The sequence below is a fragment of the Litoribacter ruber genome, from assembly GCF_018500185.1.
Taxonomy (GTDB): Bacteria; Bacteroidota; Bacteroidia; order Cytophagales; family Cyclobacteriaceae; genus Litoribacter; species Litoribacter ruber.
The window spans coordinates 57,672-115,342 of the sequence record NZ_JAHBGI010000008.1; the positions used below are offsets into that span (position 1 = coordinate 57,672).

The window sequence follows — 57,671 nt, forward strand, 5'->3', positions numbered from 1 at the left end:
CCCAAGCCTATCTGAAGCTTTCCACTGTTTTCCTCACACACTACATCGCTCTTATCCAACAACTGAATGGAAGGACGGGGAAGCGGGGCAATGTTAAAGGTTTCGGAAGTGGCCTTACAGCCATTGGCATCAAATACCTCCAGGGTGTAGTTACCTGGTCTTAAGTCGTAAATGTTCTGATTGGTCTGGCCATTGGACCATCTGAATTGGTAATCGCCGCTGCCGCCAAGGATGTCCACTTCTATAAAGCCATCGTTTCGGTCAAAACAACTGATGCCCTCTTTTTGGGAAAGTACCACCTGAAGTTCTTCGGGCTGGCTAACCTCAATGGTTTCTTGCGCCTCACAGAATCCATCGGCAACAGTCACCAAATAGGTCCCGGCTTTTACGTTTTGGCTTAAGATTCGGGAGGTTTGACTAGGAATTATTTCAAATTCCTGAGTGTCCTCGTTGAAATACTGCCAGGAGTAATCGTAATTTCCTACTCCATTGCTTGCCGTAATTTCAATCCTGCCATTTTCACTGCCAGAGCAACCAGGCTGAGTTACTTCCGGTGTATTTATCGTAAGCCGGTTTTCAGGTTCGTTGACCGTATAGGTTTGCTCAAACAAGCAAGTATTGCCGTCGGTGATGGTAAGTTCGTATGTTCCTGCAGGCAGGGCAGTAAGGGTCCTTTCGGAGGAAGTCCCAATCGGCCCGGTCCATGTCACTTGGTAATCTCCTCCATCAGCCAAATTTCCACCGGTAATGCTTTGGATATCCAAAACCCCGCTCTCATCACCTTGGCAAACCACATCGGTGATCCTCACATTAGCCTGTATGGCCGGAGGGGATTCAATAGCAAAGGGACCGAAGATTTTATAACAATTGACATTTCCTGGATCAATGACTCTCAAAAAATAATTCCCATCCTGCAGCCCGTCAATAGTTAAAGAAGTACCTAAAACCTGATTTGGATAGCCCTGCAAAAACCACTCATATGTCAAAATCTGGGATGAGCCGCCTGTGACTGTCGCCTCAAAACCTCCATCATTGCCGCCTTCACAGGTTGGCAAGATTGGATTTAATTCCTCGAGCCTTATTTCCTCTGGCTGGTTGATGGCAAAACTGATGGTCTGGGGAAGGGTGCAGCCATTTTCATCTCTGATGTGCAGCTCGTAATTTCCAGCGGCGAGACCGTCAATCCGACCGTTTTGCCCCAACCTTTGGTAATTATTTCCTTCAAATGAATAGTAATAGGGAGCTGTGCCTCCTTCCAGGGAAATTTCAACGGAGCCCGTTTCTCCAAAACAAAGCGGGTCAGTAGTGGCATGCTCCAAGTAATCAAGTCGGCTTGGCGCCTCAAAGGTGAATGGGTTAGAGATTATTTCACAGTCATTTCTATCGGTCACCACCAAACGGTAAGTCCCTTCACCCAATCCGGAAATGTCAATTGAAGTTTCACCGGCCAGAGATTCCCACTGCCCACCTGGAAGCTGCTTTTCCCATTGATAGTCATAAGAAGGGTTGCCGCCCTCCACGCGGAGTCCGGCAACACCTCCATCTTGGTCATTATAACAAAGTAAAGGGCTTATGTTATTGTCATAAATAATGACCAAAGGGTCAGGCTGCCCCACGGTGATATCCCTGTAGAGCATACAGCCTTCTGCAATCTGAATTGTAACGGTATATTCGCCAGCCTCAAGACCGGTAAATTCAGCCTCAGTTCCCATATATTCCTCACCGTTCAGCCCAATCAAATAGGGTTCTGAGCCTTGAAGCCGCACAAAAATAGACCCATCTCTATCACCATGACAACTGGTTGGTTCTGAACTCAACTCCTCGATAATAGGGCTCTCGGGATCGGTAAGGGTAAATTCGAATGTTTCGTGGCAACCGTTGGCATCTATCAAAGTTAGGGTATAGTCACCGGCAGGTACATTTTCCAGTTTTTGGGTTTGACTCAACACGTTTGTGGAACCAGTCCTCACCCACTCGTAGGTCCAAGGGGCTCCCCAGCCGCCAACTGCCTCTATCTCGATAGACCCGCTTGCCGCTTCCGGGCAATTGGGGTCGGTAAGGTCAATCAGGGTGTAGCTGATATCCATTTCCGGCTCCCTCACTTGTATTATGTCAGTATTGGTCAGACAGCCATTTGCATCCATGACATACACGGTATAGCTACCTGGAGCAAGATCCTCAAAAGTCTCGGCAGAAGAGGATGAAGGAAGAAGTCCGGCAAAATTATTTTCCAGGCTGAACATATATGGAGCTGTGCCTCCCTGTGCCCTTACCCGGATAGCGCCATCCACGCTGTCAAAGCAGACATCGTTTACCAATTCCACATTTACGCCAAGTTCGGCGGGTTCGATAATGGAAAAAGTGGTGCTCATCTGGCAACCGTCAGCGTCGGTGATGGCAACTGTATAGTTTCCTGGCTCCAGACCGGTTAAATATAAAGGATCGACGCTATTGTGCTGAGCGGCTGCTCCGCCATTTATGCTGTAGGAGAAAGGAGCATCCAATGTGCCCGAAAGGGTCAACCTGGCAGAACCATCATCTTCTCCATAACAAGTGATAGCTGTGGGAGCGGATTGGATAGTAAACTTGGGGGCATAGACGATCTGGAAAGCATAGTCTTCAAAGCAGGTATCATCGGTAGCCTGATCAGTAAAAACCCTGAAGAAATAGGTCCCTGGCTCAAGGTCGGTTTCGGTAATCTGCCCGTTGTTTTGAGTCTGGCGGTTATCGCGATAGAGCGCCCCATCTTTCCACAATTGGTAGCCAAATTCAGGACCGTTTCCACCAAGGATTCGCGTAGTGGCGGAACCAAGGTCATTTTCACATACAGGATGCGTCACCTCAGGGCCGTTGCCATCGGCCTGCTCGAGCGGCTCGGGTTCTTCGATGATGATTTCGGCAAAGGCCACACATCCTGCGATGTCCCTGACTTCCACTATATATTCGCCTGCAGGAATATTATTTAGCTGACCCGTATTTTCATACTCCGGGATCAGTTCAGTCGGATTAGATTTATCAAATAATTTTACAGTAAAATTCAGGTTACTGCTGATATTCAAAATAGCCTGACCATTAGCTACCCCGTTACAGTTAGCATCGATAACGGTCACTATTTCCACCCCTACCGGATTGACAATATTTACATTTAAGCTTCGAGTGGCTTTATTGCCATGCCTATCAATAGCTTCAACTATATAACTCCCGTCTGGAACCACTTTGGAGGAAATATAATAATTGTTAGCATCAGGGCTTGCCACTACATCCTCAGCCTCCAAAACCCCATCACGCAGATACCTAAAAGTAATCGGCCCTTCACCAGTAGCTACCAGTGTGGTTTCCTGCAAACAGTCATCAATAGATGTTCTAATAATTGAAACTTGCCCATACGAATTCTGTATCAGGCTGAAAAAAATCACAGCCATCCAGATTAAGATCCAGTTTCGATTAATATGTAGCTTCATGGTCACAGACTCTGGTAAAAGCCAACTATTTTAGCACAGTTCCTATATGAATTTTTGAATTTTAAAGAAAAAATAAAGCTTTTTGTGATTACCTATTTTATTTTATGCAATTCGTATTACATAAAATGATATTCTTCAATAGCCTGATTTTTAATAAATTAAAAGAATAAAGTTTTTAAACGCAACAAATAATATTAAAAAACTGCAATTATCGGTTTACCAGTTATATGCTCCAATTACTACATCCTACCTCTATCTGCATTTCCCTAGGGACCAACCACATTTGCTCTGCTAGAAATAAATTTGACTTGAAACGAAAAAGAGCCTAAATAGGCTCTTTTTACTTGGTTGGTGGTTGTGAAAATTATCAATTGATCAGAAGGAATACACCTGATTGGGATTTGCGGTCACCTTCTTTGGTGGTGAAGTAGATTTTGTAGACATAGTTCCCGTTAGGGCTCATGCGGTCTCTTACCCTACCGTCCCATCCTGGATCTTCCATACTGTAAGCAGAGTAAATCAAGTCTCCCCACTTATTGAAGATATGGAATTCGATATCCTCGACGCCACGATACATTGGCTTAAAGGTATCATTCAGCCCGTCACCATTTGGTGTGAAGGCATTCGGCACCAGCACACTGTAGGATGCCAACACCTGGATTTCCATTTCGTGAATAGAAGTACATCCAAATTGATCTACCACAGATAACTTCACGGTGTAGAAACCAGTTTGGGCATAACTGTGCTTCGGTTCCTGTTCATTGCTGGTGATGCCATCTCCAAATTCCCATTCCCACGAAACGATATCTCCTAAGGACAGGTCATTGAACTGTATATGGTCGCCCAGCAGCACCTCGCCGTTGGTGGTCTGGGTTTCTATAACCGTATAACTGAAGTCTGCAGTGGCAAAAGATGGAGGGAATTCAATTACCGTTTCCACATATTCCATACAGCCGTTTTCATCAAGTATGGTTACCGAGAATTTGCCGTCCTGGGTGAATGAAATTTCATCCACATTTTGCTCTCCATTGCTCCAGTTGATTTGGTATTCTCCAGTACCGCCTGTAACAGTAAGATAGGCTTTCCCAACCACTGTTCTTTCCTCACAGTCTACCTCAAGAGAGGTAGTGAGGTAGGCATCAATTTCTTCAGGTTCTTCGATGATAATTGTTTTTTCAACATAGCAGCCATTTTCATCTTCTACCCTCACCTCATAGACACCAGCAGGAAGACCAGACCTAGAGTAGCTTTTTTCATCTTCATCATCCGACCAGAAGATTTCCCTGGTTCCCCAGCCACCTTTCGCGTCTATATGGATAAATCCTTCAAGGCTGCCATTACATTCCAGCATCTCAGAATATTGCTCCGTCATTTCCAACAATGGAGGTTCAATGATTTCGATCACCTCCGTAATGGAGCAAGCCCCACTGGAAACTGTCACGGAATAAATGCCAGGACCCAGGTTTTTCCTTTCGGGCAGGGTAGTGGTAAAGATCTCCTCCTCGCCTTCTTTCTGCCACTCATACACATAGCTTCCAATTCCTCCGGTCACCGGAAGGAATATTCTGCCATCATTGGCGAAATGACAGGAGATGTGCTGAGTAACTCTATTTTCTGAAATCTTCAGCGGCTGTGGCGCCTCAATAGTAAAGGTTCTGTTTACAGAGCATTCTAGGGCGTCCTCAATTTTTACTGCATACCCCCTTGGAGAAAGTTGGTCGATGGTAAAAACATCCTCTGTAAACCTCATTTTTCTGATGACATTGTCATTGACAATCAAATCTACAGTGAAAGGAGCCTGATAACCGGTCATTTCATATGTGACTGTACCGTCATTTACACCTTCACAACTAACATTCTGCAAGGCAGCTTGGCGGACTATCTTTTGATCCATAGGGACGATGTAATAGCTTTCCTCAACCCAGCAGCCTGTCTCCTTGTCAATGGCTCTTACGGTATAAGTCCCAGGATTCAAGTCGGTGGCCTTTTCGCCAATCAGCGATGAACTGTGGCTCCACTTGAATTCAAAGTCTCCGCTACCGCCTTCCACTTTAGCTTCAATCTCGGCTTGATCTCCGTTGAAGCATACAGACATTTTACCTACTAAAGTGAGTGTCATCGGCTCCTGAGGTTCAGGCATGACCACTTCTTTTTCAATGACGCACTTATTGTCATCCGTAATGACCACTTTATAAGTACCCGGTGCAAGATCTACTACTTTGGCCGTGGTGCTTTGGGCCGCATCATTCCATTGGAAAGTATATGGCCCCACCCCACCATCAGGCTCCACCTCGGCATAGATCTCCTTGGAATCGCCGCAGATATCTACCTTCACGGTGATTTCTGCCTCTAAGCGTCTTGCTGGCTGCTCAATTGTGATGATTTCAAACTTCTGACAGTTTCCATCAAAAATGGTCACCATATAATCCCCAGCGGCAAGATTTTCCAATTTGTACCCTTGTCCAAATGGACCCCAGTTAGGAACATAATTCCCACTTCCTCCGGTCACCTCGATCTCTATCATGCCAGTTTTTTCACCATAACAAAGCACATCCCTTTTGTCGATTACTTTGATAATAATTTCCTCAGGGTTCTCTACGACATACTTTTCAGTGACAAAGCATCCGTTTTGGTCCGTGACAGTTGCTTCATAGGTGCCGGGCGCAAGGTTTCTTCTTTCCAATTTACCCTGGTCTTCATGGTTGTCGGAAAGATCAGCCCACTTCACTGTTTTGTTACCAAATCCACCGGACGGCATTAAGCGGATACTTCCATCCGAACCGTTGTGGCATCTCACATCCATTACCAATGGTTCCACAGACAATTTGGTATCAGGCTGGTTGATGTTGAAAGTCTTGTTGATTCCACATCCATTGCCATCTTTCACATAAACTTTGTAACGGCCGGCTACCTGCCCAGAAAGGTTGCGAGAGGTGGCAACCTCAGTTTCTGATAGATCCTGGTTGATTCTCACCCATACAAATTCATAGTCGCCAGTGCCACCCTTTATATCCACCAGCTCGACACCACCAGTTTGATCGCCATGGCACAGCACATGCTGAACTTGGTCGCTTTCAATAGTAACCTGGGTTGCTCCTTGTACAAAGACCTCACCTATGATACTACACTGCGCCCCATTGTTGGCATCATAAAGTGTAAAGGTATAGCGGTTTGGAACAAGCCCCTCACGTATAAAGTCATTGCCGGCGGGATCATCCCACACGATGGAATAGTTGCCCACCCCACCACTTGGGAAGATCACTATTCTGCCATCCTGAACATTGAAACAGCTTTGGTCTCGAACCGAGGAGGTGAAACCCAAGGCCTCAGGCTCTTTAATTTCCACCTGTTGTTCTACACGGCACAACATGGCATCTTCCAAAATCACCTTATAGGTGCCGGCCTTTAAGCCTCCCCTTGTCAAACCACTGCCTACTTCAACTTCCTGATTGTCAATTACTACATACCATTTATAAGGCCCTATACCTCCAGCCCGGTTGCTGATGGAGATCGTACCATTTGACCCATCATGACAGCTGACATCGGTAGCAGATGCTTCAAATCTGAGGCTGGCATCAAATACGGTCAGTTCCTCAATTATAAAACATTCTTTGGCATCCAAGATTTTGATTTCATACTCCCCAGCAGGAATCCCTTCAACTCTGGCATCCGTAAATAGTACCTCTAAGCTTCCCTTTAGCCTCCACTCATATTGGTATCCACCATTGCCACCGATAGGAGTCACCTCCGCCACCATACTGGATTGCTCACCGCAAGCCTCAAGGTTTGCTACCACTTGGGCGGTTAGGTCCAATTCCGGTTCTTCGATGGTAATCGTTTCGGAAAACTCACATTTGCCGTCAGAAACGGTATAGGTATAGGTTCCGGCGGCTAGGCCAGTTCTCCTCAAGGACTTGTTGCCGCTGTTTTCCCAAATCACTGAGTAATCGCCGCTTCCACCTTCAACCTTAAGCTCAATTTCCCCATTGGTCATTCCCTTACAGGTCACATCCTTAATTTCGGGGGTAACTGTTAGCTCGGTAGGCTCAGTTATGGTCACCTGTCCCATCGTGGTACAAAGATTTGCATCCGTCACCGTGTACTTATATGTACCCGGCTCTAAGCCAGTTCGGGTGGCCCCTTTCACATCCGTATCTTCCCAGCTAACTTCTCTGATCCCTGTGCCACCAAAAGGCGAAACTGTGATCGATCCATCTCCCGCCATATAGCATGAGATATTTTTAAATGTATGGCTGGCCGTCAATTTCGCGGCAGGCTGGGTGACCTGGAAAGTCCTATCAATCGAACATCCACTTAAATCCGTTACCACAACCAGATAGCTGCCTGCCTCTACATTGGCTAGATTTCTATCCGTGCTAATTACATTTTCTCTTTGGGTGTCGGAAGCCAAATACCAGTTATAGCTGTAATCACCTCTGCCACCGGATACGCTGATGTTTACACCACCAGTTTCATCACCATGGCACAACACAGGAACCAGCTCCTCTTGGGTAAACCTCATTTGCGTTGCCGCCTGAATGGTCACCTCCCCGTCGTAGAAACACTGGTTTTCATCGGTGATTCTGAAAGTGTGGGTTCTTGGGCTCAGGCTTTCCCGGAGGAAATCTCTATTTCCATTATCCCAGACAATACTCAATTCACCAACGCCTCCAAAAGCTCTAATCTCCACCACACCATCACCAGCGCTAAAGCAGGTTTCATGCTGCAAGGTTTCGAAGTCAAAACCGATCTGCTCCGGCTGGCCAATGACCACTTCAACTTCTTCCCTACACTCATTGGCATCCTCAACCACCACCGAGTAAGTACCGGCTACCATACCTGATCTTCTAAATGACCCTTCATCCAATTGTACTCCTGCTACAAAAAACTTGTAAGGCGACACTCCACCCTTGATGTCACTTAAAGTAATGGATCCGGTGTTGCCATCGTGGCAAAGAACATCTGTTGGGGTGGCGGTAAAGGTGATGTTGGCATCATAAACATCAAATGTCTTGGTGATATCGCAGCCTTTCCCATCTTCGACAATAACAGAATAACTACCCGGCTGTACGCCTTCTTGTCTGCTACCCGTCCAAGATGGATCAGACCACGTGTAGGAATAACCGCCATTTCCACCTTGGGCAGTGACTTCCACCACCATGGATGATTGCTCTCCGCATGTTTCCAGCCTCACCATCACTTCAGCAGAAAGGTCAAATTCCGGTTCTGCAATTTCTATGGTATTGGAAACTTCACATTTGCCATCCGAAACGGTATAGGTATAGCTTCCTGCTCTTAGGCCGGACCTTTTAAGTTCCTTGTTGCCACTGTTTTCCCAGATTACGGAGTAATCTCCGCTTCCACCTGTGACGAGAAGTTCAATTTCTCCAGTATTGCCACCTTTACAAGATACAGCTGTAATTTCAGGATCAACCACGAGCAATTCAGGCTCAAGTATGGTTTCTTCGCCGTGGATTTCACAGTTGTTTTTGTCTCTGACGGTATACTTATAAGTACCGGGAGAAAGGCCACTTCTGGTTTCCCCTTCGAAATCGGTATCCTCCCAAGTGACGGTTTTGTCACCCGTACCGCCGTTGGCAATAACCCTGATTTGGCCATCATCGGCTCTGAAACAGCTGATGTGTGTGACATCTGCACGTGCAGAAAGTGCTGCAGTAGGCTGGGTGATTTGATACACTCGAGAAATAATGGTACAGCCGTTCGCATCAGAAACATGTAGTCTATAATTGCCGGCAACTACGCCGGTCAGGCTTTGCTCCTCGCTGATGACGGTCTCCATGTCGGAGGTTCTATACCACTTAAAAGTATAATCACCTGCTCCGCCCTCAACTGTAATTTCCACCTCTCCGGTAGAGTCGCCAAAGCACAAAACAGGCGATACGATTTCCTGCGTGAGAGAAATTTGGGTAGCCTCCTCAATAAACACTTCACCGTCCAATCGGCAATATTGGTCAGTAATAACAAATGTGTGCCTTCCCGGAGCAAGGTTATTTCTAGTGAAAGAGGTGGAATTATTATCCCAGCGGATATTAAGATCTCCGGTGCCGCCTTGCGGAACAATTGTTACCGAACCATTCTTGGCCAGATAACAGGTTTCGTGCTGGAGGTTATCAAAATCAAAACCAAGCGGATCAGGCTGTCCTACTTCCACGTCATTTTCCACCACAAAACAATTCATAGAGTCTCGCACCGTAACGGTATAAACGCCGGCCGCTAGCCCTGATTGGGTGAAGCCGGTAGTCACTTCTACCCCATTGACTTCCCAGGTATAATTACCTGTGCCGCCTCTGATGTCGGAAATGGTGATGGCGCCTGTGGCATCTCCAAAGCAGAGTGCTGGAGCAGGAGTAGCCGTAAATTCCAGATTGGCATCAAATACGGTAACGGTTTTGACAATATCACAATCTTTGGCATCGATTACGGTAACCTCATAATCTCCAGGAGCCAATCCAAGGGCTCTTTGGTTTCTGTCAATCACCGTTTCGGTACCGGCAAATCTCCACTCAAATCTATAGCCACCATTGCCGCCGGAAGGAATTACCTCTGCAATCATGGTATTTTGGTCACCACAGGTTTCAAGCTCCAAGTTTACTTCAGCAGCCAAATGCGCTGCAGGTTCCTTAATTTCTACCGCATGCTGCACCAAGCAATAATTTCTGCTGTCGGTCACATTGACGATATAGGTCCCAGCTTTTAGTCCCGTTTGTTCTAAACTTCTGCTCCCGTTATGAAGCCAAGTGATGATCGGCGCCCCTGCACCTCCCTCAACGGAGATTTTCACAGAGCCATCTTCCCCACCTTTACAGGAAACATCCTCTTGCGCCACAGTTTTGACGATAAGTTTGGCGGGTTCCTCTACTGTAAAAGTTTCGGTCACCTGGCAATTATTCGCGTCGGTCACTGTAACTGTATAATCTCCGGCTGGCAGTTCCTCCCTGTTTCTAACATGAGACTCATCCGTGGTGGGTAGATCATGCCATCTTACGTGACGGAATCCCGTACCACCTTCCAAGAGCAATCTGATTTCGCCATTTGTATCCCCATGGCACTGGACATCAGACACAAGGGCATCCACTGATAAGGCCTGAGAAGGTTGGGTGAGGGTAAAAGTCCTGCCAATTGTACATTCATTCGCATCCGTGATCGTAACCCTATAATCCCCCGCAGGCACATTGGTCAAATTCTTTTCGGAAGAAATCGCTTGGCCTGTAGCCAGGTTTTTCCACTCATATGAATACGTACCAGTACCTCCAGAGATGTCCAATTCGATTTTTCCGGTACTTTCTCCAAAACACAAGATGTTTGAAATCTGGGAATCCACCTGGATCGGCTCAGCCCTTTCAATTCTTACCGAACCAAAGACCTTACAACCATTTGCGTCAGTTACTTCATATTGGTACATGCCAGGGTAAAGGTTTGTCCTTACCGGACCAACGCCACCGTCAGACCATCTGGCAATCGCGCCGCCTGCACCACCCGCAATGGTCAAAGCGGCCGTTCCGTCATTAGCATTGTAACAGGTTTCAGGGGTTCCCGTTGCGCTTACAGTCAATAAAGGCGGTTCCTTTATTTCAACTTCGATGATATCTGAGCTACATTCTGCACCATCCATCAACCAAACCTGATAAGTCTGTTTTGCCCGCAGGTTATTAACCGACAGCCCGGTTCTGGAAATTCCGTCAATGATCAAGCGGTAATTCCCTCTTCCGCCCTGGGGATTTTTGATGATGATACTTCCCGTATTGCCTCCGAAACAAAGTACATCCTCCACATCCACCTCAAAAGTAATTTCCTCAGGAGCTGTGATTTCATATCTTTCAACAATATCACATTGCCTGTCATCATAAACCCTCACCTCATACTCACCTTCCGCTAGGTTGCTTACCCGGTTGGTGTTTCCGATCATGTCACCAGTTGCCAGATTTGTCCATTCGTAACGGATCACGCCAGTGCCTCCGGTGACTGTTATTTCAATTTGGCCATCACCTCCTTCAAAGCAGGTGGTTTCAGTGACTTTTGCCTGGCTGATCTGGATAGGATCGGGCTGGGTGATGGTAATTTCTCCCTCCCAGTCACAACCTTTTTGATCCTCAACTCTCAGTTGATATTGTCCGGCAGGCACCTCATCAAACATGATTTGGTTGCCTTCCAAGGTGATTTCCCTTTCATTGAGGAAAGCAGTATAGATGCCGTTTCCACCTTGGATGTTAAACACCACATTGGTGGTACCCTCAAAACACCTTACATCTTCTTGGTACTGCAGGTTGACGGAAATCCCCGCCAAAGGCTGGTTTACTCTTATTGTCTTTGTTTCACTGATACAGTTACCTCTGGTAAAATAGGCAGTGTAATCACCGAATTTGAGATCCCTGATTTCAAAAACCCCACCCACGGCTGCAACTTCTCTGTTGTTGACAAAAAGTCGGTAATCCCCGGCAAGACCGCCCTCAGGTGTAAAACGGATACTGCCATCTTCCCCGCGGAAACAGGTCACATCGGTGACATCAAAATTGAAATCAAGCAAATCAGGCTGTGGCACATGGATTTCATCTTCAAATTCACACCCCTTATCATCTGTAAGTACATATTTATAATACCCCGCATAAGCGTTGGAAAGTGTACGCCCAGTTTCTGCAAGTTGGGTGAAGGTGACGTTATCTTGGGAGTATTGCCAGGAGACAGTAAATGGAAGTGTACCCCCCTGCACGGAAAGCTGGATTTCAGTAGTGCCTCCAAAGCAAAGAATATCCTGGAACCGATGGGTGACCTTAAGTTCATCAGGCTGGGTCAGCGTTCTTGGGAACAATACCAACGCACAACCATTGGCATCAACTACATCGAAATTATACTGTTTTTCAGCCTCCAGGCCCTCAAAAACTTTCATTTCATTTTCCGCAAGGGAATAATCCATACCCTCAAAGGATACGGTATAAGGCGCCGTGCCACCACTCAGTTGCAGACTAATCGTACCATTTTCGGACTCAAAGCAACTCAGGTTTGTCTGGCTGTAATGGGTATAGGAGAAGGCCTGCTCAGGACCATCAATTACGACGGTTTGTGCAGGACTGATACAGCCGTCGGCATTCATTACATACACCTGATATTCACCTTTACCCAGACCTGTGATGGTGGGATTGGTGTAGGCGCGGTTGTTTACATAATATATATATGCCCCGTCATTGCTTCCCTCAGCAGCGATTTCAATTTGACCGTTGAAGCCATTGTAGCAGGTTTCATCGTCAGAAAGGAAAGTGAGCTCTAGCTCCTGGCCTTCATCAATCACTATTGGTGTTTCTGACTCAACCAAACATCCGTTGCGGTCAGTGATTTCATAAACATAGGTGCCGGCACCTACATTATTATATACGCTTCGGTTGCCATTGATCAGGTGAGAAAACTCCTCAAACTTATCCCCATTTTCATTGAGGGAGAAATATTTCACATCGAAAGGTGCAATGCCACCGCTAAGGTTTACCTCAATAAATGTGGTTCCGCCCAAACATAGGATTGACCCGTAATTTTCCTGGGCGATAAAAGGATCAGGTGTGTTTATGGTGAAGGTCCGGGTGTCCATGCAGTTCTCCTGCTGGTCGGTCACCTCAATATGGTAATCTCCCACTTCCAGTCCTTCAAAAAGCACAGGATTTCCTTCACTGATACCGTCGATCTCTTGGCTGAAAGAGCTGTCCCCAACCTTGGTCAGGACCGCACGGTAGGTTTGCCTACCCCCAAAAATCTCAAAGGTGGCCTTACCGTCACCGGCTTCAAAGCAGGTGATGTCGGTTTTCATGAAGGAGGTAATCTCCAGCTCTCTTTCGGGCTCCTCAATGTCGATGACAAAATCCTCGGAAGAACAGCCTAAAGCATCAACAATGGCAACGATGTAGCGCCCAGGAGTCTTGGGACCAAAAATCATCTGGTTGCCGTCCATAATTGGGGATTCAGCCGTTCCATTTACCAAAACCTGGAAACTCCGGCCTTCTTCAACCACAGGATTGACAAAAATGAACCTTCCATCTGCAGCCCCTTGGCAAGTCACATCATCGACAATAACCTGATCCACTGCAGGTCGCTGAATGCTTTCAATATGGAAGGAACCGGTAAGCGGATCACAATTGACATCCTCAACTACATAGGAATAATCCCCACTTGGCAAATCGGTGAAGATGTAGTCGGTTCTATTATTGACATCTTCAATGGTCTGGAAAGTATTATCCGGATAGGTAAGGATGATTCTTTTATCCGCATTTCCACCATCCACAGAGATGGTGAAAGTCCCCTTCTCATCCCAACATACTGGCTGAACCTCATCGGCCTTCACTAGCTCAAACTCAACCGGCTCAATGATGACGATGTCTTCGCTGTCTTCAAAGCAGTCATCCACATTATTATAGAATACTCTTAATTTATAATAACCTTCGCCTAAATCTGGCAACCTCTGCTCTCCCTCCTTAGTTTTGATAAAATCATATCCCGGTACCACTTCCCACACAGAGCCTCCGGCAGACTTCAACCAGCTGTATTGGGTTGCACCACGTATTTCATATAGGATTTCCCCGTCATTTCTTCCCCAGCAACTGATATCCTGCACTTTTTCGGCATGGACAAATGCGGGAGCGTTGTCAGTCAGGGTGATGGTTTTTTCATCTATACAGCCTTTGGAATCCACCACGCGGAATTCATGATCCCCAGCAATCAGGGAAGCAATCACCGCATTAGTAGCCCTAACCCACTGAGTGCCGTTAAAATACTCAAACCTATAGGTCGGGATACCGCCTTTAGCAAAAAGCGCGATGCTTTCAGGTCCACAGGTATTGGCTTCCATATCAATAACCAACTCAAGCGCCTCACTAGGTCCTCTTACTTGGAAAATTCTTACCAGCTCGCAATAGCCATTATTTGAATACCTCAGCTCATAAAAACCTGGAGTAAGGTTGTCGATTCTGTTGATTCCCTCGCCTTCAGCCACCACTGTTTCAGTAGTAAGATTGGTCCACTTCGTGGCTCTCTGCCCTTCAATTCCTCCCAATAAGTTAACTTCAATATGGGAAGGTGAGCCAAAACACTGGGGATCCAGGATTTCAGCCACCGTGATGCCCAGCTGAGCTGGTTCCACCAAGGTAATCTCCTCTGAAGTGACTTCACAACCATACCCATCCCTTACCGTGACGGTATAGGTACCACCGCCAAGGTTTACAGGATCCTGACGGCTGGAACCATGGCTCCAGGAGTAATTGTAAGGGCCGCCGCTTCCCCCCTGCACATCGATTTTGATGCTTCCATCATTTACACCAAAACAAGTCGGGTTGGTTACCTCTAATACAGTAATGGTCAATGGATCAGGATTCATTAATTCGACTTCCAAATCATCCATACAGCCATTCTGATCAACTACTTCCGCCATATATTTTCCAGGCGCTAATCCGGCTAGCGTTGAGGTCGTCCCCGGCACTTGCTCATATGCGCTGCCGTTGAATTTATACCAAGAGATGGTTTTCACCCCTGTGCCGCCATTTACATTGATCTCTATTCGACCATTGGCACCGTTGTGGCAACTCGGGTTTACAGCGTTGATCAGGTTGATGGCCAAAGGACCAGCAGGCTCTCTCACCACCAGGTTGCTCATAGAGAATTGGCAGGACTTGGAATCCAGAATAGTTACCGAGTAAGTTCCCGGCTTCAGTCCGGATATATTTGGCTGCACACTGCTAAAGCCATCCGGCCCTTCCCACGTGATGAAATAATCCTCACCTGGAGTCAAGGTACCTCCGGTTATAGCCAAGTTAATGGCCCCGTCCTGCTCGCCGTGACATAAAATATGCTCTATGGTCGGCACGGCCAAAAGTTCAGGAGTGCCTTCAATAATAAATTCACGGCTAATTTCACAGGAAGGGTTATTCAGGTCCCTTACCCTCACCACGTACTCACCCGGCCCCAGACCGTTCAGCTCCTGATCGGTACCAATGGTACTGTTGCTGCCTCTTCTCGTCCAGCGAATGTCAAGATTCCCGGTGCCGCCACTAATGTCTAGATGTATGAACCCATCCCGGCCGTTAAAACAACTTTCCGGCTGCAGATCCAGCTTTTCGATAATGATTTCTTCGGGTTGCTCGATTTCGAAAACGATCGGAGCCAATTGACAATTGTTGGCATCCCGGATTTGGATCACATTGTTATCCCCTGCCGGAAGGTTTGGGATGGAAAGCAATACGTTTGAGGTGGTGACTTCAGCACCACCGTTAAAACTATAGGTATAAGGAGCCACGCCGCCTGAAATAACAATGGCCGCACTCCCATCCCTAGCCCCAAAGCAGCTTGCATCGGTAAAGGTTTTGTCTACTAGTTTGAATTCGCCGGGTTGGTTGATCGTAAATACCTCATAAAGGGAACAGCCTTTTGCATCCGTAACATATAATCTATAAGATCCTGCACCGATTCCAAAAATATCAGACTGGTCTTCACCCTCTATTTTGACGAAGTTGCCACCGATATTTTTTCTCCATTCGTATTGGTACCCACCATTTCCACCAATGGCCTTAATACCGGTGATTGAGCCTGTCTCTTCACCAAAGCAAAGTACGTGCTCCCTTCTAAGCTCATTATTGTCGATTTGGAGCTCGGCAATATCGGGAACTGTAGCCCATTCGATAATTTCGCAACCATTTCCATAGCTGATCACTACTTCATAGGTGCCTGGAGAAAGGTTATTAAAAGCGATGTTGTTGCCAGGCTTGGTCTCTCCGTTTACTGTGGTTAGAAAATTGTGATCACTATTATCAATCCGTACATGAATTTCCCCATTGTCCTGGGCATAACATATGGGTGCGACTGGATTAACCTCTATTTCGGGAATTTCGGCGATAGGCACATTGAAAGGAAATTCTTGGGTACAGCCTTTTTCATCTGTGATCAAAACAAAGTTTTCTCCAGGGGGGAGATTCGTGGCTATTTGACCTTCTTGGCCATTACTCCACAAATAGGTATAAGGGCCACCCCATCCACCTGATGCTGTCACTGTAGCATTTCCATCAGCAGTACCCAAGCAAGTTGCCGGATCTGTGTCAAATACAGCTGTAATCGGACCAGGAGGACCTATCACTTCTACTGAAAAAATTTCCTCACAGCCCTCTTTATCTGTCACAGTCACTTCATACGTACCTGCCCTTAAGTTTTTGGCAGTTGAGGTTTCCTGTTGAGCTGGATCATTCCACTTATAGGTAAAACCTCCCCAACCTCCTTCAGCAACCACCGTAGCAGTACCGTCTGCCCCATCAAAACAGGAGACTGGGGTACTCGAAATCTCACCAGCCGAAATTGGCGCATCAGGAGCCATTACCTCTACCTCAAAATGAAGCCAACAGTCGGTTACTTGATTGCCACCTTGTCTAATCCGGAATTTGTGAATACCAGCCTCCATATTGGTATATTCCCAATATGGGTTATTACCCAACCCTATCGACTGGTTAGGATCATGAATCTCTGTTCCACCAGGAGGTGTCCTATAAACTCTCAAGTTTTGTGGAACCCCTAACTGTTTATCCAAATGCCTATTTATTCTATGGAAGTCAAGAATGATTGTACCATCATTTCCTCCATAACAGGTCACGGGGGAGGTCCGGACACCAATTTCAATTCTTCGCCAATCAGGAATTTCTATACTGATTATTTCAGGACACTCCTCTCTTCTGTACTCATCTATTACGTGAAGTTCATATAAACCCGCTACCAAGCTGCCAACCTCTACATGATTACCGTCAATTGACACCCAACTTGAGGCTGGATGATCGCCATTTATTTCTCTACTTGTAATCCTAAAAAGCCTATATTGAATATTTTCCCCACCATTTTCCACAAAGTAGCTAAAGGAACCGTTAGCATCGCAGTCCTCAGGGTGTATATTGTCCAAGGCCAATTCAAATGTCTCAATTTCTTCAAAAACCACCTCCAAAATCTCCCTACAACCTGAATTGTCAATAATCTCCAAGGTGTAGGAACCCGAAGGTATTTCATCCAGGTAGACATCCCGTCCCACTCCGCTTTTCGAATATACCGGGCTGGAGGAATGCTCCCCATAAAGATTAAAGGCAAAGGGGGCGGCACCCCCGACAATATTTCCCACAATTTTGCCATAAGACTGCCCCTCACAGTAGTGATCCTTGTCAAAAGACAGATCATATTGGAAATTTCTGCTGTCGACAAAGTTGAAAGTCTGGGTCAGCTGTTGGATAGGACTGCTGTTATCGAAAACGGTAACCGTATACGTCCCGGATTGGGCCATGGACAGGATAGACATGGAGCCATCAGAAATATTATCGACCTGCACCTCCACACCGTCCTTCTGCCACACGTATTGATAAGGCGGCAAGCCACCTCTCACCCTAAGCTCGGCCGTTCTTGCGCATTGGGTAAAAGACATGTGATCCACCTGAAGTGGGATGTCGTCAAAAGTGGCAGAGCTGAAGTGGCTGTACACCATTGTCCCCGAACCTACTAAAAGGAGGGTGGCGACTAAAAACTTGTAAAAAATACTACCGTAAAAGTTCTCCATATAATAATTTCACTACCGAAACCCCAATTTATCGTATAACCCACTGGTTTTTGGATATGAAAATTGGCGTTTTACTTAATTTTATTTGGATTTGGTGTTTTCAAATATCATTTTTTGCACTTTGCTAGTTATAAAATGATATTTGGATTAACCTCATTTAACTTAGAAATAAAGTAAATAATAGACGTAATATCCAAATAATCTTGTGATTATATTTTCTAAGGTGTATATCAGGAGGAAAACTTCGTGGGACTTAAAGCAAAAAACGGGATGGGGAGGGCAAAATAAAAACCCCGGAGAGTTGGCTCCGGGGCTTCATGAAATAGTTACAACTACCAGGGCTATTTGCAGTGGTCAACTTGTTTTGTAAAAATATCAATTTGCTTTAAATCCTCAAAGCAAAATCTTGTTAAAATTTCAATAAAATCTATAAATATGAATAATTCAATTTATAGCTCAATTGCTATCTGATGCCTCAAAATATCCTCAAATGATTCCCTTTTCCGTATCAAATGGGCCTTGCCGTTTAAAATCATGACTTCCGCGGGCCTTAGGCGGCTGTTGTAATTAGATGCCATGCTGAATCCATAAGCTCCCGCATTTTTGATCGCCAAGATATCTCCCTCTTTCACTTCCTTCAATTTTCTATCCGCAGCAATCGTGTCTGTTTCGCAAATGTATCCCACTATAGTGTACACACGCTCAGGACCTTCCAGTCTGGAAATGTTTTCCACACCATGGTAGGCATCATACATCATCGGCCGGATGAGGTGGTTCAACCCGGAATCCACACCAATGAATGTCGAGGCAGGCGTGGCTTTGATTACATTGGTTTTTACCAATAATACCCCGCATTCACTGACTAGAAACTTACCCGGCTCAAACCAGATTTCAAGCTCCCGCCCGTATTCCTTACAAAACTCCTTGAAGGCAGCCGACACTTTTTCTCCTACCTCCAAAATATCCGTAGCGATATCTCCTTCCTTGTAGGCCACTTTAAAACCTCCCCCAAAATCAAGGAAAGTCAGGTCTTTAAATTCCCTAGCAGCATCAAAAAGGATTTCGGCACCTTTCAGAAACACCTCGGCATCCAGAATATCCGAACCCGTATGCACATGCAGACCCGTCACATTTAGCTTGTGAGCCTCCACTATCTTTAGGATGTGCTTTAACTGGAGAATGCTGATGCCAAATTTGCTATCAATATGTCCTACCGAGATTTTGGCATTGCCACCGGCCAAAATGTGGGGGTTGAGGCGGATACAAATCGGCACTTTGCTGCCATACTCCGTCCCAAAGTGCTCCAACATGGGAATGTTGTCAATGTTGATCATTACGCCCAAATCCACGGCTTCCTGGATTTCCTCAAACGAAACACAGTTTGGCGTGTACATAATTTCATTAGGCTCAAAACCAACATGCAGGCATAACTTGACTTCCTCTATGGAAACCGCATCCACACCGGTACCCGACTTTTTCATCAATTTTAGCACATTGATGTTTGAAAGGGCCTTGGTAGCATATTTGATTTTCAGGTTGACAGTGGAAAAGGCCTGTTTGAGCAGATTGACCTGGTCTATGATCTTTTGCCCGTTATAGACATATAATGGTGTACCAAACTCTTTGGTCAAGTCCAAAAGGGACACCCCCTGAATTTCAAATTGCTGATTGCTGATTTCCATATTTCCTTATTTGCCGACAAATATATAGATTGCCCTACAGGAATAAAAAATAGTTTGTGAATTCTCTCTACCCCTTCCGTCCTCGGTCTCCTGTCTTCCAATTCAACCCAAAACCTTGGTTAAATATTGTTAAGCCAATAGCCCCCAGTGGATTTATACTATAAATTTGTAACATGTCCAAAACCAAAATGAACATAGTGATCGTCTTGATGTCCATCGCCACGCTGGGGCTGGTGGCCTTCCAGTACTACTGGGTCAACGACGCACTGAAGATTAACCAGGAAAGGTTTGAGCAAAATGTCTATCAATCCCTTGCCTCCACGGTGGACAAACTGGAGAAAAGCGAGGCCAAGGACATGTTTCTTAACAACCTTATTCAGGACACGGCCATGCAGGAGTCATTTTTTCAACGCATAGAGCCAATTGAATTTACAGTGAGAAGGCGGCAGGTGAGCCGCAAGCGCCCATCTATGGTCGACAGCATATTTACGACCACCATGCCGGAGATTTCCTCCTCCTTTGAAAAGCTGATCCAGTCATACGGTGGTGACCTCGAGCTCATCGTGGATGTGGAAAGCTTTTTCACCTACATGCCTCCCTCCGTAGCCAAGCAGCATCTAACCCCAGATGAATTGGAAATCCTGCTCAACGAAAAAGAGAGGGAATACCAGTATCTGCAGGATCAATCCAGAGGCAACAGGAACAGACGGGCTTCTAGACCTGAAGTCTTTCAGAGTGAAATCGTAGAGGATATCAGGCTTCCCAAGGATGCTGCAGACCGTATCGTAAAGGCCAACCTCAAAATTGAAGTGATGGAAAAGGTGTGGAATGAGATGATGGAAGGGCAGAAAAAGATCATGGACAGGATCGATTCCGATGAAGTAAAACATACCATTACCTCGCAACTCGCCCAGCGTGGCATCAACCAGCATTTCAAACTTGCAGTATTGGATGATTCCGATTCTATCATTGGATTGAGCGACCCCAACCTGAAAGAGGAAATGCTATATGGGGGTATCAAAGCCAGACTTTTCCCCAGTGATATTGTGGGACGGGAAAATTACTTGCTGATCCATTTCCCGGAAAAGCAAAAGTTTTTGCTCAAGCAGGTATGGATGCCTTTGATGAGTTCATTGGCATTTCTCGTGATCATCATCGGCTGTTTTGTATACGCCATCAGGGTAATAATTCGCCAAAAGAAGCTTTCTGAGACGAAAAACGACTTTATCAACAACATGACCCATGAGTTCAAAACCCCCATTGCTACAGTGAGTTTGGCAGTGGAAGCTTTGCAGGATCCGGACTTGTTGAATGCTGAAAACTTCCGCAACCGCTATTTGGGCATCATCAAGGAGGAGAACAAAAGATTGGGAGTGCACGTAGAAAAGGTATTACAGGCGGCGGCACTTGATAAAAAGGATTTTAAACTCAAGTTTGAAAAAGTCAACCTTGCGGAAATTTTAGAGAAAGCCAAACAACATATCGCCCTGCAAGTTGAAAAGAGGGATGGGGTGATCAAGTCGGAAATAGATCTCAAAAACCCTTATGTACAGGGGGATCCTTTCCATTTGGCCAATATTATCAACAACCTATTGGACAATGCCAACAAGTATTCTCAGGATAAACCTGAGATCACGCTATCGGCATTTGAAGATGACCACAGAGTGGTGGTCAAGATCCAGGACAAAGGGATTGGGATGAACAAAGAAGCACAAAGAAAGATTTTCGATAAGTTTTACCGAGTGCCTACTGGCAACGTACATGATGTAAAAGGCTTCGGACTTGGATTGGCTTATGTCAAAACGATGGTTGAGGCACATAGAGGGGAGGTTTTTGTAGAGAGCGAACCTGAGAGAGGAAGTATTTTCACTATATATTTACCCAAAAAGAAATGAGCAAAGCAAAACTTTTAGTAGTAGAGGACGATCCTAATTTAGGGGATATATTGCAGGAATACCTAACCATGAAAGGGTACGACACCACCCTGTGCAAAGATGGGGAAGAAGGCTGGAACAAGTTCAAAAAGGACAAATTCAATCTTTGTATCTTGGATGTGATGATGCCTAAAAAGGACGGCTTCACATTGGGAAAAGAGATCAAAAAAGTAGAGGAAAACATCCCCATTATTTATTTGACAGCCAAAAATCTCAAGGACGATGTGATCGAGGGCCTCAAAGTAGGCGCGGATGATTACATCACCAAGCCTTTTAGTATGGAAGAGCTCCTGTTGAGGATTTCGGCCATTCTGAAAAGGACCATGCGAGGTAGCGGTGCTGCCAGCAGCCTCAAAAGCTACAAATTCGGAGATTTCACCCTGCACTACGATCAGCAGATCCTCGAAAGCCCGAACGGCAAAAACAAACTCACCAGTAAAGAGAACGAACTTCTCCGCCTTCTTGCCGCTGAAGTCAACAACAACGTGAGCAGAAGCCATGCCCTAAAGCAGATCTGGGGGGATGACAGTTACTTCAATGCCAGAAGTATGGATGTTTATCTCAGTAAGATCAGAAAGCTATTGAAAGAAGATCCCAAAGTGCAGATCATCACGCTTCATGGCGAAGGGTTTAAGCTCGTGGTCGGGGAGGTATAAATGAACGGACAAAACAGAAAAGACATATCAATTGGCCAGCTGGTCAATGTGGTCCAAAAGCAGGACCAGAGGTCCGGAGACCTTACCGAGGGGGTGGTCAAGGCAATTTTGACCAAATCTCCCTTTCATCCACATGGCATCAAGGTCAAACTTGAAGATGGCACGGTGGGTAGGGTAAAGGAAATATTGGAGGAATAAATCAAAAAGCCTCACCGATGAATATATAAAACCCGGTTCCTTCCTGCGTGAAGGCCACATCAAGCCGGGTGTATATATCTTTTTTGGGAAAAAGCAGAAACCGCAAGCCACCCCCAGCGGAAAAGACTACTTTTTTGAACGCGGAGGCATCAAATTCAGGAAAAACAGTGCCCGCCCCTGCAAAAACCGCGGCTCCTATCCTATCAGTAAAACCCAACGGCAAAGGTAAAAACCTATATTCCACCTGGCTTGCCAATTGGTGATTGTCCCTAAACCGGCCATAATAGTAACCCCTCATGATACTTTCACCTCCCAGCAGGGCCAACTGATTGAAAGGGACCTGTCCAAAATTAAATTGACCAAGCAATTGGGCCGCCAGAACGTTATTTTTGCCCATAGGCCGATAAATCCGGGTGTCAGATATCACGCTGGTAAAATCAAAGGTACTCCCCCAGGCCCCATCAAATTTTAACAAAGCCAGTTCCGAAAAGAAAGCATCACGGACATTCAATACATTGTGTCGTGAATCATATACCAACCCAAGCCCTAAACCCAAATTATTGCTCCCTTCATATCCCAGTGGCAATTCGGCAACGGTGTCCTCTGACCTGGGCACAAAATTCACAGAGGAGGTTCGTTGAAAGTCCAATTCCGGTCCCACGAAAAAGTTTTTCCCCACCTTTCTAAGGGCCCTCTCCTTTATGATAATCTGGTTGGCATCTACCCTGGCGGTGTAATCCTCGGGGGTATCCATTCCAATGCCATGATAAAACAGTGGAAAGCTTTGGACCCTGATTCTCCCTAAAAACAACCATTTATTCTCATCGGTATACAAAGCGTGGTCAAACCAAAGGCCGTATTGATTTTCCAAGGTAACGAAGGTGAAACCATTGACCTCACTCAGTCGGTTGGTGGTATCACGATTGGCATAATACACGTAAAGTGAGCTGAGGCCTATTTCCCAGCTTGTTTCCGGTGCATAGGCGAGCGTGGGATACACCAAAAACTGTGGACGGGTAATATCGCTGGTATCCATGAGAATACTATTGATATAACGCTTGAAAAGACTTTGGCCAAAACTGTTGGGAATCTGAACAAAGAGAGCAATTAGGACCAGTAAAAGTGTAAACCGAAATTTCATTAAAGAGAATTAGGCTGCTAAATTACAACTCTCTCTTAACTGTTGGACCAACAGAATAGTTATTTTTTTACCCTGCGAGGCAAGCAATTATTTAAATCGCACCACTTTGCCATGGGCTTTGCTAGTCATGGCATGAGGAATGGCCACTGTGATTTCTTCAAAGAGAAGCTCCACAAGCTTTTTCTTTAAAAATGAGCGGGTCAAAACTATGCTAACTTCCCGCACCGGCTGTTCGAGCCCAACAAAGGTTCTTAACCTGGATTTTTCTTCCTCATTGAGGTCATGCGTGGCCAGCTCAGGCAATAATGTCACCCCCTGGTATCTGTTTACCATATTTTTGAGGCCTTCAAGTGAACCGCTTTCATAGTGAAAATTCATCCTGTGAAATTTTGCCTGGTCGCAAAGGTTCAAAACCTGGTCCCTGAAACAATGGCCCTGCTGAAGCACCCACAGTTCATCATCCAAAAGCTCCTCAATTTCCACTTGCTTTTTTTCCAGTAATTTATGTCCAGGAGAAAGGAAGGCATAAAAGTTTTCATAAAACATGGGCTTCTCCAGAATCCCCTGTTCTGCTAAAGGAGTAACCACAATCCCTAAGTCCAACTCATCGTTTCGAAGTCTTTTTACCACTTCTTCGGTCACCATTTCTTCCACCTCCAGCTGCACATTGGGGTATTTTTCGATAAATTGTCTTACAAACAAAGGCAAAAGATAAGGGGCAAGCGTCGGAATAATCCCAAGCTTGATCACCCCACTAATATCACCCTTCAGAGCAGCTACCATTTCGTAGATCCCCTTGCTTTCCGACACTACCCTTTTGGCCTGCGCCAAGATTTGGGCACCGACTTCAGTAGGTATCACAGGCATCTTGGAGCGGTCAAAAATGATGATCTCCAATTCTTTTTCCAACTTGCTGATTTGTGCGCTCAAGGTAGGCTGGGTCACAAAACAGGCTTCTGCTGCATGTCCAAAATGACGGTGTTTATCTACGGCAAGGATGTACTCTAACTGCTGTATAGTCATGCTATAGGGTTTTTTACTTACAGGGCGTAAATATAAAAATGTTTTTTCCTTTTATTTAGATTTGATTTAAATAATGATTAATTTCGCCTCAAATTAAATCGCATCATGCTTAAAACACTCAAAAAAATTGTACTTGGGGCCGGTGTGGGGATGTTTTTACTCTCTTGCCAATCCAGTGACGAAAACATCGTAAATGTTTACACCCACCGTCATTACGAAGCCGACCAGCAGCTTTTCGATAAATTTTCTGAGCAAACAGGAATAAAAGTAAATGTAGTAAGCGCTAGCGCGGATGAATTGATCCAGAAACTTGAATTAGAAGGTGCCGGCTCCCCAGCCGATGTCTTGATCACAGTGGATGCAGGCAGGCTTTACCGCGCCGAAGACAAGGATTTATTGCAGGAAATCTCCTCGGATGTACTGGAGAGCAACATCCCTGAAAAATACAGAAGCCCTTCCGGAAAATGGTTTGGCTTGACTTACAGAGCAAGAATTCTGGCCTACAGCAAAGACAGGGTCAATCCAGAAGAGCTTTCAACCTATGAAGATTTAGCTGACCCAAAATGGAAAGGCAGAGTGTTGACCAGATCCTCTGAAAACATCTACAACCAGTCTTTATTGGCTTCAATTCTTTTGGCAAATGGTGAAGAAAATGCCAGCCAATGGGCCAAAAATGTTTTAGGCAACATGCCAAGATCTCCAAAAGGCAACGACCGTGATCAAGTGAAGGCAGTTGCGGCTGGGGAAGGTGATGTAGCCATTGTAAACACCTATTACATCGGCATCATGCTGAATGACTCCAATGCTGAAGAAAGAAAAGCGGCAGAGCAAGTTGGAATTTTCTTCCCTAACCAAGACGGAAGAGGCACGCATGTCAATATCTCTGGAGCGGGAGTGACAAAGCATGCTCCCCATAAAGAAAACGCTATAAAACTCATCGAATTCCTTTCTGAAGCGGAAGCACAAGGCATTTTGGCTAACATCAACTTTGAATATCCTGTGAATCCGGCGGTAGATCATTCAGAACTGCTCAAGTCATGGGGGGATTTCAAAGCCGACGAAATCAATTTGGCCCAGTTGGGAGCCAAAAACAAGGATGCGGTCATCATTTTTGACCGTGTGGGCTGGAAATAAGTATTAATCTGAAAGTATATAGTAGTCTTGGACATAGCAAAACAAAACTATTATTGGTGGAATAAATGGTCAGGAGCTGCAGTCATCATATTGATGGTGATTGCAGTTCCTGTATTTACGATCTTTTTTAAAATCTTTGAGCCTCCGGGAAACAGCTGGAGGCATTTGTCAGAAAACCTCCTGGCGGGGTATTTTCTCGACACCATCCTGCTTTTATTGGGGGTGGCATTTTTCACCTTTCTAATAGGTGTTACCTCTGCCTGGTTGGTATCCAATTATGATTTTCCGGGCAGAAGATATTTTGAATGGTTGTTGATTTTACCTTTGGGCTTTCCCGGGTATATCATGGCCTACACCTACACGGGCATGCTCGATTATGCGGGTCCGATTCAGTCTTTCCTCAGAAACAGTCTGGACATCCACATTACCGGAAGCCTTTTGGACATCATGAATTTGCCTGGGGCGGTTTTCATCCTGTCCATCACCCTATTTCCCTATGTATTTGTCATCAGCCGCTCCTCATTTCTTCAGCAATCCAAAACGCTCCAGGAAGCCTCGGCCCTATTGGGCAGCAGTCGCTGGAGGACTTTTCAAAAAGTGGCGCTTCCTCTGGCCAGACCGGCCATCGTAGGCGGGATCGCTTTGGCATCCATGGAAGTCTTAAACGACTATGGCACGGTGAAGTATTTTGGAGTCAACACCTTTACTACCGGAATCTTCAGGGCATGGTTTTCTATGGGAGATGCCACCACGGCCATTTATCTTTCCGCAATCCTGATGCTGTTTGTGTTCACCATCCTATATCTGGAAAGTCTTCAGCGTGGAAACAGACAGTTTGGAAACGCAAACTCCCTGACAAAACCTCTGGAAAGAGTGCAGATCAATTGGCAAAAGAAAGCGGTATTTACCACTTTCTGCACCATGCTGTTTTTGATAAGCTTTCTTATCCCCCTGATTCAGATCATCTATTGGGTCTTATTGACCTATGAAAAAGTTATCAACTATGATTTTTTCCTGCTGATTTTCCGCAGTTTTAGTCTGGCAGCAGGTACTGGCATTGCCGTGGTCATATTGGCCGTAGTGTTGCTTTACGCCCTTCGCTTGAGCCCATTCAAGTGGATGAAAAATGTGACTAAAATTGCAACACTTGGATACGCCATCCCGGGAGCGGTGATCGCTGTGGGCATAATGGTTCCCTTGCTGGGGTTTGATAAATGGGTAACCGGGATCATTTCTCCTGACAATGTGAGGTTGCTGCTTTCCGGAACCCTCTTCGGACTGGTTTTCGCCTACATCGTGCGCTTCATGGCCGTGGGATATAATCCAATCGATTCCGGATTTCAAAAAATAGGCATCCATATCAATGAGGCCAGCCGCCTACTCGGCAAAGGCTCGACCAAAACACTTTGGAAAATCGATTTGCCGCTGATCAAGCCCAGCCTGTTTAGCGGGATATTGCTGGTCTTTGTGGATGTTTTAAAAGAATTACCCTTAACTTTGATCCTTCGCCCGTTCAACTATCACACCTTGGCCACCAAGGCATTTGACATGGCCACCAATGAGATGATAGCCGAATCGGCCAATGCTGCCCTGATCATCATTTTAACCGGTATTATCCCGATTATATTTCTCAACCGGATGATCAGAAGAAAAGAAGCTTAGGATAAAAAATGACGATCTTAGAACTACAGTCTGTAGAAAAAAAATATAGCCAGGCCGAAAATTTTGCGGTCAAAGATGTATCCTTTAAGGTTACTTCTGGGGAGATCCTCGCCTTGGTAGGAGAAAGTGGTTCCGGAAAAACCACTTTGCTACGTTTAATAGCAGGTCTGGAGCATCCCGACAATGGCATCATATATCTTTCAGGCAACAAGATCGTCGAAGGCAGAAAGTCTGTACCTTCCAATCAGAGGAAGGTAGGAATGGTCTTTCAGGACTACGCCCTCTTTCCTCACCTCACCATACTAGAAAATGTAAAGTTTGGGCTTCCCAAAAACCTCCCAGACCCTGAAAAAGTGGCCAAGGACACCCTCAAACTGGTGGGGCTTTCCGAAAATTTCAGCAAATACCCGCACCAGCTTTCTGGTGGACAGCAACAAAGAGTAGCCCTGGCAAGAGCCATCGCTCCCCAGCCCTCGATATTGTTAATGGATGAGCCTTTCAGTAATCTGGACGCCATGCTCAAAGATCAGGTAAGGGAAGAAATAAGGCAGATTATCAAGAAAACCGGTGTGACGGCCATTTTTGTAACGCACGACACCAGAGATGCGCTTTCCACCGCCGATAGAATTGCCATTCTCCACAAGGGGCGTCTCCAGCAGATCGACTCTCCCCGCAACCTTTACGAAAAACCGGTGAATGCTTATGTAGCTAATTTTTTTGGCAAGCGAAATGAAATCCTGGCTACCCCAACTGTGGATGGCTTTTATACCCCATTTGGCTTTATTGCCGACGAACGCTCCAAACAATATTCCGAAAAAGTCAGGCTGCTTTTCAGACCCGAGCACGCCACACTATATAACGAGGTGGGTCAAGTATTGAATGGGTCGATTTTTAAGGTTTCTTATTACGGTGATCATCAAATTGTTAAACTTGCAGATGAGGATGGCAAGCGTGTCAGCATCAAGACTTCCCCACATTTGGATCTGAGCAACTTGACCCAAGTAGGGTTCAGTTTAGATTATTTTGAGGTGGAGCCTGCCTTTTAAGACCACAAAAGTGGTGTCCTTACCTATTTTTTTGGCAAAATGACCGCTGGTGTAATTTAAGCATTTTCATATTTTCAATTCCTTGAGCCAAAAACATGATCTTTAGCATGTTTTAAGACTTCTTTATTGCGAAATCTGGAAAAACACTAAAGTTTTGTTGTTAAAATTATTGATTTTGCTTCTTTTGTATTATATTTAGAATACTGTAATAGGAAAATAATGCCCTTATGACTCGAACAGTATTGTTATCGGTCACCTATTATACCCCATTTTATCACCTTGTAAATTCGTAATTATGTTTGAAATAATTCCATCTATTTGGCTAATTAATGGCAAGTGCGTCCGCTTGAAGAGAGGGGATTTTGCCACACAGGAGGTGATTTCCAACAACCCTTTGGAAATTGCGCAGGCATTCGAAGATCATGGCATCGAAAGGTTGCACTTGGTGGACCTTGATGGAGCAAGAAGAGGGGAACCTAAGAATTATCATATACTTGAAACTATTTCAGGATATACCAATCTAAAGATTGACTTTACGGGGGGTATCTCCACAGATGGCGATGTGATCAAGGTGTTTGAACATGGAGCTCTTACCCTTACAGCTGCTTCGATTGCAGTTAAAAATCCTGATAAGTTTACCCAATGGATGGTCTCTTATGGGCGCGAAAAAATTAACCTTGCCGCCGATACCAATCCTGTAGATCACAAGATAAAAATCCGTGGATGGCTGAAAAAGACAGAAATCGATCTTTTCGACCATATCCAATATTTCTATGACAGAGGGCTCAAGTACCTCAAGTGTTCTGACATTACCAGAGATGGTGTAATGGAAGGCCCTAACTTTGAACTTTACACCGAGATCCAGACCAAATTCCCCGACTTGAGCCTGATTGCCAGTGGGGGCGTGAGAAATGTGGATGATTTCAGAAGACTTAGAGACATGGACCTTAAAGGGGTGGTCTTTGGAAGGGCGTTTTATGAAGAAAAAATTAGCTTGGCCGACATCGACAAGTTCATGTCCGAAAAGGTGGAGAAATAAAAAAAGGAGATTAAATCTCCTTTTTTTATGCTTTATTATTTTACCTCAATCATTTTCTTTAAACTTATCCACAATGTATAGAAAGAGGTTGAAGGATAAGGTGGATACATTATCTTTCCTTACATCCTTTTCTCCGCCTTGCTTATAGATATTGTTACTAGCCCTTGGAGTGCTTTGCTTTTCCTTTACGGGATTAACTCTTTCAGACACCCGTGGCGTATTATATTCCTGAATAGCTTCTGGGCTTTCCATACCGAAATGTTCTTCAACACGTGGCTCCGGCATATTCCTATCTCCTTCATGGCTTTGCGCCATGGAAGTTACCGCCAGAGCTGTGCAAAACACCGCACTCAATGTAAATACTTTTTGCCAAAAAACCGAAATATTATTCTGTACAACCATTTTTGTTCTGAATTCTATATATTTCCAACGCCAACCTAGCAATGAAAGTTTCCAAATATACAAAATATAAAATGTGATGCAAACGATTGACTTTATTGATTTCCAAAAGGTTGAGATCAGAATCGGGACTATAATTGAGGCTCTGGACTTTCCTGAGGCCAAAAAACCAGCCTATAAGCTAAAAATTGATCTTGGTCCATTAGGGATAAAAAAATCCTCTGCGCAGATCACGGACCTTTATGAAAAAGATGACCTTATCGGCCGACAAGTTATCTGCATCTGCAACTTCAAACCACGCCAAATTGCTAACTTTATGTCAGAGGTGCTAGTTACAGGTTTTAGTGATGAAGGCGGCGCAATAATACTTGCCTCCTCTGACCAACCAGTGCCCAACGGGTCCAAACTTCATTAACCAATGATCAAACCACTTCCCCAGCCCTTGCTCCTTTCCGTGGTGGAAGGTAAAGTCATCCTTCAAGGTGAAACCTTCGATATTGACCATATCGTCACGGATACCCGAAAAATCACGGCAAGCCATAATTCCCTTTTCATCGCCCTCGCAGGCCCCCATTATAATGCTGTACATTACCTAGCCGAGGCATATGAGAAAGGGATCAGGATGTTTTTGATTCAAGAGGAACCAACTGACACTTCGAGCTTAAAGGAAGCCACCTTAATTCTAGTCAAGTCAACCCTAAAAGCCCTCCAACAGATCGCTGCCTATCAGCGGAGACATTTCAAAGGACGGGTAATTTCCCTCACCGGCTCCAATGGAAAAACTATTGTTAAGGAATGGTTGAGCCAGATTTTGGGCGAAAAATATTTTCATTATAAAAGCCCAAAAAGCTTCAACAGCCAAGTGGGGGTCCCCCTATCTATTATGGGAATCAAGGAAGGGCATAAATTGGCTATCTTGGAAGCAGGAATTTCCAAGCCAGAGGAGATGGAAAATCTCGAGACTATCATCAAGCCCAACTTGGTAATTTTCACTAACCTGGGTTCCGCCCATGCGGAAGGATTTGAGAGCAAATCCCAAAAGTTGAAAGAAAAAGCCAAGCTTGCCAAAAATGCGGATTTTATTATATATCGAAAAGAACATGCAGAGGTAGCCCACTTTCTGGAGGGCAATTTTGCGGATGCCAACTTGATCTGTTGGTCGGATAGTGTGGGAGTAGATTATTGCCTTACGGTAAAGCAGCAGGATGAGCAATCCAAGATTGTTTTGTTACAACCCAACCTCCAGATGTTTACTTTCACGGTACTTTTCAGCGATCAGGCAAGCCTTGAAAATATCCGCCATGTGATAGCAGCAGCCTTGTCGCTCGGCATGACTCCTCCGGAAATACAGAAGGGACTGCAAAACCTCCGGCCGCTGGATATGCGCATGTCAATCAAGCAAGGGATAAATGATTGCACACTCATAGACGACACCTACAGCAACGACCTAGAAGGCCTAAAAGTCTCCTTGGAATTTATGCAGCTGCAGCGGCCAAAAAGACGTAGAGTTTTAATTCTCTCCGACTTTCTCCAAACCAATCAAGCAGATACCTACGCCGCAGCCGCCGATCTCATACAACAACATAGAGTGGATAAAGTCTATGCGATTGGGGAGCGGATTACCCATTTGCGGGATTATGAGGATTTGAACTGCATTTTTTTCAAAGACACAGGGGATTTTTTGGAAAACCTTTCTCTAGAAGATTTCCGACAAGATCTCATACTGATAACCGGAGCTAGGAAATTCCAGCTGGAAAGGATTATCCACCAATTGGAACAGAAAGTTCATGGCACGTCCTTGGAAATCAACCTGAATGCGTTAGCCCACAATTTTCATTATTACAAAAGGCAACTTCATCCCCACACCAAGGTCATGGTGATGGTGAAGGCGTTTGCCTATGGGGGCGGTTCGGCCGAAATTGCCAATATGCTCGAGCAGGTAAAGGCTGACTATCTGGCCGTGGCTTATACGGATGAGGGCATTTACCTCCGGAACCATGGCATCACCCTTCCCATCATGGTACTCAACCCTTCTCCGGAATCCTTTCCCCTTCTTTTCACCCATCAGCTCGAACCTGTGGTCTACAGCTTTTCAATGCTTCAGCAGTTGGGGGCTTTTATGGAGGATAAGGAAAGTGCTATAAACATTCACTTGGATTGTGATACAGGCATGCACCGTTTGGGCTTCATGGAAAATGAGGTAGATCAACTGAATGGCTTTTTGATGCAGCACCCGAATTTGAGAGTGGCCAGCATCTACACCCATTTGGTGGGAGCCGATGACGATCATTTCAAGACATTTTCCCAAAACCAGCTGGATACCTTTTCCAGAATGGCTGAGCAAATTTGCTCAACACTGCCCGACCGTCCCTTATTGCATGCCCTTAATTCTGCTGGAATCATTAATTTCCCACAAAGCCAGTTTGATATGGTCAGGCTGGGAATTGGGCTATATGGAGTGGAAGTCACAGGTAAGCATGAACCCCAACTGCTAGCCATTAGTACGCTGAGAACGACGGTTTCCCAAATTAAAACCTTGCCCGAAGGAAGTACGGTTGGCTATAGCCGAAAAGGCCAAATGCCCAATGGAGGCCGAATTGCCACTTTGGCTATTGGGTATGCAGATGGCTATGATCGGAGATTTAGCAACGGCAAAGGGCATGTTCTAATTAACGGTCAAATGGCCCCTGTGATAGGTAATGTGTGTATGGACATGACCATGGTAGACATCACCGGTCTGGAAGTCAAAGAAGGCGACCAAGCGGTAATATACGGCGAAGGCATCTCTCTCAAGGAACTGGCAACTTCCATCGGTACGATTCCCTATGAATTGCTAACCAATATCAGCAGCAGGGTAAGAAGGGTGTATTATTCTGAATAAACGATAGGTCTATGGATTAGACCTATCGCTTGTATCTTTTTTGGCGGGGGAAATATTTCCGAGCCCTCTCCTCAAAAGGTTTTTTGCCTCATTGGCCGCTTTGTTTTTGGCTTCCTCCACTTGGCGGTCGGCCTCACGACGTACGCTGTCTCGGGCCATATCGGCTTTTTGCTTCAGTTCGTTTTTGAGGCTATCCTCCTTGGCTCTGTATTGTTCTACCACATCAGCTTGCACCTGCTGAATCTGATCCTCCACACGCCCCCTTTCTGCGTCCACTCGTGAGCGAACGGCTTGGGTAAGGAGATTCTCAATACTATTCCCCCCAGCCAAGTTAAATCTAGGGTTTTGGTAAGAACCACCGAGATTTATGGCCACCGGAATTATAGTTGACTCAGCACCGGCACCGGCACCTGAAATGGTTGAAAGCAAATTGTTCACCTGCCCACCAAAACGTCCTGCAGGAACCTTCATGTTCAAAAGGTAATTAATAGTCCCGTCAAAACCTGTGCTTCCCTCTATGCTGGTTTCATAATCCCACAACCTCACAGTAAAAGGACTCACCAACAGTCGACCGTCCTCAATCTTAGTACTCAACACTACATCACGGAAATTAATGGATTGGGTATCTCTCAATTGCGTCAAAGATGTAATCCCCTGAATCAGTCTGCTATCCTCCACAGCGGCTTGAATAATTTTAATCAAACCGCTGCCATCCAAGCTGGACAGTACCGGCATCATATTAGGCCCAAGGTCGCCACTCAGGGCAAAATTAGTATTGAAATTTCCTTTTACATTTTGGGCTATGGGAGCAAAGGCCTGCACCGTGTTGAGGGAGGCAAAGGCTTCCTGAATGCTAACAGCATCAACCTTGAAATTCATGTCAAAAGATGGGGCTTTGATATCCCGTGAATCGTAGGTACCATTAAAAGTCACTTGGCCACCTAGTGTCTGCGTGGCCACGTCCTGAAGAGAAAGCACCCCGTCCCTAAGGGCCATCCTCCCACGGGCATTTTGCAGGACCAAATTATCATACAATACCTCATCAACTGCCACCGTCATGGCAAAATCTATATTTCTCGGCAATTCGATTACCGACAAAGAAGCAGTATCCTGCGTTTCATCGTCTCCAGTCATCCATTCATTGACATCAAATTTTGGCGACTTGATATCCAATTGTCCCTTCAGCACCTGATCCTGACTCATGGCATAAGCGATATAATTGCTCAAGCTACCAGAGGCAGTCACGGGGCTCTGACCTAGCCTTGCGTCAAAGTTTCGTAGGTTGATACTGTTAGGGGAAAAATCTGCTTTGGCATTTTTGATCCGCACACCTTGTGGAAGGTCCAGATCAGTATAATATAGATTCATGATTTCCACATCTCCACGTGTATCCACACGGTCATATCGCCCGGCTTCTACATCGACATACCTTCCTTTGGTATCAATATCCGCGCGGATCTTACCTTCCATGATTACATTTTCCATTGGGAAAATAGCCATCATTTTACCCAAATCCACGGTCCCATGCAGGCTACCATCCCAATTGAGTTGCTTAAGATGGGACACTTTCATGTTGCCACTAATAGACTCGCCCTCTAGATCAAAACCAAACTGGCTAATATCGACCTGCAAGTCATCCATGTTCCCGGTATTGTTAACAATACTGGTGTGCACCTGGAGGTTTTCGATAGGTGCAGGATATTCAGCGTTTCTCACAAAGCCATTTCTTAAGTTCATCGTCGCATTGATGGCGGGGATTCTATTAGAGGCACTGTCGTATCTCCCCTTGGCAGTGGCATCCACGGATAAGGTTCCGCGAAGCTCTGTCCCTTCGATTGGGAAGATACTGGTCAGCTCCTCCAGGTTAAGAGAGCCTTTTAGCTGCCCATCCATATCATAAGTCCTCAAGTTATCCACAGCCAAACGGCCTGAAACGGGATTCTGGCCAAAATTCATCCTAAATACAGGAATCTGGACTTGTGTGTTATCCACATCGGAGGTGCTATTCCTTACCAGCATTTCCATATTCACATCGCTGACAGGCCGTGGAAGATCTGGGTATTGAAACATCCCATCCTCGACTTTTAGCGACATTTCAAAGGATGGCATATTCTGCTCATCATAAACACCTCGCACAAATCCCGCAAAATCCATGGTGCCTGAGGTCTGCAAACCTTGGAAATTCTCATTATAAATACCGGGAACAAGTGAAAGTATGCTTCTAAAGGAATTATCCTTTCCCCCAAATGCCAAATCCATTTCAATGGCATCGGTAGGCATGGCCAGCCAGCCGGTCATATCAAAATTAAAATCATTGAGCCGGAAATCACCATCTGAGAAGGCAAACCTCATCTGGTTCATATCCACATTGATCTTCGTATCACCTTTGAACCTCTTATGCTGGAGGTAATTTACCCCCTCATAATCCACTCTTACGATATCTGCACGGGCATCCGCATACAAGTCATAAACATCAAGGGTGAAATCCCCCTCCCCGTCCATGTCCACATTGGCCAAAGCCATAAAGAAGTCCCTTTCCCGATCATCATACACGAAGTTCAGGTCTTTTACCTCAATTAGGTTGATGCCCATCCGGAACTCCGACGGCTCGGCGATAGCTTCATCACCGGTATCCACGGCGATATCATAATTAGCCCTGCCATCTTCCAGCACCTTAATGTACATGGAACCTCCCAGAAGGTGTATGCCGCTTAACTCAGGATAATCATCGAAAAGTACCGAACGCAGATTGACATCAACCTGCAGGGAATTGAGGTGCATCAAGGTGTCGTTTTCGAAGGGTTCATTGCCCCGAATGCCAAACTCCCTAATTGTCGCGCTTACATTGGGAAAGCGACGGAGCAAGCTAAGGCTTACCTTGTCGTAGTCATAGTAAACCTGGGCATTTACAGAGGCCGCAATTTCCTGGTCTATGCGTGCAAGGATTTTATCTTTAAAGAAAAAGGGAATGGCAATCAAAACCAGAATGATGAATAAAAAAATACTTCCTGTAATTATGAGTGCTTTTTTCATGAGAACACGTGTAGTTTAAGGGATTATCGCCAAAAAGAGGCCAACATCTATAACGTAAAAAGCCTTCCAGATGATTTGGAAGGCTTTAATATTTTCAATGCTGCGAGCTTATACAGACATTAATTTGAAGTGATAATCTGATGAACTGTTTTTTACATGAGTAATTTCTTTTCTCAGGTGATAAAACGCCTCCAACAAGAACGCATTCTGAAGTTTTCCGGCATCAATAGCCTTGAAACCGATGAGTTCGATAAGCTTTTTCACCCTTGTTTTTTCATTTTCACAGTCGCCGCAGAAGTAAGTTTCCTTCAACAGCTCCAATGGATCTGATTTTGGGTAATCCAATCCGAGGTTGTTAAAAGCTTTATATATCTTCTGATGGCCGGCAGTCTGCTGAATGTAGGTAGTGTTGCATCCAAGATCCGGGCAATACTGTCCGTTGGTGCAATCGATAATGATTTTTTCTGAATTGTTGGAGTTGTTGAGGCAGGAAACTATTTTGGGTAAGTACTCATTTTCGCAGCATAACATTACTACATCGGCACTTTCTATAGCTTGGCAATATCCAAAGAGCTTGTCTTTCTGCATTTCAAGAATCTTCCATTCTATCTGCTTTGGCTCAAACTCGTCCCGCACACCGAAAATAACATCCACACCTCGGGACATATATTTGTTCCCTAATGTTACGGCTAATTTCGTTCCTCCTATTATTGCTAATTTCATTCTAATCTAGTTTAGTAAATTTAACTAAGCTCTATTGGTTAACGCTGTCTTTTGAGTATTGTGTTATTAGGTGAATAAAAACCTCAAAGATTTTTTTGCTACTGCCTCATAGCCTTTTCGTTAATCTTCTGAAATGTAGCGAAATACACCAATAATACCAAATTAATTACCGATAAAATGGTTAAAATATAGCACAATACAATTAATCATTCAAGAAATCCTTAATTTTGCCTGTGAAATACCTTAGGATTTTTTGAAGATTTTGATCTCTTCCAACATTTCTTCGTGAATATTGCCATTGCTGGCTATGATATTTCTTCCAAACACATGATTGGAACCTCCGTCAAAATCAGTCACTTTACCCCCAGCTTCTGACACAATGATCGCTCCTCCGGCCACATCATACGAGTTGAGGTTATACTCAAAATAGCCCTCCACACGTCCACACGCTACATAGCACAAATCCATAGCGGCACTACCCAATCTACGCACCCCGTGGGTCTTCTTCATCATGTTGGCCAATAAAGCCAAATACCTTTCCATCAATCCAAAATCGTAATAGGGAAAGCCCGTAGCCACCAGGCTGTCTTCCAAAGTAGGCGCCTTAGAAACCTTTATAGGTTTACCGTTGCAGAAAGCGCCCCCGCCCTTTTGGGCATAAAAGCACTCATCCCGATTTATTTCATATACCACACCTATCTGTAGCTCATTCTTGTGGATAAGCGCTATACTTACAGCGTACACAGGGATGCCATGGACAAAATTGGTAGTGCCATCCAGAGGATCTATGATCCAACTGTAGGCCTCCCCATTGCTTTCTGCAGTTCCCTCCTCGGTAATGAAACCAGCTTCAGGCAAAATTTGGCTCAAGTTATCCACAATTATCTTTTCGGCCTGCTTATCCACATAGGATACCAAATCATTGAAACCCTTGTGTTCTACTTTATCCACATTAAAACTTTCGCTTTCCTGCCGGATAAACTCACCGGCCTTTTTAGCTGTTTCTTTTGTTCTTTCTAAAATGACATTGAAGTCTAACATTATGCTTTGGGGTTTTTTCCAGCCACAGTAAGTACAATTTCTCCCTTGATGGGATGCTGGGTGTAATACGCTATTACTTCATCCAATGAGCCAGCGATGTTCTCCTCAAACATTTTGGTAAGCTCCCGGGAAACACAGGCCTGCCTATCACCACCAAACGCTTCCTTGAACTGCTCCAGTGTCTTCATGAGCCTGTGAGGTGACTCATAGAAGATCATCGTGCGCTGTTCCTCGATAAGCGCCTCAATGCGGGTCTTTCTACCCTTCTTATGGGGAAGGAAGCCTTCAAACACAAAACGGTCGTTAGGCAGTCCAGAATTGACCAAAGCGGGAACGAATGCTGTAGCTCCGGGCAGGCAGTTAACCACAAGGCCTGCTTCCCTAGCGGCCCTTACCAGCAAAAACCCCGGGTCGGAGATAGCAGGCGTGCCCGCATCACTGACCAAGGCCAATTGCTGGCCCTGTCTCATCCTATCAATCAGCTTTTCTACAGTCTTGTGTTCATTGAAAATGTGATAGCTTTGAAAAGGTCTTTGTATTTCAAAATGCTTTAATAACTTCCCCGTAGTGCGGGTATCCTCTGCCAGGATAAGATCCACAGATTTCAGCACATCCAATGCGCGTAAGGTGATATCCTGGAGATTGCCAATGGGGGTAGGGACCAAATAGAGGTCAGGCCTGGTAGCTTCACTCATACTTAAAGCTTATCGATGGCCTCAGCCAATTTGCGGTCCTTGTCAGTTACAGTATTGCCGGCATCATGAGTAGTCAGCTCTATATCCACTTTGTTATATACATTGCTCCAATTGGGATGGTGCTGATGCTGCTCGGCCAAAAATGCCACTCGGGTCATAAAAGCAAACGCTTCCTGAAAATCCTTGAATTCAAAACTCTTTCTTAATCTGTTGTTTTCTTCAGCCCACATAGGTTTACATTTTTTTAGGTTAAAGTGAAATAACTCCCTCAATGGATGAGGCTCTCTCATACACTTCCAGCACAGCATCGCTGCTAGGCATCATGGCCTTGATCGTGGCGCTCACATAGGTCCCCTTGGTGGATTCCTTTACCGTCATGTCACAATTGGGTAGCAAGGCCGCTATCTCATCCTGTCTGCCGTTAGGAAGGATAAATTTAAACATATAAATGGAAGGAAAGTTGGTTTGAGCCTCCAGCTTTTCCTTAAAACTCTCCTTATCAAATTTCTTCTGCATGTTTTCTTTAATTAATAAATGTACTAATCTGCATTTATCCCAGCTACCACGTGCTAACTTTACTTATCACTTTTATGAATGTTTCTCCGCGAAGGAGCTCTGTGCAACTCCTCTGTGCCCCTTTTTTCCGCGAAGCCGTCCCCTCATAACGCCCTGGCTTCCAAATAAAATCCCACCAACAAAAAAATCCCACCCTCAGCAAGAGGATGGGACTTAGTATATGTAGGATTCTCTTAGAAGAATCTGTATCTGTAATCTTTCACTTCAGCCAACTCCTCCATGGCCATCATGAGCATGTAGGCCGTTCTTTGAGAAGAATTCGTAGTCAATTGACTCTGGTATCTGGAGTAATCAGAAAGTTCACCCGCTGGGGTCACATTGTTTACTTTTACCAAAATCACACCTACATCTTCTTTAATAGGTTGGGAAACCTTTCCACTTTCAATACCAAATACTTTACCGATTGCTCTAGGAGCAAATCCAACACCTGGAATTACAGTAGAACCTAGTCTCAAATCAGGCGTATTACCCAAAGAAGCATCCCCGTCAAAAACGGCCTTCATGTCTTCAAGAGAGTTCTTCCCTTGCAATTTGTCAGCAATGATCTTAGCTTTCTTTTCGTTCTTCACCAAAGTGGTAACCTCTTCTCTCACTTGCTCCAAGGAAGCAGTTCCTTCTTCGGTTTTATCAGTCAATACTGCTACTACGTAAGCATTGTCCAATTCAAACACATCAGAGACTTTGTTTACAGAGGCGTCATTGAATGCCCATCTGATCACTTCTCTTGCATTAGAAATGTTGTTCAAGTTTCTAGATCCTTGATCAAGGCCATTAGCCTGCAATACTCTATAGTTTTCCTGCTGAGCATTGTCTCTGAATTCTTTTTGGTTTGAGCTGCTAGCTGCGAAATAATCGGCATTTCTGTAAGCCTCGTTTCTTGTCATATCGCTGGCGATAAGTTCAAGTTCCACGGTAGCTATTTTATGAGCCTGAGTTTTAGGCATCTCAGTTACCTTGATGATATGGAAACCATACTCTGTTTCTACCAATCTTGGGATCACCCCGGTAGACTTGGCTGCAAAAGTCACGTTAGAGAATTCCTCGATAAAATCATCCTTACCAAACCATCCTAGGTCACCACCTCTTTGGGAAGTGCCGTCCTGACCGTGCTGCATGGCCAAAGTGGCGAAATCCTCATCTCCACGGGCCTGCTGCAATACTGCCTCGGCCTGGTTACTTACTTCAGCTTTTTGGTTTTCATCCATTCCCTCGGTTGCAAATAGGATGTGGCTTGCTCTCATTCTTGGAGTACCATCAAACTTGTCTGAAACTTTATAAGTTACGAAAGTGGATCTTTGTGTAAGGAATGGACCATAAACAGCACCTTTCTCCAAGTTTTCCACATTTGTTGTCAAAGTGTTTGGAAGGGTCTCACCTGCTTGGTAAGTTCTGAAGGCATTGTTGGTCTCTGAGTTTCTGATGGCAAAAACTGAATCAGACTCCGTAGCTCTCAACTCTTCTGTCAATCTCTCGATCTCTCTTCTCACCTGGGCTGAATCCTCAGCACTTGGTGTAAGCGGGAAGGCCACATACTCGATGTCTCTGGAATTTCTTACCTGAAATTTATCCTTGTTCTTCTTGATGTAATCTTTCAGTTCACTGTCAGTAACCTGAACATCGTTATCAGATACGGCGTAGTAAGGGATGAACAAATGGTCCACATCTGCTACAGTGTTTTCCATTTTGTGCTCCAATTTACCTTCAGCCTTAGAAGCGTAAACAGCGGTAGATAGAAGGTTGTCATACTTGATTCTCAATCTGGCATCGGCAAACAATCTTTCCTGCTGGGCCCAGAAGGCTCTCTGCTGTGGGTCTGCATCGTCAAGAGACTGAAGGAAGGCGATCAATTGCTCCCTGTCAAACTCGCCCGTCTCCGGATTGGTCAATTGCTGACGCAACTCGGCTACGATATTTCTACCTTGTACCATGTCCACCAACTCTGCGTCAGAAACCATCATACCCAGTTCTTCATACTGCTCAGCAAACATACGCTCTACAATAAGCGCCTGCCATGCCTGCTCACGAAGGCTGTACATTTCATTCTCAGAAGGGGTTCTTCCAGTGTTTTGCTGAAAGGAGAACTTTGCTTCCTCTATCTTCTGCACATATTCCTCATAGGAAATTTTCTCACCCGCTATTTCACCTACGGTGTTTGAGCCTCTGCCCAAAAGCGTTGAATTCGGGCTCAATATATCTCCTCCTACAAGGAAAAATATTAAACCTACCGCAATAACACCTATTGCAAGACTCGTTCTCTGTCTGATTTTTTTAATTAATGCCATTCTTCTAGTTTTTGAAGTGTCGCAAAATAATTACATCTGGCCGTAAATTCAAAATTATATGCCTTCAATAATTATAAATTGAGTTAAGATACGGGGAGTATTTTCAATTTTACCGTATCAATCCGGTGCTCCTGCTTGGATACAACCGTAAAATGATAAGGTCCAAACGTAGCTGAAGCTCCTTTTTTGGGTATATCTTCCGTAATTGACAAAATAAAACCCGATAAAGTTTCAAAATCGCCAGAGGGAAGATTCCAGGAATATTTTTCGTTCAAATAATCTATTTCATGCCTCGCGCTGAGCAAATATTCATTGTCGCCAATCTGCTGCTCTATCAAATCGTCATTGTCATACTCATCTTCGATCTCCCCAAAAATCTCTTCGATGATATCCTCCATACTCACAATTCCACTTGTGCCCCCAAATTCATCCACCACCAAGGCCAAACTTTTCCGCTCAGAAATAAACTGCACCAAAAGGTCATTTGCAAGCGCTGACTCAGGCACGATGATAATGGGAGTCAGAATATCAGAAATGCTTTTGGGCTTTTTAAAGAGCTCAAGCAAATGGCAGTATCCGATCACATCATCAATGCTGTCCCTATAAACAATGACTTTGGAATGCCCGCTTTCAACAAAAGTCTTTCTCATGTCCTCTATATCATCCTCAATATCCACAGCCACCACATCGGTACGCGGCACCATGCATTCTCTTACCTTAATGGTCTTGAACTCCACGGCATTGTCGAAAATCTTGGTGTCAAGATCCATCTTTTTATCGTCTCCCACCACTTCCAGGTTATTTTGGATAAAAGAATTTAGATCGGTGATCTTGAAAACCGGTTTATCCTCACTGTATTCCAGCTTTAAGACATAAACGATAAAAATCCTAGAAAGCCAGACTACCACCCACACAACGGGATACATCAAAGTATAGATTACCAAAAAAGGGGCTGCAAAAAACGCCAACAAGCTGTTGGGGTTCAACATAAAAATACTTTTAGGTATAAACTCGGCAGTTATCAACACTACCAGAGTGGCAATTACTGTCTGCAATATCAATAGAGAGGCTTGGTTTTCGAACGCTGACGGCAACCAACCCAATAAGGCAGGTTCCAATAGGTTGGCCATAAAAATACCATAAAGCACCAGTGAGACGGTGTTTCCCAAAAGAGTAGTTCCCAAAAACTGTCCGGGTTTTTTATTAAACCTGGATAGGACCCTTCCGGTAAAATCCCCCTGCTTCCCCTGAAGTTCTATATGAAGTTTGTTTGCTGAAACAAAGGCTATCTCCATGCCAGAAAAAAAGGCCGAAAACAACAGCGTGACCAACACATAGCCCAAATACGAATAGTCCATTTAGCGTTTCTTTTTCCTTTGAAGCCTTTCCTCAGGCTTATGGTCAGGGTTATTCTCCTCTTGCTTGTTGCGCCTAAGCTTAAACCAAAACAGCAAAGCCACAGCAAACATAAACATCGGGTAGGAGACCCCGACACCCTGCGTAATCGAAAGATGAACCCCGATAATAATCATTGCCGCCGAAAGGGCCAGCAGTAAAACTTCTTTTATTCCCATTACTCTTCCCCAGGGATTGGCAAAATCCCCGTTACTTTTTTGAATTGATATTCATTGAAACCTTCATCGGCCTCTAGACCGGTACCGTTGATAATACGGCCCTCTTCCTGAACGGTGACAAATTTTTCAGTATAAATGATCTTCTTATCCGGGTCCCAGAAAAGCTCTTCAGAGTTCAACTTCTGGTTTTTCTGAAGGTTGTTGACCCTCACATCCCCTTCGCCCCTATATAGATTAGATTGCCTATCATAAAAGCCTTTATCGGCTTGAATAGTACTGGACATCTCTCCATCCTTTTCAAAGAAATGGATTTCAATACCTTCAGGAAATTCATAATCCCCATTGGCAAACTCCATCTGCTTGTCACCCATCAGCTTGGTCCGCACGATGGCTGAATCGCTGTGATAAAGGACGATGTTATAACTCACGCTAGTAGGTCCTGTGTAATCCTCCAACTGGCTGGGATCCACATCTTCCCTACAAGAAAACAAACTTATACTTACCAGCATAAGCACGAAGAAAATTCTCATGATGCAAATTTAGAAAATAAATCAGGAAACTAAGCTTTGTGCCTCAACCACAAAAAAAAGAGCGGCATTCCTACCGCTCTTTAAATTTATGATTTTTTTGCAATTAATCTCTTGTTGCCAAGGTCACATTTTCACCTATCCAGCAGCCAGTATTGATGGTCTGTCCTACTTCATAGCCTTCAGTAAACAATTCCTCTTTAGAAGGGAATCTAGCTTTGGCATTGGACATGCCAGAGTTGTCACCAGCTCTGCGGAATGCGTCATAGGCAGCAATAAAGATAGAGTAATCTTTCACTCTACTCTGACCACCTCTACACTCTTGAGATGACTGCATGTATAGGTTACCGATCAACGTCCAAGCTTCAGTAGCCTTGTTGGAGTTGAGTTCAGCAGCTTTCTTAGCAGAAGATCTTGCAGATGACTTTTGTCCTTTTTGGGAATAAGCTTTAGCAATATCATAATGCACATCACCTTTCTGCTCATCGTTAGCAGCCAAAGTCAAAGCTTTTTCGAATAGCTCAATTGCTCTGTCATACTCCTGGTTCTGCATATATCTCATACCTCTTACTTGAGATGTGGAGAAAGTTGGATCGTCATTATCGATGATTTCAAGTGAAGCTGTAAAAGCCTCAGTGCTTGTACACTTATATTTCACAGAATACTGGAAAATCTGCTGGGCAAGCTTGATGTTTTCCGGCTCGGCCTTCAATCTTGGACCCAACTTGTTTTCAATGAAATCACAATCGATCAAATCCATCGCAACTACCAATTGCTCAACTTGTCCTCTTTGAGTAGCCACATCGGTACCCTCAGCTTCAGCATTATCAATGATTTCGGTCACTTTGGCCAACTTATCCAGCAAATCATCCGTGGACAAGGATTTATTCATCAGATAATGTCTTCTTACCAAGTCAAAGTATGCAGGAGTCAAAGTATGGCTAATGCTACCATGTATTTCAATGGCTCTGTCGAAATCCTCCACAGCACCACCTACTCTGTCTTTGTCATCCTTGAAGTACTGATAGCCATAGTAAGCTTTATTCTCGATCCATCTGTCTTCATTGTCATAAAGCTCATTTCTCTTGTCATAGATCACCATTACAGAATCCTGATAAACTTTTTTCTGATCAGCATCTTCTACAGCTTTCTGAGCTCCATCATACACTTTCACACCGTTGATGTAAAGCGCTTCATTCAAATCTGGTGCGTTGGTCAACAACCAGTTCAAAGGTTTTGTCGCGGCAACGAATTCGCCGGACTTCAAATAGTCATTATAGGCAGCGTTATACTCTCTGGCTTTAGATTCCTTTTCTGGATCTTCTGGCCAGTTCCAAGTTCCCTGAGCTTGAACCATCCCCACTACCATGAAGGACAGCACGCCTAATAAGGCTGATTTTGCTTTCATCTTTTTCATACTTTATTCAAATACTTTTTTATAGAACCAACTATTGTCATTTATTGAAAAACCCAAGGAAACCTTAAAATAGTTCTCTCTTACCAAACCATTATCTGCAGTTCCTCGAGTTCCCAGCTTCATTGCGACGTTCATCAGGGAGAGCTGATTCATAGGAATCGACGCTCCAAAATTAATGCCAAGGTCATTGATCGCGGTGTTGTTAACTAAATAAGGCGTTTGTTCAAATTCTACCCCCATTCGGTACATAGAGCGGGCAAACACACTTTCCAAAGAAAACAAATCCGGGATGTACTGACCTCCCAAGGCTACCCTGAACGAATTGTTCATCATTCCGCTTGCGCCATCAAAAGATCTATATCGAGAGAAATCCTGATGCTGGGCTTCAAGTCCCACTACGAACTTGTTGAGTTTTTCATAACTGACCCCATAACCTAACCTGTTAGGCAAATAGATGGATCCTTCCACATTATCTCTTAAAACGCTGCCCGGCGCATTCGGGTTGCTAGCTTGGCCAAAATCGCCAACTTTCGCAAACTCTTTTCCACTAATGTCTCCGTAGGCCTGATAAATGGCCCCAAAGTGCATATAACGCTGTTTTCCCAAGGGCAACATGTAGTGGGCACCGCCCTTGAAAGCGATATCGTTCAATGTTAATCTTTCATAATATTCAGACTCCACACCGACTCTTTCTCCATTTTCATTCTCCAACCTCAGCTGGTTTGTTCTGACAGTAGAACCAAAAACGTAGGATGCCTGTAAACCCAGATGGAAATTTTTGGCCACCTTAAACCCGGTGTTCACATAAGTTTCGCTCAACCCGCCATTCCCTTGGATTACATTGTTGCTGAATAGGTCCGAATTCTGTACAGGTCCCCTTTGGGATAAGTCATAGTTGACCGCACTAATTTGGTTCAAGCCCACTCCAACTGACATCTTCGAAGGGCTCACCGGAAGGGACATGGCAGCATAGCTCAATCCGCCTCCATCAAGTTCGGCCGTCCTGTCACCAGAAGTGGCCGTCAGCCTGTTATAATTGAAAGCTGCCTGAAAGTTAAATGCATAATTCTGCACCGAAAGGGCAGGATTGACGTGGTTGACTCCCAAGCTGTTTCCATAACTGATGCCCAAGCCTCCCATTGCCTGGTTTTGTGTCAAACCCGAGGTATTGAGCTGGCCTATGCCCAAAGAGCTGTAGGTAGTCGTCCCTGATTGGGCAAACACGGTAAATTGTATTAAAAAGGTGCTCATCACACCTAGGAAATTCAGTCTAGTTTTTCTCGACATTGTAAGTTAAAATTCTATTCAATCCATGAAGGACCAAATTGGGGATTACAAATATGTGGTCTTTTGTCAGACTTTCAAAGAAATTTGCGTCTCCACCACAAATAAACACCTTCAAACCTGCATGATTTTGAGCATATTGATCCACGAAGCCCAAAATTTCCGCCTTTACCCCGTGATAGATTCCGCTCTGTAGACAGGTTACAGTGGTGTCACCCACTTCCCTCACCATCGGATCCACCGAAACCATCGGAAGCTTGACCGTAAACTCGTGCATGGCCCTGGCCCGCATCAACAAACCCGGTGAAATAGCCCCTCCCAAATAAGATTGCTTTTCATCTAATAGGTCGTAAGTGATACAAGTACCCAAATCAATGGTCAAAACCGGGCCTTCTGCCCAATCCAACGCACCGATCACGGCAGCAAGCCTGTCCAAGCCCAAAGTTTCCGGTGTGCCATAGTTGTTATTAATAGGCAATGGGAGGGTGTGGTCGAAATACAGAAAGTCAAACGACCATTCGGCCTGCAGCGTATCCATATCATCTTTCACGGAACTCACCAGCACCTGGTCTTTTTCCAGCGACTCCACGTATTGTGTCACTTCGGAAAGCAGGCCAAACCAGCGTTCCTCCTGAAGCTTGTTGCCCCAGAATAGCCCGGTTTTGATGCGCGTGTTACCAATGTCAATGATTAGGTTTCTCAAAATTGCGAATTGGAGTAGATTTTGGCCATATCCGAAAGTTCGCTCTAAATTTAAGGAATAATAAAAAGGGGCGGGTTTTCAATAGAATAAATTTAACTTTACTGCCTTGTATTTAACAAACTTTAACCCAGCATGCCTACACGCAAAACCTATGGAATTATCGGCCTGATGTCAGGCACATCGGGCGATGGACTCGATATCGCCTATTGTGAATTTGAAAGAAACCAGGGTTGGAATTACAGGATTGCAAAAGCAAAAACGGCCATATTCCCAACAGATTTGGGACTAAAGCTTTCCAAAAGCCATCTATTGGGTGCCGAAGATTTACGGATGTTGGATGTCGGTTTTGGAAAATGGATGGGGGAACAGGTTAGCATTTTTTGCAAGGCCGAAAACATCAAACCTCTAGCAGTAGCCTCCCATGGACACACCGTTTTTCACCGTCCCGATCAAGGCAATACTTTTCAGATCGGCAATGGGTGGAGCCTGCAGGAAAGCTGTGCCCTGCCTGTGATCAATGATTTCAGGATGCGCGATGTGCAGCTAGGCGGACAAGGCGCCCCCTTGGTACCCATCGGCGACATGCTGCTTTTCCAGGAATACGATTACTGCCTCAACCTGGGTGGCATTGCCAATATTTCATTTGAAACTGATGGACAAAGAAAGGCCTTCGATGTGTCTCCTTTTAATTTGCTTCTAAACCATTTTTCCCAAAAGCTTGGGAAGCCCTATGATGAAGGCGGGCAGTTGGCCAAAAAGGGCAATGTGGATAACCCTCTGCTTGAAAGGTTAAACAATATTCCCTTTTACACTTCCAAAAACGCCAAATCCCTTGGCCGGGAGGATATTGAAGAGGTTTTTCTTCCTTTGCTGAAGGCTGCTGGCCTAGCCCCAAAGGACACGCTGGCTACTTTAAATGCCCATTTTGTAACACAACTCGCCGAGGCTATTCCCGTAAAAGACCAAAGCCGCTTGCTGGTGACGGGAGGGGGTGCTTACAATGCTTATTTTATAGAATGCCTTAAAGAAAAGTTAGCGCCCAGTATCCAGGTAGTGGTGCCTGACGCCGATGTGGTAGAATATAAAGAAGCTTTGATTTTTGCCTTCATGGGGGCTTTACACCTGAGAAACGAGCCTAATTGCCTTGCCAGCGTGACAGGAGCTAGCAGGGACAATATCGGCGGTGTATGTTATGGCAGGGAGCTTTTGAACGATCTTCCTTAAGAAAAATTATAGCCCATTGCCGGCACCCTTCTTATATATGTAAACAATTTTAATATTTTTGCCTGAACACTATAAACCCAAATGTAATGAAAGAATTATTAGCCAAGTTTGAAAACAAACAACCTGAAATTGTTTTTGAATGGAGCGATAGCGAAACCGAAGCGGAAGGCTGGGTTGTCATCAATTCACTCCGTGGCGGTGCAGCCGGCGGAGGGACCCGTATGAGAAAAGGTTTGGACAAAAGGGAAGTAGAATCCCTAGCCAAAACCATGGAGGTAAAATTCACCGTATCCGGCCCCGCAATTGGCGGCGCCAAATCGGGTATCAACTTCGACCCCGCTGACCCAAGAAAAGACGAGGTATTGAAAAGATGGTACAAGGCGGTGATGCCATTGTTGAAAAACTACTACGGCACAGGGGGAGACCTCAACGTGGACGAAATCCATGAGGTGATCCCAATTACCGAATCTTACGGCCTTTGGCATCCACAGGAGGGCGTAGTAAATGGGCATTTCCACGCCACCGAACCACAAAAAATCAGAAAGATAGGCCAACTGCGCCAAGGAGTTTCCAAAGTTTTGGAAGATCCCCACTATACCCCTAACGGACCAAAAAAATATACCGTAGCCGATATGATCACAGGCTATGGCGTAGCAGAAGCCGTAAGACACTATTATAAAACCTGGGGCGGAAACCTGAAAGGAAAGAGAGCTGTCATCCAGGGATGGGGCAACGTAGGGGCTGCGGCCGCATGTTTCCTTGCCGTAGAAGGCGTGAAAATCGTGGGCATCATCGATCGAGAGGGTGGATTGATCAACGAAAAGGGCTTCACTCTTGACGAGGTTCGCGAGCTGTTTGTAAACAGAGAAGGTAACAAGTTGGTGGCGGAAAACATGGTTTCCTTTGAGGAAATGAACCAGAGGGTTTGGGATCTTGAAAGCGAGATCTTTATTCCTGCTGCGGCTTCCAGGTTGATCACCAAGGAGCAAGTAGAGAGAATGGCCAATGCCGGCCTTGAGGTTATTTCTTGTGGTGCCAATGTACCTTTCGCGGATAAGGAGATTTTCTTTGGTCCTACGGGCGTTTTCGCGGATGAACGCGTGGCAGTTATCCCTGATTTCATCGCTAACTGCGGGATGGCAAGGGTTTTTGCCTATCTGATGTCTGAAAAAGCGGTGTTGACCGATGACGGAATCTTCAAAGACGTGAGCAGGACCATCGCCAAGGCCATGAAAAAGACCTATGAAAAGAACCCATCCAAAACCAGAATAGCCCAATCCTCATTTGAAATTGCGCTCAACCAGCTGGTATAAATTAAAGTATCCAAACCAGGCCCCTCCACAGGCCTGGTTTTATTTTTAAATGACTGCGGAGAAGATTATGGAGCCTCTATTTTCCGCTCACACAATTTTTTTTCTAAATGTAAAAATACACGCTTCGAATTTCTAAATTTGGATTCTATTATAGAATCAAACCTTAATGAAAAACTATGTTGCCGTTGTAATGCTGCTGTTGGGCATTTGTCTTTCACCCGGACAAGAACTTTTGGCACTGCAAACAACCCCATCGCAAGAAACCACCCCCGAGTACCAAGAAAATATCCAAGATTTAGACACAGATGAGGTTCCCGAATCCATATTGGAGCCTGAGCATCTGGATGAACATGGGCATGCTCCTGGTTGGTTGGTGATTCCCTTTGTGCTTCTGCTGCTGATGATCGCCACAGGCCCACTGTTTTATGAGCATTTTTGGCATCACCACTACCCCAAAGTAGCCGTGGGTCTGGCTTTCATAGTGGTTTGCTATTACTTGTTTGTCCTCCACAATGTGCACCACCCCGTGCATGCCATGGCGGAATACATTCAATTCATTGCCCTTTTGGCTTCACTTTATATAGCATCGGGCGGGATTTTGATTGAGATAGACAAGAAATCCACACCACTGGCCAATGTGGCTTTGTTGGTGATCGGGGCTTTGGTTTCCAACCTAATTGGTACCACAGGAGCTTCCATGCTATTGATACGGCCATTTATACGCCTTAACAAAAACAATATTAAAGCCTACCATATCATTTTTTTCATTTTCATGGTGAGCAATGTGGGCGGTTCATTGACTCCGATTGGTGATCCACCGCTATTCTTGGGATTCCTAAAAGGAGTACCCTTTTTCTGGACGCTGGAAGCCAACTGGCCGGCATGGGTACTGGCTCTGGCCCTGTTGTCCACAGCTTTCTACTTTATTGACCGCAAATTTGGCAAAACCGAAGATGAGTTGGCTTTGGAGGAGGAAGTGACCTACACCAATAAATTCAGAATGGTAGGGGCAAAAAACTTCCTTTGGCTCCTAATTGTGATCCTATCGGTCTTCTTGGACCCAAATGTGCTGGACTGGGTTCCTGCCATCCATTATGATGGGCAGAAGTTTTCCTTTCTAAGGGAAATCATTATGCTCAGCGTGGCATTTTTATCCTACAAATTTGCTAACCAAGAAGCCATAAAGGGCAACGAATTCAATTTCGAGCCTATCCGGGAAGTTGCTTTTATCTTTATCGGCATATTTGGCACCATGATGCCGGCCCTTGAACTCGTCGGTAATTTTGCCAAATCCCCTGAAGGAGCCGCCCTGATTACACACAATACGCTTTACTGGGGCACAGGATTGCTTTCCGGGTTTCTGGACAATGCACCTACTTATTTAAACTTCCTGGCAGCTGCAATGGCCTCTCAAGGGGCAGATATCAACAGTGTGACCATGGTACAGGATTTTGCATTAAACAGGTACGAGGACTCAGCATTTGAATTGATGGCTATATCCATTGCTGCCGTATTCTTCGGCGCCATGACCTATATAGGCAACGGACCCAATTTCATGGTAAAATCTATCGCGGAACAAAACGGCATAAAAATGCCCTCCTTCTTTGGCTATATCCTGAGGTTTTCAATTCCTTTATTGCTGCCAATCCTGATAATAACTTGGCTGATGTTCTTCGCATTTGTCTAAAGCGGAATACAACCTCATAAAAAAGGTCGCAGAAAACATCCTGCGACCTTTTTTTATAATTTGCATTAAAAGAATCATGGTTGCTCCACTTGGCTTTTCACCTTTAAAACCCTGGGGCTCAACAGCAAGACCTTTTGGGTAGTCTCAAGCTCATATGTGGATAAGTTTCCCGAAACCGGGTCTGTGGATAACTTTGCCATGGTTTCGGACTGGTAAAAAGTATTCTTGTCGAAAGCTTTCACCAATATTTCATCCACTCGATCCCCATCATATATTACCGTCATTTCCTCGATGTTTGAATTTTCACCTGGCTTGAGTCTATAGCTTGTAGTCCCGTTTTCATCCACAATATCGTAAGCGGTGGCCAAAGATGCTTTATTGATATCGGCCTGAATAAACCAATCCAGTTCACTCCTCCACTGCTCCCTAGTGAGTTGCTGCCTTACTTGTTCATGATCTCCATTCACATACAGATCCTTCCGCAAGTCTACCCCCTCCAATCCGTCTATCTGTTTGTTGATAAAGTCAGATATGGGGAAATAAGTATCTATCTGTGTGGGGTTCTTTATGGACTTTTCCACCTGATTTCCACAGGAAGCCAGCATCCATACAACTCCACAAATTCCTAATTTTCTCCACATACTATTTCAAAAGCACTTCTCCGGTCATTTCTTTTGGGATATCCACACCCATCAGTTTGAGAATTGTGGGTGCAAGATCTCCAAGCTTACCGTCTTTTACCTCCAATTTATCCACAGGGTCCACCATTATACAAGGCACCAAGTTAGTGGTGTGTGCAGTATTTGGCGTACCGTCCTCGTTGATCATCATGTCGCTGTTGCCATGATCAGCGATCACGATGGTGGTGTATCCATGTGCCAAAGCATTGCCAATCACTGACTCAGCACACTTATCCACAGCCTCACATGCTTTGACGGCGGCCTCAAAAACCCCTGTATGTCCAACCATATCCGGGTTCGCATAATTCAGGCAAACAAAGTCTACCTCTTCACGCTCCAATTCGGTATTAATCTTGGAAGTGATTTCAAAGGCACTCATTTCAGGCTTTAGATCATAAGTTGCCACTTTGGGCGAGCTGCATAGGATACGGCTTTCTCCTTCAAACACGGTTTCACGTCCTCCAGAAAAGAAAAAGGTAACGTGTGGATACTTCTCTGTTTCAGCAATCCTTATCTGGCTTTTTCCAGCTGCTGCCAACACTTCACCGAGCGTCTGTTGAAGATTATCTTTGTCGAAGATGACCTTCACGTTGTTGAATGTTTCATCGTAATTAGTGAAAGTGATGTAATCCAGATCAAGTTTTCTCATCTGGTACTCATCAAAATCCCTCTGGGAAAGCACCTGGGTGATTTCCCTACCACGGTCGGTACGGAAATTAAAACACACCACCATATCCTTATCCTCAATCACACCCAATGGCTTGCCTTCATTGTTCATGCCTATGATAGGACGGATAAACTCATCTGTCACCCCATTGTCATAAGATTTTTGGATCGCATCAATGATGTTTTTGGATCTTTCTCCTTCACCTTTGACCATGGCATCGTATGCCAGCTTTACCCTTTCCCAACGGTTGTCGCGGTCCATGGCATAGTATCGGCCAATTACCGAAGCAATTTTTCCGGTCGAATGCTCCAGGTGAGCCTGCAAATCCTTTAAATATGCCACTCCGCCTTTGGGATCGGTATCCCGGCCATCGGTAAAGGCGTGGATAAACGCTTCCTCCACCCCATTGGCCTTGGCTGCATCGCAGAGGCCTTTGAGGTGATCAATATGGGAGTGCACACCTCCATCTGATACCAACCCGATAAAGTGCACCTTGCCGCCTCTTTCCTTGACATTGGCAAATGCCTGCGCCAAGATTGGATTGCTGGCCAGCTCACCGTTCTTTACAGCATTGTTAATCTTAACCAGGTCTTGATAAACAACTCTTCCTGCGCCTATATTCATATGCCCAACTTCAGAATTGCCCATCTGCCCTTCAGGCAAACCAACAGCAAGACCGGAAGCTTCCAGTTTGGAGTGAGGGTATTTTTCAAAAAGAGAATCGATAAAAGGCGTCTTGGCCTTCGCTATGGCAGAAACCTCCGGGTTGGTGGCAATACCCCAACCATCCAGAATCATCAGTAACACTTTCTTATTCATATGGCAAATATAGCAATTTTGATTCAAGGCTAGAATCCTTCCTCAGGTTACCTTTTTATGAATCATTTTAGGTTCAAATGGTTTTTGAAATTGAAATATTTTAGGTTGCTTTGCACCCAAAACATCCAGAGTCCTATTTTTTCAAGATTAGTTAAATTGGCAAAGTATTTGAAGAAGCCATGGTAATGAAAACCCCTAATGCCCTTTCTGCTTTAGTTTTATCCTTTTTGCTCCTGCTTCCAGTCGTGGCAAACGGCTTGGCTGTGGAAGAAATCGTAACTTCCTTCAAGATAGGATCGAGCAGGGATTTGGCTAAATATTTCGAAAACACCGTTGAGCTGAATGTCAACGGCAGCCAGGGCGATTTTTCAAGGAGCCAAGCCGAATTGGTCTTCAGAGATTTTTTCAAACGCTATCCAGCCGAGGATTTTCAGGTCGTGCACAAGGGAGAATCCCTCCAAAACATCAAATATATGATTGGCTACTACTCCAGTCAAGAGTGTACATTCAGAGTGCTCATCAAGGCCCGTGAAGTAAACGACCAGATGAGGATCTACAGCATGGACTTCAAAAAAGACTAATTAACCAATTTTACAACCCCTTCCGTTTTGCGCTTATCGAGCATCAGGGACTTAGGTTTGCTGCCTGAATAAACGTGGACAATATTCTGCTGACCTTCAAAATATTTAAGCAGCAAAGTGTTCTTATACCTCACTTCTTTAGGTCTTTTCGCTTTTTCGCTTTCCAAATAGAACCAAGCCGCATCCTCCTCTACCTCAAAACCCAGATAGGACAATCGCAGAATGTTGCCATTGACCTCAAGGCTGTTGTTTTTCAAAAGGTAATCCTCCACCATTTTCTCCAAAGTCACATTATCCGCAGGATTGAGAAAATTGATAGACTCCCCGCTTTCACCGGCAAGGGCCTCCTCCAAGTCATCCCAGAAAATTCTTTGTGCGATTTCAAACCGTTGGGTGTCCGAATTATACCTAGCTTCGGTTAGGCTGATGTAAAAGGGGTGAAAATTTACCATCCATCCTAAAATGGCGGTTAAAATAAAATGGACAGGCATTTACTTATGGCTTTTGCTATTTTTGTGCAAATTATACATTAATATTACAATCCCGAAAAGGGCCATCTTAAAAAAATATAATACAAAATACAATTATGAGTCAATTTGAAGTTTATTTCAAATTAGGTATTGCCCATATCCTGGATTTAGAGGGTTTTGACCACATTCTTTTCGTCATTGCGCTCTGTGCAATTTATCTCGGAAGAGACTGGCGAAAGATCATCATTCTGGTCACTGCCTTTACTATCGGACACTCCATCACCTTGGCCCTTGCCACCTTGAACATCATCAAAGTCAATAGCGCAATGGTCGAATTCCTCATTCCGGTCACCATTGCCATCACCGCCCTTTTCAACATCTTCAAACCGCGCCCTACCAACGGTCGGGGAGTTCAGATAAACTATTTCTTTGCGCTTTTCTTCGGACTTATCCACGGTTTGGGTTTTTCCAATTACCTGCGATCCCTTTTGGGCAGGGAAGCCTCCATCTTCCAGCCTCTATTGGCTTTCAACCTCGGCCTTGAGGTTGGGCAATTGGCCATCGTCGCCATTTTCCTGCTCATCGGATCCATCTTCGTGGGCATATTTGGCAACCGCAAGGAGTGGACTCTGGTCACTTCGGCGGTAGTATTGGGTATGGCCGTGATGATGGTGCTGGAGAATAGGTATTGGTAAAGGAAGACCGAAGACCGGAGACCGAAAGCAAATATATTGAGGGAAGGCTGAGGGGGAATATTTATAAATCACACTATGAAAAAAACAATTCTATTCGTTTTAATGGGCTTTATGCTTTCCCCATTGGCCCAAGGACAGCACAGCGAACAAAACCATGCCGAGCGATTCGAGCAACTCGGCCCCATGTTGCGCTCCCCAAACGTTTACCGAACCGCCTCTGGGGCGCCCGGACACATGTATTGGCAACAAAAGGCCGACCATGAGATCGAAGTGGAGCTGGATGATGAAAACCAGTCCATAACCGGTACCCAGAAAGTCACCTATTTCAACAATTCACCTGACCAGCTCAATTACCTCTGGATTCAGCTCGACCAAAACGAGCGGGCTAAAGATTCAGACACCCATAAAATTGCCCCAAGCAAAATAGATTCCCGCATGTCGCTCAGGCAGCTGGAAACGATTCTCTGGCATGACCTGGACCTGGGATACAAGATCAATTCGGTGAGAGACCTTCAGGGCAACGACATCCCGGTCACCATCAACAAAACCATGATGCGGTTAGACCTGCCCGAACCGTTGAAAGCAGGGGAGACATTTGAGTTTCGTGTGGATTGGAGCTTTAACATCCATGACAGGATGAGCTTCATCGGTGGCCGCCCCGGCTATGAGTATTTTGAAAAGGACGGCAACTACCTTTATACCATGGCCGAATGGTTTCCAAGAATGGCCGTTTATTCTGATTTTGAAGGCTGGCAAAACAAGCAGTTTTATGGCAGGGGAGAATTTGCCCTGACATTTGGGGATTATAAAGTATCGATCACCGTACCTGCTGACCATATGGTGGGTTCCACAGGCGTGTTGCAAAATCCTGAGGAGGTGCTCAGCCCAACGGAACTTGACCGATGGAACCAGGCGCAACAGGCTTTTGACAAGCCAGTAGTGATCCGCACCCAGGCCGAGGCCGAAAGACTCGAAAAAGGCCGGGCCAAGGACAAGAAAACCTGGATATTCCATGCCGAAAACGTACGCGATTTTGCTTGGACCAGCAGCCGAAAATTCATCTGGGATGCCATGGCAGTGGAACTTGGCGGCAAGAATGTGATGGCCATGTCCTACTATGGCAAAGAAGGCAACCCGCTCTGGGAGCAATATTCTACAAGAGTAGTGGCACACACGCTAAAATCATATTCCGAAAAGACGTTTGATTATCCCTACCCGGTGGCCATTTCCGTGGAAGGCAGCAATGGCATGGAATACCCCATGATCTGCTTCAACTACGGCCGGCCTGATGAAGACGGCACCTACTCGGAAGCGGTGAAATATGGGATGATCTCCGTGATTATCCACGAAGTAGGCCACAACTTTTTCCCCATGATTGTCAATTCCGACGAAAGACAGTGGTCCTGGATGGATGAAGGGCTGAATACCTTCATGCAGTTTATGGCAGAACAGGAATGGGACAGGGATTATCCCTCCCGTAGAGGCCCAGCGCATAAAATCGTGCCCTACATGCGCTCCGAAAAGCACCTTTTGGAGCCCATCATGACCAATTCTGAAAACATCATCCAGTTTGGGCCAAACGCCTATGCCAAGCCAGCCACGGCGCTAAATATCCTTCGTGAAACTGTGATGGGAAGGGAATTATTTGATTATGCCTTCAAGGAATATTCCCAACGCTGGAAATTCAAACATCCTACACCGGAGGATTTCTTCAGAACGATGGAAGATGCTTCGGCAGTTGATTTGGACTGGTTTTGGAGAGGATGGTTTTTTGGCACAGAGCCAGTGGACATGGCCATCAGCGAAGTGAACCATTACAAAATGGACAGCAAGGATCCAAAAGAGATCAAAGCCCGCCAAAAAGAGGCTTTTGAAAGAGAAGAGGATTACATCAGCAAAGCCCACAACCGTAATGACATTGCCCAAACGGTGGTGGAATCAGATCCTGAAACCAGGGATTTCTACAATTCTTTTGACAGATTTAGGGTCACTCCTGAGGATGAAAAAGAATATAAGGAATTTATGGCCAGACTTTCTGAAAAAGAAAGGGAATTGTTGAATTCTGGCATGAATTTTTATGAAATAACTTTCGAAAACATCGGCGGCTTGGTAATGCCCTTGATCATTGAATTCAACTATCGGGACGGAACTTCAGAAATTGAAAGAATTCCTGCTGAAATTTGGAGATTGAACGAGTCGGAGGTTACCAAAGTATTCCCGAAAAAGAAAGAGGTCCAAAGCATCGTCCTCGATCCATATAGGGAAACAGCTGATATCGACGAAGCAAATAACTACTGGCCAAGACAACAGTTGCCTTCCCGATTTGAGCTTTTCAAGCAAAACTCAGGAGCAAGGGGCGCATCCACGGGAGATAATCCCATGAAAAGGGCCAGAAGAAGATAATACCTTGATTACATAAACCAACTAATCCAGGTAAGGCGGACCTCTCGGGGCCCGCCTTTATTTTTATAGCTTTCCCCGTCAAAAGTCATTTACCCCAGCAGCTCCAAACTTTTAATGCTCAATTAAGCATTAAAAATGCTTTTTGTCGAAGAGGACCCGAAGAGGAGGCGAAGAGGAGGCAAAGAGGAGGCGTAGGAGCTGATAGACCGAATTAAAGTATGTGAAAGTTAATAATCGCTAATTTCACGCTAGTACCAATACGGATATTTACTCTGCAACAAGCGACACCTTTGGCGCAATTTATGGGGAATGGTGCACTATTAAAGTCCCTAATGGATTCCTAGCTTGGAATAAATTCTTTAGTTTTGGGCTTTTGATCAGAAAACGAAAATAAGATATAGAAAAATGAGCAAACCAACACTTTTAGTACTGGCCGCCGGAATGGGCAGCAG

38 protein-coding genes (2 of these 38 cut by a window edge) are annotated in these 57,671 nt (G+C 45.0%); 16 read left to right on the forward strand and 22 right to left on the reverse strand.

Annotated elements, in window-relative coordinates; all coding sequences use genetic code 11:
• The 3 genes from KIH41_RS12130 to lysA form a co-directional block, all read right to left on the reverse strand.
• Positions 1-3,461, reverse strand: the 5' portion of a protein-coding gene (locus KIH41_RS12130) for a T9SS type B sorting domain-containing protein (RefSeq protein ID WP_214162553.1). Its footprint begins 4,171 nt before the window's first position; 3,461 of the gene's 7,632 nt are visible here — the first part of the coding sequence; it begins with the start codon at positions 3,459-3,461; the stop codon falls past the left edge of the window.
• A gap of 367 nt (positions 3,462-3,828) precedes the next feature.
• Positions 3,829-18,030, reverse strand: coding sequence for a T9SS type B sorting domain-containing protein (locus KIH41_RS12135; RefSeq protein WP_214162554.1), 14,202 nt, complete (start codon positions 18,028-18,030; stop codon positions 3,829-3,831).
• Between the two features lie 449 nt (positions 18,031-18,479).
• Complete coding sequence (gene lysA, locus KIH41_RS12140) at positions 18,480-19,712, reverse strand: diaminopimelate decarboxylase (RefSeq protein ID WP_214162555.1); 1,233 nt, start codon at positions 19,710-19,712, stop codon at positions 18,480-18,482.
• 173 nt (positions 19,713-19,885) lie between these two features.
• Between lysA and KIH41_RS12145 the strand changes: the two genes are divergently transcribed.
• Genes KIH41_RS12145 through KIH41_RS12155 form a run of 3 tightly spaced genes read left to right on the forward strand, consistent with a single transcriptional unit; the run spans position 19,886 to position 22,500 of the window.
• Complete coding sequence (locus KIH41_RS12145; protein ID WP_213944444.1) at positions 19,886-21,607, forward strand: sensor histidine kinase; 1,722 nt, start codon at positions 19,886-19,888, stop codon at positions 21,605-21,607.
• On the forward strand, positions 21,604-22,302 hold the full coding sequence (locus KIH41_RS12150; protein ID WP_213944443.1) for a response regulator transcription factor: 699 nt from the start codon (positions 21,604-21,606) through the stop codon (positions 22,300-22,302). The genes KIH41_RS12145 and KIH41_RS12150 overlap by 4 nt, the downstream gene beginning before the upstream one ends.
• Complete coding sequence (locus tag KIH41_RS12155; RefSeq protein ID WP_213944442.1) at positions 22,303-22,500, forward strand: YwbE family protein; 198 nt, start codon at positions 22,303-22,305, stop codon at positions 22,498-22,500.
• A gap of 1 nt (position 22,501) precedes the next feature.
• On the opposite strand, the gene KIH41_RS12160 is transcribed toward KIH41_RS12155, so the two are convergent.
• Entirely contained in the window at positions 22,502-23,641 is a 1,140-nt protein-coding gene (locus KIH41_RS12160; RefSeq protein WP_213944441.1) for a BamA/TamA family outer membrane protein, read from the reverse strand.
• 87 nt (positions 23,642-23,728) lie between these two features.
• Complete coding sequence (locus KIH41_RS12165; RefSeq protein WP_213944440.1) at positions 23,729-24,664, reverse strand: LysR substrate-binding domain-containing protein; 936 nt, start codon at positions 24,662-24,664, stop codon at positions 23,729-23,731.
• Between the two features lie 150 nt (positions 24,665-24,814).
• On the opposite strand from KIH41_RS12165, the gene KIH41_RS12170 reads away from it, so the two are divergent.
• From KIH41_RS12170 to KIH41_RS12185, 4 genes are all read left to right on the forward strand, one after another.
• The gene (locus KIH41_RS12170; protein WP_394369811.1) at positions 24,815-25,798 is read left to right on the forward strand and encodes a Fe(3+) ABC transporter substrate-binding protein; all 984 of its coding nucleotides are present in this window, start codon (positions 24,815-24,817) and stop codon (positions 25,796-25,798) included.
• Positions 25,799-25,825: 27 nt separating this feature from the next.
• On the forward strand, positions 25,826-27,460 hold the full coding sequence (locus KIH41_RS12175) for an ABC transporter permease (protein ID WP_213944438.1): 1,635 nt from the start codon (positions 25,826-25,828) through the stop codon (positions 27,458-27,460).
• Between the two features lie 8 nt (positions 27,461-27,468).
• Positions 27,469-28,506 (forward strand): ABC transporter ATP-binding protein, encoded by a 1,038-nt coding sequence (locus KIH41_RS12180; protein WP_213944437.1) that lies wholly within the window; start codon positions 27,469-27,471, stop codon positions 28,504-28,506.
• A 295-nt stretch (positions 28,507-28,801) separates the two neighbouring features.
• Positions 28,802-29,545: a 1-(5-phosphoribosyl)-5-[(5-phosphoribosylamino)methylideneamino]imidazole-4-carboxamide isomerase gene (locus KIH41_RS12185; protein ID WP_214162556.1), complete on the forward strand. Its 744-nt coding sequence runs from the start codon at positions 28,802-28,804 to the stop codon at positions 29,543-29,545.
• 45 nt (positions 29,546-29,590) lie between these two features.
• On the opposite strand, the gene KIH41_RS12190 is transcribed toward KIH41_RS12185, so the two are convergent.
• Positions 29,591-29,947 carry a hypothetical protein gene (locus KIH41_RS12190; RefSeq protein WP_213944435.1) on the reverse strand — a complete coding sequence of 119 codons (357 nt, stop codon included), beginning with the start codon at positions 29,945-29,947 and terminating at the stop codon, positions 29,591-29,593.
• A gap of 76 nt (positions 29,948-30,023) precedes the next feature.
• On the opposite strand from KIH41_RS12190, the gene KIH41_RS12195 reads away from it, so the two are divergent.
• The gene (locus KIH41_RS12195) at positions 30,024-30,359 is read left to right on the forward strand and encodes a tRNA-binding protein (protein ID WP_213944434.1); all 336 of its coding nucleotides are present in this window, start codon (positions 30,024-30,026) and stop codon (positions 30,357-30,359) included.
• 3 nt (positions 30,360-30,362) lie between these two features.
• Positions 30,363-32,825, forward strand: coding sequence for a bifunctional UDP-N-acetylmuramoyl-tripeptide:D-alanyl-D-alanine ligase/alanine racemase (locus KIH41_RS12200; RefSeq protein WP_214162557.1), 2,463 nt, complete (start codon positions 30,363-30,365; stop codon positions 32,823-32,825).
• Between the two features lie 9 nt (positions 32,826-32,834).
• On the opposite strand, the gene KIH41_RS12205 is transcribed toward KIH41_RS12200, so the two are convergent.
• The 13 genes from KIH41_RS12205 to KIH41_RS12265 form a co-directional block, all read right to left on the reverse strand.
• Positions 32,835-35,858, reverse strand: a complete 3,024-nt coding sequence (locus KIH41_RS12205) for an AsmA-like C-terminal region-containing protein (RefSeq protein ID WP_214162558.1) — start codon at positions 35,856-35,858, stop codon at positions 32,835-32,837.
• A 108-nt stretch (positions 35,859-35,966) separates the two neighbouring features.
• Positions 35,967-36,581 carry an NADPH-dependent F420 reductase gene (locus tag KIH41_RS12210; RefSeq protein ID WP_213944431.1) on the reverse strand — a complete coding sequence of 205 codons (615 nt, stop codon included), beginning with the start codon at positions 36,579-36,581 and terminating at the stop codon, positions 35,967-35,969.
• Positions 36,582-36,824: 243 nt separating this feature from the next.
• Positions 36,825-37,622 (reverse strand): inositol monophosphatase family protein, encoded by a 798-nt coding sequence (locus KIH41_RS12215; RefSeq protein ID WP_214162559.1) that lies wholly within the window; start codon positions 37,620-37,622, stop codon positions 36,825-36,827.
• A complete protein-coding gene (gene rsmI / locus KIH41_RS12220) occupies positions 37,622-38,317 on the reverse strand; it encodes a 16S rRNA (cytidine(1402)-2'-O)-methyltransferase (RefSeq protein ID WP_213944429.1) in 696 nt (231 codons plus the stop codon). Before rsmI ends, KIH41_RS12215 begins: the two co-directional genes overlap by 1 nt.
• 2 nt (positions 38,318-38,319) lie before the next feature.
• The gene (locus KIH41_RS12225) at positions 38,320-38,547 is read right to left on the reverse strand and encodes a 4a-hydroxytetrahydrobiopterin dehydratase (protein ID WP_213944428.1); all 228 of its coding nucleotides are present in this window, start codon (positions 38,545-38,547) and stop codon (positions 38,320-38,322) included.
• A 19-nt stretch (positions 38,548-38,566) separates the two neighbouring features.
• Positions 38,567-38,833 carry a DUF493 family protein gene (locus tag KIH41_RS12230; RefSeq protein WP_213944427.1) on the reverse strand — a complete coding sequence of 89 codons (267 nt, stop codon included), beginning with the start codon at positions 38,831-38,833 and terminating at the stop codon, positions 38,567-38,569.
• A 233-nt stretch (positions 38,834-39,066) separates the two neighbouring features.
• Positions 39,067-41,175 carry a peptidylprolyl isomerase gene (locus tag KIH41_RS12235; RefSeq protein ID WP_214162560.1) on the reverse strand — a complete coding sequence of 703 codons (2,109 nt, stop codon included), beginning with the start codon at positions 41,173-41,175 and terminating at the stop codon, positions 39,067-39,069.
• An 83-nt stretch (positions 41,176-41,258) separates the two neighbouring features.
• Entirely contained in the window at positions 41,259-42,533 is a 1,275-nt protein-coding gene (locus KIH41_RS12240; RefSeq protein ID WP_213944425.1) for a hemolysin family protein, read from the reverse strand.
• Entirely contained in the window at positions 42,534-42,749 is a 216-nt protein-coding gene (locus KIH41_RS12245; protein ID WP_213944424.1) for a hypothetical protein, read from the reverse strand.
• Positions 42,749-43,279: an LPS export ABC transporter periplasmic protein LptC gene (lptC, locus tag KIH41_RS12250; RefSeq protein ID WP_213944423.1), complete on the reverse strand. Its 531-nt coding sequence runs from the start codon at positions 43,277-43,279 to the stop codon at positions 42,749-42,751. Before lptC ends, KIH41_RS12245 begins: the two co-directional genes overlap by 1 nt.
• Positions 43,280-43,382: 103 nt before the next feature.
• A complete protein-coding gene (locus tag KIH41_RS12255; protein ID WP_214162561.1) occupies positions 43,383-44,684 on the reverse strand; it encodes a tetratricopeptide repeat protein in 1,302 nt (433 codons plus the stop codon).
• 12 nt (positions 44,685-44,696) lie between these two features.
• On the reverse strand, positions 44,697-45,980 hold the full coding sequence (locus KIH41_RS12260; protein WP_213944422.1) for a hypothetical protein: 1,284 nt from the start codon (positions 45,978-45,980) through the stop codon (positions 44,697-44,699).
• Positions 45,964-46,680: a type III pantothenate kinase gene (locus tag KIH41_RS12265; RefSeq protein WP_214162562.1), complete on the reverse strand. Its 717-nt coding sequence runs from the start codon at positions 46,678-46,680 to the stop codon at positions 45,964-45,966. Before KIH41_RS12265 ends, KIH41_RS12260 begins: the two co-directional genes overlap by 17 nt.
• Positions 46,681-46,812: 132 nt before the next feature.
• On the opposite strand from KIH41_RS12265, the gene KIH41_RS12270 reads away from it, so the two are divergent.
• From KIH41_RS12270 to KIH41_RS12280, 3 genes are all read left to right on the forward strand, one after another.
• Positions 46,813-47,904: an anhydro-N-acetylmuramic acid kinase gene (locus tag KIH41_RS12270; protein WP_214162563.1), complete on the forward strand. Its 1,092-nt coding sequence runs from the start codon at positions 46,813-46,815 to the stop codon at positions 47,902-47,904.
• Between the two features lie 86 nt (positions 47,905-47,990).
• Positions 47,991-49,217 (forward strand): Glu/Leu/Phe/Val dehydrogenase dimerization domain-containing protein, encoded by a 1,227-nt coding sequence (locus tag KIH41_RS12275; RefSeq protein WP_213944419.1) that lies wholly within the window; start codon positions 47,991-47,993, stop codon positions 49,215-49,217.
• A gap of 166 nt (positions 49,218-49,383) precedes the next feature.
• Complete coding sequence (locus KIH41_RS12280) at positions 49,384-50,904, forward strand: sodium:proton antiporter (protein ID WP_214162564.1); 1,521 nt, start codon at positions 49,384-49,386, stop codon at positions 50,902-50,904.
• A 74-nt stretch (positions 50,905-50,978) separates the two neighbouring features.
• Here the strand turns inward: KIH41_RS12280 and KIH41_RS12285 are convergent, their stop codons facing one another.
• Entirely contained in the window at positions 50,979-51,545 is a 567-nt protein-coding gene (locus KIH41_RS12285) for a hypothetical protein (protein WP_214162565.1), read from the reverse strand.
• A 1-nt stretch (position 51,546) separates the two neighbouring features.
• Complete coding sequence (gene gpmI, locus KIH41_RS12290) at positions 51,547-53,070, reverse strand: 2,3-bisphosphoglycerate-independent phosphoglycerate mutase (protein ID WP_214162566.1); 1,524 nt, start codon at positions 53,068-53,070, stop codon at positions 51,547-51,549.
• 185 nt (positions 53,071-53,255) lie between these two features.
• Between gpmI and KIH41_RS12295 the strand changes: the two genes are divergently transcribed.
• A complete protein-coding gene (locus KIH41_RS12295; protein WP_213944415.1) occupies positions 53,256-53,651 on the forward strand; it encodes a DUF4783 domain-containing protein in 396 nt (131 codons plus the stop codon).
• On the opposite strand, the gene KIH41_RS12300 is transcribed toward KIH41_RS12295, so the two are convergent.
• Positions 53,648-54,142, reverse strand: a complete 495-nt coding sequence (locus KIH41_RS12300; RefSeq protein WP_214162567.1) for a DUF6702 family protein — start codon at positions 54,140-54,142, stop codon at positions 53,648-53,650. The genes KIH41_RS12295 and KIH41_RS12300 overlap by 4 nt on opposite strands.
• A 95-nt stretch (positions 54,143-54,237) precedes the next feature.
• On the opposite strand from KIH41_RS12300, the gene KIH41_RS12305 reads away from it, so the two are divergent.
• The 3 genes from KIH41_RS12305 to KIH41_RS12315 form a co-directional block, all read left to right on the forward strand.
• Positions 54,238-54,816: a HupE/UreJ family protein gene (locus tag KIH41_RS12305; RefSeq protein WP_213944413.1), complete on the forward strand. Its 579-nt coding sequence runs from the start codon at positions 54,238-54,240 to the stop codon at positions 54,814-54,816.
• A 75-nt stretch (positions 54,817-54,891) separates the two neighbouring features.
• A complete protein-coding gene (locus KIH41_RS12310; RefSeq protein ID WP_214162568.1) occupies positions 54,892-57,219 on the forward strand; it encodes a M1 family metallopeptidase in 2,328 nt (775 codons plus the stop codon).
• 405 nt (positions 57,220-57,624) lie between these two features.
• Positions 57,625-57,671, forward strand: the beginning of a protein-coding gene (locus tag KIH41_RS12315) for a sugar phosphate nucleotidyltransferase (protein ID WP_214162569.1). 856 nt of this gene lie beyond the right edge of the window; the window shows 47 of its 903 coding nt (coding positions 1-47); the start codon lies at positions 57,625-57,627; the stop codon falls past the right edge of the window.

Excerpts from the sequence above, each read along its gene's own strand:
- KIH41_RS12135 (WP_214162554.1), bottom strand. The coding sequence starts at position 18,030 with ATGGAGAACTTTTACGGTAGTATTTTTTACAAGTTTTTAGTCGCCACC.
- lysA (WP_214162555.1), bottom strand. The coding sequence starts at position 19,712 with ATGGAAATCAGCAATCAGCAATTTGAAATTCAGGGGGTGTCCCTTTTG.
- KIH41_RS12145 (WP_213944444.1), top strand. The coding sequence starts at position 19,886 with ATGTCCAAAACCAAAATGAACATAGTGATCGTCTTGATGTCCATCGCC.
- KIH41_RS12150 (WP_213944443.1), top strand. The coding sequence starts at position 21,604 with ATGAGCAAAGCAAAACTTTTAGTAGTAGAGGACGATCCTAATTTAGGG.
- KIH41_RS12155 (WP_213944442.1), top strand. The coding sequence starts at position 22,303 with ATGAACGGACAAAACAGAAAAGACATATCAATTGGCCAGCTGGTCAAT.
- KIH41_RS12160 (WP_213944441.1), bottom strand. The coding sequence starts at position 23,641 with ATGAAATTTCGGTTTACACTTTTACTGGTCCTAATTGCTCTCTTTGTT.
- KIH41_RS12165 (WP_213944440.1), bottom strand. The coding sequence starts at position 24,664 with ATGACTATACAGCAGTTAGAGTACATCCTTGCCGTAGATAAACACCGT.
- KIH41_RS12170 (WP_394369811.1), top strand. The coding sequence starts at position 24,815 with ATGTTTTTACTCTCTTGCCAATCCAGTGACGAAAACATCGTAAATGTT.
- KIH41_RS12180 (WP_213944437.1), top strand. The coding sequence starts at position 27,469 with ATGACGATCTTAGAACTACAGTCTGTAGAAAAAAAATATAGCCAGGCC.
- KIH41_RS12185 (WP_214162556.1), top strand. The coding sequence starts at position 28,802 with ATGTTTGAAATAATTCCATCTATTTGGCTAATTAATGGCAAGTGCGTC.
- KIH41_RS12190 (WP_213944435.1), bottom strand. The coding sequence starts at position 29,947 with ATGGTTGTACAGAATAATATTTCGGTTTTTTGGCAAAAAGTATTTACA.
- KIH41_RS12195 (WP_213944434.1), top strand. The coding sequence starts at position 30,024 with ATGCAAACGATTGACTTTATTGATTTCCAAAAGGTTGAGATCAGAATC.
- KIH41_RS12200 (WP_214162557.1), top strand. The coding sequence starts at position 30,363 with ATGATCAAACCACTTCCCCAGCCCTTGCTCCTTTCCGTGGTGGAAGGT.
- KIH41_RS12205 (WP_214162558.1), bottom strand. The coding sequence starts at position 35,858 with ATGAAAAAAGCACTCATAATTACAGGAAGTATTTTTTTATTCATCATT.
- KIH41_RS12210 (WP_213944431.1), bottom strand. The coding sequence starts at position 36,581 with ATGAAATTAGCAATAATAGGAGGAACGAAATTAGCCGTAACATTAGGG.
- KIH41_RS12215 (WP_214162559.1), bottom strand. The coding sequence starts at position 37,622 with ATGTTAGACTTCAATGTCATTTTAGAAAGAACAAAAGAAACAGCTAAA.
- rsmI (WP_213944429.1), bottom strand. The coding sequence starts at position 38,317 with ATGAGTGAAGCTACCAGGCCTGACCTCTATTTGGTCCCTACCCCCATT.
- KIH41_RS12225 (WP_213944428.1), bottom strand. The coding sequence starts at position 38,547 with ATGTGGGCTGAAGAAAACAACAGATTAAGAAAGAGTTTTGAATTCAAG.
- KIH41_RS12230 (WP_213944427.1), bottom strand. The coding sequence starts at position 38,833 with ATGCAGAAGAAATTTGATAAGGAGAGTTTTAAGGAAAAGCTGGAGGCT.
- KIH41_RS12235 (WP_214162560.1), bottom strand. The coding sequence starts at position 41,175 with ATGGCATTAATTAAAAAAATCAGACAGAGAACGAGTCTTGCAATAGGT.
- KIH41_RS12240 (WP_213944425.1), bottom strand. The coding sequence starts at position 42,533 with ATGGACTATTCGTATTTGGGCTATGTGTTGGTCACGCTGTTGTTTTCG.
- KIH41_RS12245 (WP_213944424.1), bottom strand. The coding sequence starts at position 42,749 with ATGGGAATAAAAGAAGTTTTACTGCTGGCCCTTTCGGCGGCAATGATT.
- lptC (WP_213944423.1), bottom strand. The coding sequence starts at position 43,279 with ATGAGAATTTTCTTCGTGCTTATGCTGGTAAGTATAAGTTTGTTTTCT.
- KIH41_RS12255 (WP_214162561.1), bottom strand. The coding sequence starts at position 44,684 with ATGAAAGCAAAATCAGCCTTATTAGGCGTGCTGTCCTTCATGGTAGTG.
- KIH41_RS12260 (WP_213944422.1), bottom strand. The coding sequence starts at position 45,980 with ATGTCGAGAAAAACTAGACTGAATTTCCTAGGTGTGATGAGCACCTTT.
- KIH41_RS12270 (WP_214162563.1), top strand. The coding sequence starts at position 46,813 with ATGCCTACACGCAAAACCTATGGAATTATCGGCCTGATGTCAGGCACA.
- KIH41_RS12275 (WP_213944419.1), top strand. The coding sequence starts at position 47,991 with ATGAAAGAATTATTAGCCAAGTTTGAAAACAAACAACCTGAAATTGTT.
- KIH41_RS12280 (WP_214162564.1), top strand. The coding sequence starts at position 49,384 with ATGAAAAACTATGTTGCCGTTGTAATGCTGCTGTTGGGCATTTGTCTT.
- KIH41_RS12285 (WP_214162565.1), bottom strand. The coding sequence starts at position 51,545 with ATGTGGAGAAAATTAGGAATTTGTGGAGTTGTATGGATGCTGGCTTCC.
- gpmI (WP_214162566.1), bottom strand. The coding sequence starts at position 53,070 with ATGAATAAGAAAGTGTTACTGATGATTCTGGATGGTTGGGGTATTGCC.
- KIH41_RS12295 (WP_213944415.1), top strand. The coding sequence starts at position 53,256 with ATGAAAACCCCTAATGCCCTTTCTGCTTTAGTTTTATCCTTTTTGCTC.
- KIH41_RS12300 (WP_214162567.1), bottom strand. The coding sequence starts at position 54,142 with ATGCCTGTCCATTTTATTTTAACCGCCATTTTAGGATGGATGGTAAAT.
- KIH41_RS12305 (WP_213944413.1), top strand. The coding sequence starts at position 54,238 with ATGAGTCAATTTGAAGTTTATTTCAAATTAGGTATTGCCCATATCCTG.
- KIH41_RS12310 (WP_214162568.1), top strand. The coding sequence starts at position 54,892 with ATGAAAAAAACAATTCTATTCGTTTTAATGGGCTTTATGCTTTCCCCA.